Consider the following 49,544-nt stretch of genomic DNA (forward strand, 5'->3'; position numbering starts at 1 on the left):
GCCCAGGACCGCAGCGGCAATCCGCGGGTCGGCGACCCGGTCGATCCGGTCACCGGCGAGATGACGGTCGTCCAGACCGACGTCGAACTGCCCGGCGCGCTCCCGCTGACGCTGCGCCGCTCCCACCTGTCCGGCTACCGGGCCGGCACCTGGTTCGGCCCGGGCTGGGCAGCCACCCTCGACCAGCGGCTCGAACTCGACGAGCAGGGCGCCGTGCTCACCCTCGACGACGGCCGCCTGCTGGTCTACCCGGTGCCGCGGCCCGGCCGGCCCGTCCTGCCGTACGAGGGCGCCCGCTGGCCGCTGACCTGGGACGGCGGGCACGACGGGGCCGTGCGGGTCGAGATGCCGGAGACCGGTGAGACCATGGAGTTCGCGCCGGCCGCCGGCCGGGTGGGCGCGGGCGGCAGCACGGTACTGCCGCTGACCGCCCTCAGCGACCGGCGCGGTGACCGGATCACGTTCGAGTACGCCGCCGACGGCGCGCCCCGCGCGGTGCGCCACAGCGGCGGCCACCTGGTCCGGGTCGCGACCGGCGGCGGCCGGGTGACGGCCCTGAGCCTGGCCGGCGGCGGCCCCGACGGCGACCAGGTCCTGGTCCGGTTCCGCTACGACGCCGCCGGAAACCTCGCCGAGGTCGTCAACTCTTCCGGCCTGCCGCTGCGCTGGTCCTACGACGAGGCGGGCCGGATCACCGGCTGGACCGACCGGAACGGCTGCTGGTACCGGTACGAGTACGACGACCAGAACCGCTGCGTGCGCGCCACCGGCCCGGACGGCACGCTGTCGGCCGCCTTCGACTACGCCCCGGACGGCCGCACCACGGTCTACACCGATGCCCTCGGCCACCGGCGCCGCTACCACTACAACAGTGCGCGCCAGCTGACGGCCGAGATCGATCCGTCGGGCGCGGCCACCAGCAGGACGTGGGACCGCCACGACCGGCTGCGGTCGGTCACCGACGCCGGGGGCGCCACCACCCGCCTCGACTACGACCGGGCCGGCCGGCCGGTGCGGGTGACGTACCCGGACGGCCGGGAGTCCCGGACCGAGTACGACGAGCGGGGTTTGCCGCTGATCGTCACCGGGCCCGACGGCACGGTGTGGCGCCAGAGCTACGACGGACGCGGCAACCGCACCTCCGTCACCGACCCGGCCGGCGCCACCACTCGTTTCACCTACGACGCCGCCGGGCACCCCGCCGCCGTAACCGACGCGCTGGGGCGCACCACCCGCATCACCTGCGACGCGGCCGGCCTGCCGCTGACGGTCACCGACGCGGCCGGTCACACCACCACCGTCACCCGCGACGCGTTCGGCCGCCCCGTCACCGTCACCGATCCTCTCGGCGCGGTCACCCGTCTGGAGTGGACGGTCGAGGGGAAACCGGCCCGCCGCACCGCCCCGGACGGCACCACCGAGTCGTGGACCTGGGACGGCGAGGGCAACTGCACCTCCCACACCGACCCGAACGGCGGCACCACCCGTTTCGAGCACAGCCACTTCGACCGGCTCGCCGCCCGCACCGGCCCGGACGGGGCGCGCTACGAGTTCGCCCACGACACCGGACTGCGCCTCACCCAGGTCACCAACCCCCAAGGGCTGACCTGGGACTACGCCTACGACCAGGTCGGCCGGCTGATATCCGAGACCGACTTCGACGGCCGCACCGTCACCTACGCCCACGATGCGGCCGGGCGCCTGACGGCCCGCACCACTCCGCTCGGCCACCGCATCCGCTACGAACACGACGGCCTCGGCCGCCTGGTGGCCAAGGACGCCGACGGCGTCCGCACCGAGTACCTCTACGACGCCGCGGGACGCCCCGCAGGCGCCGCCTCGCCCACCTCCAGCCTCACCGTGGAGCGCGACATCCTCGGCCGCGTCCTGGCCGAGACGGTCGACGGCCGCACCACCCGCTACACCTACGACGCCGTGGGCCGCCGCACCTCCCGCACCACCCCGACCGGTGCGGTCACCGAACTGGCCTACGACGCGGCGGGCAACCGCACCGCCCTGACCGCCTCCGGCCACACCCTCGCCTTCGCCCACGACGCCCTGGGCCGCGAGCTGGAACGCTCCTTCGGCGCCGCGGGCCGGCCCGTCACCCTGGCCACCGTCTTCGACGCCCTCGGCCGCCCCACCGAGCAGACCCTGGCCGCGCAGGGCCGCCCCCTGCGCTCCCGCGGCTACGCCTACCGCCCCGACAGCCACCTCACATCCCTCACCGATCACCTCACCGGCACCACCCGCCACTTCGGCCTGGACCCGGTCGGCCGACCCCTGACCGTGACCGCCGAGGACTGGTCCGAGACCTACGCCTACGACGCCGCCGGCAACCAGACATCCGCCCACTGGCCCGACGCCGCCCCGCACTCCGAGGTCCGCGGCGAGCGCGCCTACGACGGCACCCGCCTGACCAGGGCCGGCCACGTCCGCTACACCTACGACGCGGCCGGCCGCACCGTCCTGCGCCAGAAGACCCGCCTGTCCCGCAAGCCCGAGACCTGGCGCTACGAGTGGGACGCCGAGGACCGCCTGGTCTCCTGCACCACCCCCGACGGCACCGTCTGGCGCTACCGCTACGACCCGCTGGGCCGCCGCACCGCCAAGCAGCGCATGACCGCCGACGGCGAGACCGCCGAGGAGACCTTGTTCACCTGGGACGGCACCCGCCTGGCCGAGGAGAGCAACACCGCCACCCACACCGTCCTGACCTGGGACCACGACGGCCACCGCCCCCTGGCCCAGACCGAACGGCACCTCGACCCCGCCCTCCCCGCCGACCAGGCCGAGACCGACCGCCGGTTTTTCGCCATCGTCACCGACCTGGCCGGCACCCCGACCGAACTCGTCGACGAGGCCGGCGAGATCGCCTGGCACACCCGCACCACCCTGTGGGGCACCACCACCTGGAACCGCGACGCCACGGCGTACACGCCGCTGCGCTTCCCCGGCCAGTACGCCGACGCGGAAACCGGCCTCCACTACAACTACTTCCGCCACTACGACCCCGAAACCGGCCGCTACACCACCCCCGACCCCCTTGGTCTGGCCTCCGCCCCCAACCCCGTCACCTACGTTCACAACCCCCACACCTGGACCGACCCCCTCGGCCTCGCACCCGACTGCGGGAACGGGGACGTCGTGACCGTCTACCGTAAGCAGACCGATCACCCGCTGAGTCAGCGGATACACATCGGAGACGGGGGCCAGGTGACGATCACGGGGAACGGAAAGCTCTACCTGAACATGAGCGGAGACATCAGGCACACCACCGAGTACCGCGGTGACGGCGGACAGATCGTCGCCTTCGACGTCCCCCGGGCGTACCGCGATGCCGTCAGAGCCGACGCCCTGCCCCAGAACAAGGTCGATGCGGTCCCGGACGGCTCCGCGTTCACCCGGCAGGAGTGGAAGCAACTCCTCAAGGAGTACCCCGAGATCTCCGATCCCACCAAGGGATCGGATCTCTACGGAATTCCGAACAAACTCATCGATCAGCTCAGGAATTCCATTGTCCCCGGCTCCGGACGCGTCGTTCAAGAAGGATGATTCCCACCCGATGATGCACAGCAAGGAAAGTCTGGAGGCGGAGGCGGAGCGTCTTCGGGGCCGCCCGGCCGCCGAATCGGCTCCGCCCGTCCTCAGCGAGTTCACAGTTGACCTCTCCGGTGCTCCGGCCCGGTACGCCGAGCGTCTTCGCTCGGTCCTGTCGGCCGCGGTGAGCCTGGGGGCCGCCGCCGACTTCGAGGAGGAGGAACTCCCCACCGAGGGCGTACCGGACTGGTTCGCCGCGGTCTGCGCACCGGGCGGAGAAGGAGCCCCGGACTTCGCGGGGAACGGGCGCGGCGCGTACGAGTCCCGTACGGGGAGCCGACCGTGGTCGCTCCAGGACTGGCTCTACCGGTTCGACCCCGATGACGACTCCAGGGGGTGGCAGTGGTGGGACGTCACACGAGCCGGGCCTTCCCGCGTGCACATCTGGGTCGACAGTTGGGGCGAGTCCTTCTTCGGATGCCAGGAGTTGCGCTGGGCGGCGTACACGGCCGGTGCCCTGTGCGTCGAAGGGCCCGTCGTGCGGCGTTCCGGCGCCTGGGCGGAGGAAACGCCGGCATGACGTCCCGTGAAAGGCCCGCGGACGCTCCGCTGCCCGTGGCGGACCGGCAGGTGAGAGCGCGTTTCACAAAGGAGACCATCACGGTGTACCAGGCGTACGCGCCGGCAATAGCCGAGGCCGCGCTCGCCGCCGGCACGTTCGTGGCCCCTTTCAAACGTGAACGGATGACGTGGATCAAGCCGTCGTTCCTGTGGATGATGCACCGCTCCGGTTGGGCCACCAAGCCGGGGCAGGAGCGGGTCCTCGCCGTAGAAATGACGAGGGAGGGGTTCGAGTGGGCACTCGCTCATGCGACTCTCAGCCACTACGCGCCGAAGGTCCACGCCGACGAGCGGACCTGGAAGGAGCAGCTGAGGGCCAGTCCCGTGAGGGTCCAGTGGGATCCCGAACGTTCGGTCACGCTGCAACCCCTGCCGTACCGCGCCATTCAGATCGGTCTGTCGGGTGAGGCCGTGGAACGGTATGTCGAGAGTTGGATCGTCCGGATCTCGGATGTCACCGGAACCGCCCGGGCGGTCAACCGCGACGTCACGGCCGGTCGCATCGACGAGGCAGCGGCCGGACTTCCACGGGAGATCCTGTACCCGCTGCCCGAAGGCATACGCGAACGCATCGGCGGCACACCGGTGGACCAGGGCCCGCCGGGGCCGAGCGCGACACCCTGCCCCTCGCGCGGTGTGCGGGGCCGTGACCGAGCGCCTTCAGCTGGCGGATAAGCGCTGTTGTGGGCGGGGCGGGACGGAGCGGTTTGGTTGGCGGACGTGTGATGGTGCCGAGTCCCGGTGGTCGGCACCCGGCCACGCTGGTTGGCATCGCCCTCGCTCATCCATGCCAGGATTCGAGGATGGAGATGACCGATGTCACGCGTGCGATCGCGGCTGCGACTTCCATCGCCGCATCGCTCGACCTGCCGACCGACGACGCCATCGTTCTTCACAACTCGAACAAGCTGGCACTGCGGCTGACGCCGTGCGACGTCCTTGCCCGGGTCGCTCCTGTGGGACAAGAGGTTGCACAGTTCGAAGTCGAGCTCGCTCAGCGGCTCGCCGGGGCCGGTTGCCCGGTGTGTCCCTTGGAGCCCCGGGCGGACCCGCGTGTGTACACCCGCGATGGCTTCGCAGTGACACTGTGGATCTACTACGAGCCCGTGACACCTCACATCTCACCAGTCGACTACGCCAAGGCGCTGGAGCAGTTGCACGCTGGCATGCGCGGGGTCGAAGTGCCGGGCCCGAGTTTCACGGACCGGATCACGGAGGCGGAAGGAGTTGTCGCCGACCCGGATCGCTCGCCGGAGCTCGCCGACGCGGACCGCGTGTTCCTCAGCGGCAGGCTGGCAAGCCTGCGACGAGCGATCGACGACCGCGGCGCCGTGGAGCAGCTGCTCCACGGTGAGCCGCATCCGGGCAATGTGCTCAGCACGAAGAACGGCCCGTTGTTCATCGACCTCGAGACGTGCTGCCGTGGGCCCGTCGAGTTCGATCTCGCCCATGTCCCCGAGGCGGTCTGCGAGCACTACCCGAGCGTTGACCAAGGGCTGCTGGACGTGTGCCGGCAGCTCGTCATCGCGATGGTCGCCGCGTGGCGTTGGGAGCTTGGCGACCAGTTTCCGAATGGGAGGCGATTCGGGGAGGAATAGCTGCGCCTGCCGCGCGAGGGTCCTCCTTGGCCGACACTCGACACCGTGACCGGGCGACTGGATGGTCTGTAGAAATTGCCGGCGCTCAGCCCCGTCACCCCGGCCGTTCATCCGCCCGCTGAAGTGCTCAGCCACGGGGGCTCACTGACCAGCACTGCTCGGGCGGGGACGGAGAGGACAGGCAGAGGTGCCGCGGGCCCGAACCTTGCGCATGACAGCGGGCGCCTCTTCGAGGTGGGTGCCGATCATTTCCGGGCATCGCCTCGGGACGGCGGGGAATGCCGGTGACGACGTTGATTGCGTGAGGATCGCCCTTTACGCGTTCACCCGCGTACGGGCGTTCCCCAGAGCGCTCGACCGAGGCGTAAGGATCTGGTTCGGGGCCCTGGAATGCCGGCAGCCGGTGAGCGGGGCGGGCAAACAGCCTCACTGTTCCGGGACACCGCTCGGGTGGCGAGTTGCCGGATGGGGGATCAGGTTGGTGTCGAAGTCGCCGTCGGCGATCTCGCGGGCGAGCTGTGCGAGCTGACGGTGGTGGGCGCGGGCGTAGGAGCGGAAGGCGGTGAATGCCTCATCGAGTGAGATGTGCCAGCGTTCCGCGAGGATGCCCTTCACCTGTTCCAGGACGATGCGGCTGGTGAGGGCGTACTGGAGTTGGGCACGCTCGATGTGACTGTGGTCCAGGGTGCGCTGTTGCAGGATGGCGATGGTCGCAGTGTCGGCCAGTGCCTGAGCAAGGGTGATGTCCTGTTCACTGAGGGGATCGGGGTCGGTCTGGAACAGGGCGAGTGCGCCAATGACGCGGCCGCGCAGCCGTAGCGGGAGTGCGTTGGTGGCCACGAAACCGGTCTCGTGAGCATGGGTGGCGAACAGCGGCCAGCTCTCTGTGGTCTTCGGATCGGTGAGATCGATATTGGTGCGTGCCCGACCGCTCTTGTAGCAGTCCACACAGGGCCCTTGGTCGTGCTGCAGGGCGAAGAGTTCCAGCAGCCGGGTATGTTCGTCGGAGGCGGCGATGGTCTGCAGGACTTCGTGCTGGTCGGCCAGCAGGATGCCGACCGCCGCCACGTCCAGCAGTTCCATGCAGCGCCCCGAGAGCTGCTGGAGGAAGTCGATGAGGTCGAAGTCGTCCGTCAGGGAGTCTGCGACCTCCACGAAGACCTCGGTGAGCCGTTGTTCGCGTGGCATGTCGATCAGTCCTTGTCTACGACGGTCGGGGGCGTGCCGTTGCCGTTGTGGTCCAGGCGGAGCCGCCGGTCCACCACGTCCTGGGAGATCTCGGTGATGGAACGCCCACTGCTGTAGGCATGTGCCCGCAGCCGGAGCAGGGCTTGGGACAGGGGCAGGGAGAGCTGGACGCTGACCATGCCCGTCGCCTGGTGGATCACGGCGTGCTGCAGCGTGGGCGGGGAGCCGGCCGGGTCCGGACCAGCCACACGTGACTCGCCGATGCCCAGGCACCGGGCGGTGAGCGTGTCGGCCAGGATCAGCGCGTCGTCTGCCTGCTGCGCCGTCAGCGGGCCCGGGGTGCGGTGTACGGCGGTCAGGACACCTGTGCGGATCGCGCCGATCCCCATGGGGAAACAGAAGACCGCCCGGGCCGGCAGGGCGGGGGCCTCCATGACCAGCGCGGGCCAGCGCGCAAGGCGGACGCCGGCCAGGTCGGGTACCCACACCATCGCGCCGGTACGGGCCGCCTCGAGCCCGGGACCCTCTCCGAGGGTGAGCTGAAGGTCCTCGAAGCGGCGCGTCGCGGCGTCAGAGCACCACAGGAGCTCGGTGAGGTCGCCCTCGGTGACCAGGGAGACCGCGAGGCCGTCCACGCCCAACGCGGCGGCGCCGACCGCGGTGACATCGGCGACCTGGCCGGTGCCGTCGTCGGACTGCAGCAGACGCAGAACCCCGACCATGCGGTCACTGATCACCCACCACCACCTTGTCCCGGGCTGCCGGGGCGGAGCGGGCTGTTGGCCATGCTTCCCGGCCCCGTCACGAGGCCGGCGACGTGGGACGCCCGTCGGCCAGGTCGTCCGCGACGTCGGCACACGACGCGGATACCAAGGGCCGGTCGTCGAGGAGGAAGCCGGTGGCGGTCAGATTCAGGAGGCGGGTCAGCATCGGGCTCGGGTGCCGCAGACACAGTGTCCCGCCGACCGTGGTGGTGCGCTGAGACGCGGCCAGGAAGGCGTTGAGACCGCTGACATCGCAGAAGGTGAGGAGAGTCAAGTCGATGTCGACCGTACGAATTCCGTCCCCCAGGCAGTTGTCGATCACCCCCCGCACCGAGTGTGCCGTCTCCAGGTCAAGTTCACCCGCCAGGGTGATGGTCGCACGGCTTCCACGGTCGCGCCGGTGGAATTTCAAGCTTGTGAGAACAGGCATGGTGCCTCAGTTCTTATGACCACCTGGTGCAGAGCCGGGCGGGCCTGGGATGTCGGCGACGCCTGGCACGTATTCCGCGTGGTCGGACTCCTTTACAGGTCAGGCATGAGCGACGGACGGTGCCCCTGTTGCAGGGCCGTGAACGATCGCTTCGCCTCGAACGTGGGCCTGTGGTGATCCAGACGTCCTGTCCACTCCCCGCAGGCATCACGACAACAGCCTTGGGCCACGTCGGGGTCTGGGACGTCCATGGCAGCATAGCCTCGTGCCCGCCCCCCGGCAGCCGTTCCCCGGCCACAGTCGTCCACCAACCCCGCGGCGCCCTGTTCCGGCGTCGGCGCACACAGGAATCCGCGGACCCCCGGGTATACCGTGCGGCTGATCGGGACCGGCAACCGGAGAACGGCGACGGGCGGCTGTTCTTCGCCGGTCGGCGTCCGTTTCAGGGAAGGCCCAGCCAGGACCGCAGAGCCGCCGTCCGTGCCACGGCTCCACGAGCGGCGGCGGGGCTTCTCCACCGACTGCATGATGTACGGCATCAGGCGTACTGGCCGGTGTGGCCCGGAGTTGGGCGTTCCGGGGCTCCTCACGCCTGAGGGCCATGCTCCCGGCGGCCCCGGCGGGACCGGTTGCAGCGGCGGCCCCGCCGGGCTCGATGATCACGGCAGCCCCGGTACTCGCGGTACTCGGAAGTGTCGCTCTTCCCCCGGTCCTCCGGACTGCCTCGTCGTGGCGCACGAAGACGAAGACGAGGACGGGCCCAGCCACCCACCAGAGCGAACCGGGGAAGCCCGGGCCGAACAATGCCGGGGTGAGGGGAAGCAGATGAACGAACACGGCGGGCCTTCCCGGAGCAGAGCAGAATATCGCTGCCGGGGGCCGGGGCCGCGTTCAGCAGCATAGCTCTCCATGGACGTTGCGTACAGGCCCCGTGAAAACGCTTAATGCCGCAGCCCGTTCACGAGACGGGAGGACGGCCGGCCCTCGACGCGGCCCCGATCCCCTGGCAGTGAAGCGAATCGACCGGCTCCTTTCCGGACATATCCGGCATCAGCGTGCGGACTCCACCCGCACGAGCGGGGCCGTTCCCGGACTTTTCCGGCTGGCTCCGACGGCACCTTGACAGAAGCTCCCACCAGGCATTCACTGACCACGACGGCGCAAGGCTGTGGTGCTCCGGAACCTCCGGACCAAGCCTTCATTTTCGCTTCGCCCTGACCCCGCGGAACGCAGGACATGTCCCTGTGACCGTGTGGAGGCAGTATTGCTGCTCTGGTGTTCTGTTATTGCTGACCCTGGTGGTGTTCGAGCCGGGCTTCACTGTGAACACCCGCTGACGGCCGTCGGAGTCACGCCTGCCGTCCGGGCCGTCGCCATGGCGATGCGCGGCCCCCGGAGCGGCGGGCGCCGCAGCAACCGAGGCCACGGGTGAGCCGCGCCGGTCTCCCGCACGCCAATCAGCAGACCACTGTGCCGACGCCTGTCGCCGGCCTCGTCTTCGACCGCGCCACAAAGCCTGAGCAGCAGTCCTCGAGCAGGCCGGCACGGCCCGTCCGCCATCACGCACCCAACTCGCAAGGCGTAGAGGTGACGACATCCATGCATGATGCAGGTACGTCAGTACAGCACGGAAAAGGGACACCATCCTCCGGTCACCACAACGGCCTGCCGTGGATCGAGGATACGAGGAAGGTCGTGCCCGGGGACGCACGGGCTCTGTCGAACGTGTTCTTCGACCGGCTCCAGGTCCTCGACGAGGGCACCCGCGAGCACCAGTACGCCCGGAACACGCTCATAGAGATGAACATCTCCCTGGTCCGGTTCGCGGCGAGGCGCTTCCGCAACCGCGGCTCCGGCGACATGGAGGACATCGTCCAGGTCGGCACGATCGGCCTGATCAAAGCCATCGACCGCTTCGACCTTTCTCGCGAGGTCAAGTTCAGTTCCTTCGCCGTACCTTACATCATCGGCGAAATCAAACGCTCTTTCCGCGACACCAGTTGGGCCGTCCACGTCCCCCGTCGCATGCAGGAAATGCGTGTCGATCTCGCCAGGGCGAAGGAAAGCCTCTGCCTCACACTCGGCAGGGATCCGACGGTCGGCGAACTGGCCGGGCATCTGGAGATCACCGCGGATCTGGTCAGGGAGGGGCTCATCGCCGCCCATGCCTACAGTGCGGACTCGCTGGACGTCCATCCGACGTCCGGGGACGAGGTTCCCAACGCCCGTGCTCTCGCCGACACCATGGGCGAGCCCGACCCCCGCATTTCGGTCATCGACAACCTTCGCTCGCTCGCTCCGCTCCTCGGCGAACTCGATCCACGGGAACGCCGCATCATTGATCTGCGCTTCGGCCAGGACATGACCCAAGCTCAGATAGGCAACGTCCTCGGCCTTTCCCAGATGCACATCTCCCGCCTCCTCTCCCGAATCCTGTCCGAGCTCCGCCGCGGCATGCTCGCCGATTCCTGAAAGCGGAACGAAGTGCACAGCGGTGGTGCCTCGAGACGCTGCTCCCCAGGCGTCGTCGAGTGCCCGGTCACCGCGGTCCTGTACGGCATCAGGGCGCGCCACCGAGCGGACGCCGCGTGGTGAGGCCCTGGAGGGCCGCGAGCCGCCCGGCGTCCGCGCGTGATGGCACCTGGTGGAGGGCAAGAAGTTCGCGCAGCAGCTGGTACGTGGACGCCCGGGTCCTCGCCGGCGTCAAGGCGTTCGAGGAGTTGGGCGGGCTCGTACCGGAGCCGGGGTGGGCGCGGGCGGACCGCCGCGGACGCCGCGGTCGTCCCCTCAGCTCTCCAGGGCGATCAGTCCGTCCCGCGTCCCGATGACGAGCAAGCCATCCATGGTCAGGAGGGCGTTGATCGGAGCGCCGACAGGGAGCGCGTGCACGAGTCCGCCCGTCCTCGGCTCCCAGAGGCGCAGCACTCCGTCCCGGCCGCCGGTCGCCACGACCGGCCGTCCTTCGCGCGTGAGACATCCGGTGACGGCGAGCCGATGCCTGCCGGAGGACAGGGAGAGGTCGGACGGTTCTGCGGCGGGCTGTGAACCCACGGCCAGCCTGGCGCGCACCCGGCTCTTGAGGGTGGTGTCCTCGGGGGACGGGTCCACCAGACAGGTGATCTCATCGCCCGTTACGGCCAGCAGCGGGTGAGCGCCGGGCCAGGTCACCGGTGTGACAGTGGTGCGGTGGTCGAGTTTGCGGCGCCAGTCGAGGATGCGGGCGCCGGTCGTGGGGTCCCAGAGCCTGATGCCTTCTTCGGAGCTGCCGAACAGCACCGTCCGTCCGTCCGGGAGGCTCAGCGCTCCGGCATCCAGCGGGTGGGCGCCCATGCCGAATCCCGATGTGCCCAGGCTCCGTCCCGAAGCCGGATCCCACAGCCAGAGACTCGAGCCGTCCCTGACGACCGCCGCGGTACGCCTGCGCCCGTCGCGCCACGGCACCGTGGCCACGACCGTCGGATAGGCGATCAGATGCATCCTCCGGAACGGATTGCGGCTCCGCATGGTGCGTACGACCCGGTGGGATTCGGGATCCCACAACCGGATGGGACGCTTCCCGTCTCCCAGCGCGAGCAGCGTCGGCCCGTCCGGCATCGGCACGGCGACCGGCCGGCCGGCGGAGTCCTCGAGGGGCTGAGCCATGGGCAGTCCGCTGGAGGCCTCCCACAGTTGGAGGGTGTTGTCGCTGTCGACGGACGCGAGGAGCGGCCTGCTCTGCCGGATGGCGCCCGGCCGGACAGGCATCGAGACCAGCTGGTCCACGGGACCGGCCAGCGGGTCCTCGATGTGGCCGGCTGACTCGGGATCCCAGAGCTGGACGGTGCCGTCCTCGCCGCCGCCCGCCACGAAGGCCCGCCCGTCGGCGATGTGGAGGCTGGTGAGTGCGCGCACGCCGCTGTTGTGGGCGGACATCGGCGCCCCGACGGGCGTGCCGGTCGTGGGGTCCCAGGCCCGCACCGTGCGGTCGCCGCCGACCGTGACCAGTGCGGTGCGGTTGTGCCTGAGGCGCACGGTGGACGCCCCCACCACGTCGGCGCCGTTGCCGTGCAGCCACTCGCCGACCTGTGTGGGGCCCTCCGGGTCGAAGAGCCGCACCACACCGCCGCCGCCCGCGGTGGCCAGGGCCTGGCGTCCGTCGCGCAGTTGCACCGTGGTCAGGGCCGTGAGCGTGCCGCTGTACCCGGTGAGGAGTTTCCACACCAGCTCGCCGGTGGCGATGTCCCACGCCCAGAGGCGGCCGTACATGAAATCGGTGGAGCCGTCGATCGAATCCAGGACCCGGGACGTGCCTCCGGCGACGAGCAGCGCCCGCCCGTCGGGCAGGGTCACCGGCGCCAGGACCCCGTCGAGGCTCTCCGCACCGTCGGTGATCGCCTGGGCCACCGTGAGCGACTCGGGCCCGATGAGTTCCGGACCGACAGGTTCACCGGTGAACGGGTCCCACAACCGGACGTTGTGGGTGTCACAGACCGCGATGAGCGAGCGGCCGCCGGGCTGACTCACCGCCTTCCAGGCAGGGGCACGGAATGTGCGTTCCCCGGGTGCGGCACCGGGGTCGAGTACGGACGCGCCGACCGTCGACCGGGCGACCGGGTCCCACAGGTGGACGGTCCGGCCGGTCCCGGCGGCCAGCAGAATCTCCCCGCCGGGTCCCGCGACGGTCTCCAGGGTGTGCACAGGACGGTCGTACGCCAGTTCCTCGACGGGAGGCATGGCGGCGTCCAGCACCGATTCCGAGTCCCACAGCCGCACCCTTCCGTCGTGCGTCCCGACGGCGAGAAGCTGCCGCCCGTCCGGCAGCGAGAACGCGCGCAGCGCCTCCACCGGGCTCGCACGGTCGGTGAGGATCGCCGGGAGAAGGTCGCGGCGCAGCCTGGTCCACCGCACGGACCAGGTGGCGTCGCCGCGCCGCGTTCCGGCCGCGGGCGCGGCGCCGACGAAGCGTGCGGTGGTGAGGGCGCGCACGGTCTCCCGGTCCTCGGGGGCCACCGACGCGAGCAGGTCGCGGGCCACGAGCGTGGCGGTGACGGGGTCCGGGAGGCCGGTGCGTCCGTAGCCGAGGCGCAGCGCCTCCGCCGCGACGGCCCGGGGGTCCAGGTGATCGAGTACGTGCGGGGCGTCGGCGAGTTCCTGCCAGGCGCCGGCTTCGGCGACGTGTCCGGCGAGATGGTGCGCGATGTACGGGTTGGGGGTCTCTGTCGCGGCGGCCATGAGGCCTTGGGCGATCCTGCGGTGTCGTTCCGAGAGGGGCCGTGTCATCTCGTCTGCCCTTGCGGCGGGGTGAGGAAGTGTTCCTGGAACGTGCGGTGTGCGAGCCGGTAGACGCTCTGCTCGTGTTCGGAATCGAGCATGACGTACGGGGCGGCGGCCTCGAGGAGCTGGTCGATGTCGAGGTCGGTGACCGGAACGCCGTCGGAGAGCGCGCCCGCGGCGATGGCCCAGATGCGGTCGGCCCGGGGCAGGCCGCGCCCGCGGGCGAGGGCGAGTGCCTCCAGCAGCGGTCCGGCGGCCGCGGATCGGCGGGCGAGGCGGTCCACCGCCGCGGCGAACAGCGCGCGGTGATCGCGCCGGAGCAGCTCGGCGAGCGCATCGGCGCCTTCGGGCGTCACGAGTTCCGGGTCGGCGACGATCTCGTGGACGGCGAGCCGGGCGTACAGGAAATGCCGGTCGTACGCCTGGATCCGGCGAGCGGCGGCGTCGACGGCTGCCGGGTCGGCGCCGGGCAGGGCGTGGCCGAGCCGCAGTCGCACATACTCTCCGAGCGCGCCGGGGTCGCGCGGCACGACGACGAGGTGTGCCGCTCCCAACGCGTCGAGGAGGTTGCGGTCGTCGGTCTCCGGCTGGTCGGGGCCTTCCCTGGTCGAGGCGCGGGTGCCGACCACCACGCGCACACGCGGCAGCTCGGCGAGCCGGGTCAGGAGTGATCCGGCGACGTCGAGGGGCTCCTGGGCCTCGTCGAGCGCGTCGACGAGAAGCGTGAACGGCTCCGCCCTCTTGCCCAGCCGGTCCAGGAGCCACTCGATGTCCTGCGCAGTGGACCCGGTCCCGGGCCGCTTTCCCAGATCCGCGGCCCGTGCGAGCCGGCCGACGAGTTCGCTCATCGAAGCGCCGGTCAGATGGATCACGGCGTCGAAGACACGGTCCGGCGGGCGCTCGTCGGCCGGCAGTTCGCGCAAGTGACCGCTTTGGACGAGCAGTTTGCGCAGGCCGGGGTGGGCGTGGACGAGTACGTTGCCGAGCAGCGCGGACTTTCCGGCGCCGGCGCGCCCGGTGACGACGAGCATGCCGGTCGGCTCGGCGCGCAGCCAGCGGGCGATTTCGGCCCGTTCCCGGTCGCGGCCGACGAAGTACCAGGCCAGTTCACCCTGTTCGGCGCCTTGTGCCTTGGGAATGAAGTGGCTGCGTTCGTCGGGGGTGAGGCCGGTGAGGAAGGTCTGGAGTTCGGCGTAGACGTCCAGGGGGGTGGTGATGCCGTACGGCAGAAGACGCGGCCGGGGCAGCGGGGGCGCCAGATGGAGGTCGAAGGCGTCGGCGTGGATGCTGCCGACCTGCATCCTGTCGTGCAGGCGCAGCATCAGGTCGGCAAGGCGGATCGTCTCGTCGTTGTCGGTGTACGACGCGAGCGCCCCGGAGAGCGCGTCGGCGAACTCGCCCAGATGGCCGGCCCCGTAGCCGCCGACGCCGACGATCGCCAGGCGCCGCGGCTTGTCCCCGCTGAGCAGGCGCACGGCGACCAGATCGGCGAACCGCTCCGCCCCGCACGCCTCGATGACCACGACCGTCCAGGCGTACGGATCGGCGATCCGGCGCGCCCACTCGGCGTCGATGAACGCGGCGAGGGATTCGGGCAGCAGGCCGCGTGTACGCATCGAACCGGGCGTCTCGTGTACGGCGAGCCAGGCGCCGTCGGGTGCTGCTTCGCCGTGCCCGGCCCAGTACAGGACGGAACTCCTCGGCGCGGGCGGGCCGGCCCACTGCTCGAGGCGTTCCTCCACCGCGGACCTGTTGCGTGCGGTGTCCGGCAGCAGCCAGGGCTCGGCCCGGCCGCCCAGTTCGGCGAGCAGTTCCGCGACACGGGCGGCGGCCTCGTCGGCCTCGAGGGGGGCGTGGTGGCGGTAGCGGCCGATCGGGAGGCATACGACCGGGAAACCGGCCCGGTCCCGGCCGTCGTTGTGTGAGGACTTCGCGTTGAACACCGTCGTGTCCGTCATCTGTCTGCCAGATCCTCCGCTCGGGCGGCAAGGACGAGCTGGGTGACCGGGGAGAAACCTCCGGCCTTGGCCTCGAGCCGGTACAGGCCCGGGGCGGGCACGGTGATCCGCGCGGTCAGACCGGTGCCGCGCGGCAGGAGCCGGGGACGGCTCAGCACTTGGGGTGTCTGCGCGCCGGTCACGCGCAGGGATACGGACGCGGGGTCGCTCTGCGGACCGACGGCGACGTCGAAAGGCTCCCCGGCGGCGACCACGTCGGGCGCCTCGAGCGCGATGGCGGCGGCGCCGAGGGGCGGGCCGAGCCGGCGCTCCGTCAGGATCGCGCGTACGTGTGCGAGCGTCTCCGTGGTCTGGGATATCGCGCCGTGGGTCTGCGGAAGGTGAACCGGTTCCGCGCCGCCGAGCCAGGCCGAATCCCGGTAGACGGTGCCGTCGCCGCGACGGTCGACACGGTTCAGCGTGCCGTCGTCGCCGTCCTCGCACACGTACTCCCGGCCCTCGGCGGTGCCGTCACGGAAGACGAGGGACTGTGCCGTGCGCTGCTCGACGCCGACGAGGGGTCTGGTGTACGGGCCGGCCGTCGCCCCCAGGAGACGTTCGCGGGCGGCGAGGGCGGACACGGCGAGTTCGCTGTCCGCGCCGATACCGGAGATGTCGCCCGCGGCCAGCCGGCGCGCGGACGCGCCCTCGTCCACACAACGGTAGCTGGGGAGCAGGTCGTACAGACCCGGCAGCGTCGTCGCCAGGTCGCGCAGCCGCCGGCGCGGCAGCGGTAGGGGCGCTCCGCGCCCGGTGCTGAGGATCTGAACGGCCTTGGCCGACCCGTGGTACGGCGTACCGAGCGTGATCACGGTGCGCACCTCCGCCGCCCCGCCGAGCACATGCGTGAAGTACCGCGCGACGAGTCCCCCCATGGAGTGCGCGACCAGCACCAGCCGCGCCTGCCGGCTGCCGCCGGGATGCGCACGCCAGGCGTTGAGGTGCCTCTCGGCCGCGACCGCGAGCCGCTTCGCATTGTGTTCGACCGGCAGGCGCCAGTCGTAGGGGAACTCCGCCACGGCATCCGCGTGCGCCGTCACCCGCCGGATCCCGGCGACCAGCGGCGTATAGGGCTCGAAGCCGCGCAGCAGGGGCGCGAAGGCGGGGAACCGCAGAAGGCGTGTCGCCACGATGCGGCCCGTTCGCCCCTGCCGCTCCTCGTCGGTGACGCGCAGGCCGGCCAGCGACGTCCCCGTCGTCCACGCGCGGGCGTACCACCGCGCGTCTCCCAGGCCCCACAACACACGGCCCGACTCGGCGTCCGCCAACTCGCTGCCCATGATGCCGGGCAGCACCATCACCGCGTCCCGGCAGGCCTCGGACGTTCCGGTCAGCCCCATGCGTCCTCCCCCCGTGAAGTCGAACAACACACGTTAGCGAAGGTCCACCGGGAAGTATGCCGACCATGCCGGCCGGCCGCTGCTTCCAGCGGCAGCAGCACGACGGCACGGCCGGCAGCTCACCACGCCGGGCACCGCCTCGGGACGCGCTGCGGTGCGCGTTCTTCGAGGCGACGCCCTGACTGCCCGAAGCAGTGGGACGCGGGTCCCGCGCGCCACCGGCGGGTGAGTGACGGCATCACGCCTTCACGATCCATGGACGTACCGCCCGGTGATCGCGCGTTCTGGTCGTCACTGCCCCGGCCCGCCCGGGATCCACAGCGCCGACTCCGGCGCGGAAAGCGCCTTGCGCACGTGCTCCGCGGTCGCCTCGGGCGCCTGCCCGCCGGAGTCGAGAACACATCGCTCGAGCGCCCCGAGGTCTTGGAACTGGCGGTACATGGAAAGGACCGGTTCGCGTTCGGTCAGGGCATCCGGTCCTCGGCCGGCGGCCCTGGCCAGCGTGGTGGCCTCGTCCGGCCGGAGCACGACGTAGCGCAAACAGACGTCGTGCGTCTTCGCAGCCCGCAGGAATCCGCCGATGAACCACGGTCCCACGACTCCGTCGAGGACGACCTGGTAGCCGCCCCTGGCGTAACCGAACGCGGCCTCCACCAGGACGTCCATGACCACCTCGTTCTGCCGCCGGGCCTCCGGCAGATACGGGGGGATCGCACCCTCTGCGATGAAGGACCAAAAATCGTCCGTGTGCAGATGGACACTGGGCGAGAACATTCTGGTGAGCAGTCGGGACACCGTGCTCTTGCCGGCCCCCGGCGGGCCCGTCACCACCACGACCTGGCCGGTCACGGTCATGTGCGCTCCTCTTCCGGGGCCGTCCCACCCGGCGGTGTCCGCTCCCCGCCGGCCGGGCGCGCGGCTCCCTGGCGCGTGCGGATCACCACGTATCTCTCCCCCTCTTCGGGTGGCCGTGTCCAGGAGCGGGTGGTGAACGTGTGCAGCCGCCCGTTCATGATGGCGTGACGCGGCAGCTGGACACCGAACTGTCCGGACACCGCTTCCAGCAGCGGCCTTTCCGCCCCGGCGGCGTCCTCTCCGTCACCGAAGAACCGGCTCGGGTCCAGCGCTTGCGGTATCTCCCCGCTGGACCGGATCTCGCCTTCCGCGTAGGTGAACGCGTACTCCTCGCCACCGTCTCGCGCCACCGACAGGTGGAAGGACGGCTCCCCGTGCCCCGCCCTCAGCCCGCTCCACACCACCACCGCGCGGGTGCCCGCCCCGGCCGCGGCGGCGGCGGGGGACAGGAACCGCCGCCGGTCGAACGGGGCAGGATCGCCGTCGAAGGCGAAGCTCCATCCGCCGCCGGCCCGGCCGACGGACACCAGAGCCCTGTCGTCGTACGAGGAGAACTCCCTCCGGCTGTGCCGCACCCTGGCGCGCACCTCCCGGCGGGACAGGGGTGCGTCCAACCCGGTGCCGTCCCCGTTTTCGTCCCCGTCCGCGAGACGTCCGGGCAACTCCTGCGGCTCCACACCCTCCACCAGGAGGAACCGGTAGGACGAGCGGTCGTTGCCCGGGCCCGGCTCCGCGAGCCACGCCAGACCGCCCGGGTCGAGCCCGGCCGCCGGACCGGGTGCCTCACCCGTCTGCCCGCCCCTCGGAGCGGACAGCAGCTCGCGGCCCCGCTCGGGGGTCAGCAGCGGCCCGAGCACCGGGTCGGCCAGCCACCCCAGTGGCGCCAGATGGTCCGGTCCCAGCGGCTCCCACAGAGCCAGGGCGTCGCTCAGCGTCCGCCAGGCCCTGTCGGTGTCTCCCCACCGGGCCAGCTCCCGCGCCCGCTCGACCGCCTCTCCGAACGGCCCCGGCGCCGCGTACCGGTAGGTGCCGTTCCGCACCTGCTCCAGCGTCGCGTACGCCGACGACACCACGTCGTCACCGGCACCCCGCAGATGGAACGCCGGCGTGGAGCCGTCCCGGTACGAGTGCGCCGCGTGCTCGGCGACCAGTGGCGGCAGCAGCTCGGGAGCGTACCGCGGGTCCGTCACCAAGCCGTCGTAGTACACCATGTAGCTCTTCCCGAGCAGACGGCGTATCTGGTCGCCCAGCCCGGCGGCCCGCGGTCTGCCGTATCCCCTGGCCTTGTCCAGCCACTCCAGGGCCCGTTCCCAGCCGCCGCGCAACGCCTCGAGCCGGGCCTCCTCGACCAAGGAGTCCAGCTCGCGTGTCGTGTCGTTGGCGAAGACCGGCTCCTCGTCGCCCCGGTGGGCCCTCAGGCTGTGGAACTCCCGGTGCATGTCCACCATGAACGCGAGAAAACTCGCGTGCCGCTCGGGCGGCGCGGCCCGCCAGCCCGCCCACGTGTGGACGGCCCACTCACCGTCCTCGTCCACGTCCTCGGGGTCCATGAGCACATAGAGGCCGTCGGACTCGACATCGAGCTGCAGCCCGCGCCGCCAGATGTCCGCCTCCCGCCGCTCCTCGGCACCGGCGTCCTCGTCCAGATACTCCTCGAACACGCCCGCGAGTTGCGACGCGTCGTCGTGCCAGCGTGCCTCCGTGGTCCCCGCCAGCAGCGCCACGAACCCGCCCGTGTGCCGCCACCCGTCGCTGACCTTGAGGAACTCCCGGTACGACGGAGGCATCCGCCGGCCGAGGCGCTCCTCCATGAGGACGATCCGCTCCTCGGACGCGGGAGGGAACCCCAGCCACCGCGCCTGCCGGGCGGTCTCATCCCGCGTCTCCTCCTCCGGCCGGCCATCCGCCCACTCCCCGCTCCACTTGAGGAGGAAGGGCCGCCAGTCGAATGCCGTGGTGTCCGTCATGCGCCCGATGCTGCCACCCACCACTGACAGCGCTCCGCTGCCCGGTGCCCCGCCGACCGGCTGTTGTCCCGAGGGAGGAACAAGCAGCCCGGCAACCGCGCAGGTCCTCACCGATCCGGCGGGGGCGGCTGCTGTGGGCCCCGTCCGCAAAAGGGCTGCCGCAGAGCCGGGTGACGGCGGGGCCCGTGCCGGTGCCGGACAGCCCATCTCGTGAAAGCTCGAGGTCAGCGGCGATGTACGGCGTCGAGTGCTCGGGTGAAGTAGACGGCGAGCGGCTGGTCCGCGCCGGCTCGGGTCCAGGCTTCTCCGGCCACGTCGAGACATGTGATCGCGCTTGCCACGACGGCTGCGGCACGCAGGTCGGCCGTCTCCTCGGGCGGGCCGAGACGCCGGCGGACCTCGGGGACGAGGTCGGACTGCCAGCGCAGGTGCTTCTCGATGCTGCGGGCTCGCAGGGACGGGTTGCCGTACATCATCCGTGCGACCGCGAGCGTGCGCTCGTCGTCCGCGTCCGTGTCCTCGACCGCCAGGATCGCGGAGCGCAGCGCTGTCCAGAGATCCTCGTCGTCGGGGCGCTTGGCGAGTTCGGCACTCACCCGGGTGCCTTCGTCGGCGAGGCCGCCGAGGACGATGTCCTCTTTTGTTCCGAAGTAGCGGAACAGCGAGCGCCGGGACACGCCCGCCGCCGCGACGATCTCGTCAATCGTGGTCTGCTCGAAGCCCTTGCGGAGGAACAAGTCCATGGCGACCTGGATGATCTCCGCTTGAACGGAACGACGGGTCCGGTCCCACAGCCGCTCCACCGAACCTGCGCTCTCCGTCATGCAGCCAGCATAACCATGCGTTACCACTGCCCCGTGGCGGTCATCGACTCTGCGCCACGGCGCGGGTCATCATCCGTCCGACGGTCCGTGTCATCCGACGGCGGCCGAGCAGACGCGACACACCAGCGGCGACCCGGTTCCCGCCCCCGACGATGACACTCGGCCGCGGATCGCGGCGGTCGAGCGCGTCCAGCGCGGTCCGGACGACCGCCGACGCCGGCATCCGCCGGGAGTTGCCGCTCGCGCTCTCGCCGGCCACGTCGAAGAACTCCGTCTGCGTCGCCCCCGGTGAGACGGCGAAGACCTTCACTCCGGAACCGAGCTGCTCGTACCAGAGCGCCTCGGTGAAGCTGAGCACGAACGCCTTGGACGCGCCATAGACGGCCATGGTGGGACTCGCGTTGTACGCGGCCATGCTCGCGATGTTGATCAGGAAGCCCTCTCCCCGGTCGCGAAGGAGCGGGAGGAAGGCGTGGCTGATCTCCACGACCCCGACGACGTCGAGCGCGATCTCCGCCTTGAGCCGATCGAGCCGTTCGCTGTGGAAAAGCCCGTGATTGGCGAAACCTGCGTTGTTGACCACTCCGGAGACATCGATCCCGAGCCGGTCAATCTCGGCACGCAGCGCCTGTCCCGCCCCCGGTTCCGTCAGGTCCATCGGCAGGGCCACGGCGCGAGCGCCGGGGAGCGCGGACAGCTCCGAGGCCAGCGCCTCGAGACGTTCGGCGCGGCGGGCGACGAGCACGGTGTCGCAGCCGCGCGCCGCGAGCTGCCGTGCGAACTCCGCGCCGATGCCCGAACTCGCCCCGGTCACGACTACCGCTCCAGCTGTGTTCATGGACTTTCCTGCCTTTTCGGGTAAGGGGGTCTGGTCCGGAAGCGCTCCTGCGGGCCGTCCGCGGGGCGGCCCGGTCACCGCTGCGAAGGAGACGGTCCGAGGAAGCTGTCTGCACTGTATGCCACCCTGGCATCAAGTGCCAGGATGGCATACAGTGCACCTCATGACCGGAGCGGCGCTCCGTCGCACCAAGGAGGAAGCAGCAATGAGCAGAGCGACTCACAGGCCCGGGCCGCGGCGGAGAAGCGGAGGGCGTCAAGTCCTGTTGCCGGTCACGGCGTTAGTGGTCTTGTGGACCCTGGCGGTGTCCACACCCGCGTCCACCCTCGCCGCGGCAGCCGGCACCCGCGGGGCCGGCGCTCCGCCGTCGGGTGGGACGGCGGTTCGTTCGTGCGAGAGCATGACCGACGTGAACCTGCCCGGCAGGACGGTCGAGAGCGCCACGTCGGTCAGTGCCACGGAAGGGCTTCCGGCCTACTGCGACATTCAGCTCACGGTGATCGACCCTTCGTCGGACGAGTCGTTCCGGGTCGGGGTGTTCCTCCCCTCTGCGACCTGGAACGGGCGGTTCGTCGGTACCGGCGGCGGTGGCTTCGTGGGTGGCGGGCCGGACGAGCCGTGCGGCCGGTACGACCCGTGCTCCCTGGCGGCCGGATACGCCACGGCGAACACCGACGCCGGAGTACCGACGACGGGCAACCAAGGGGAGTTCGCCCTCAATCCCGACAACACCCTGAACAAGCCCGTCATCGACATCTGGAACGAGCTGTCGGTCCATCAGACGGCCGTCACCGCGAAGAAGGTGATCACCGCCTACTACGGCACGGGCCCCGCCTATTCCTACTTCTACGGCGGCTCGGCCGGCGGCCGCCAGGCGATGACGGAGGCGCAGCGCCACCCGGACGACTACGACGGTCTCGCTGTGTTCTGGCCGGCCCTGAACCTGTCGCGCCTGCTTCCCGCCGCGCTCTGGCCGCAGGTCGTGATGAATCTCGCCCACCACTTCATCCCGCAATCGACTTTCGAGGCGGTGAACGACCGGGTGGTCGCCGCCTGTGATGGGCGGGACGGCGTCAACGACCACATCGTCTCCGACTGGCGCGCCTGCGGCTTCGACGCCCGCACCCTGATCGGTGATGTGGTCACCGTGCAAGAAGCCGATGTCATCAACAAGATATGGAAGGGCCCGCGCGGCACCGACGGCAAGTTCCTTTGGTACGGTCCGCCTCCCGGCACTCCGCTCAATGGCATCGCGAACACCGTGACCGATGAAGACGGGACCACTTCTCCGCAGCCGAATCCCAACGCACTGACCTGGGTCACGCACTGGGTTCTCCAGGATCCGGACTTCGACTGGCGCACCCTCACCTACGAGCGGTTCGCCGAGCTCTTCGAGACGTCGGTGGCCAAATGGGAGAGGGCCGTCGACGCAGCGGATCCCGATCTCTCCGCCTTCCGCGCGGCAGGCGGCAGAATGGTCATCACGCACGGCACCTTCGACAGCTCCATCCCCGTGCAAGGGACCATCGACTACTACAACAAGCTGGCGAAGAGGATGGGCGGCATCCGTGAGGTCCGGGATTTCGCCCGGCTCTTCCTGGCTCCCGGCGGCGGACACGAAACTCTCGTCAGGGCGCATCCCCATCCGGGTTTGATGCCCGCCGGGTACGACGGCGGGCTTCCGGTCCCCGGTAGCGCTCTGGAGGCGGTCGTGAACTGGGTCGAGCACAAGAAGGCGCCCACGACGTTGCTCGGCGTCGGTGAGGGATCGAACGGAGAGACCGGCATGAAGAGGCCGCTGTGCCTGTACCCACTTGCCGCGCGTTACAAAGGCCACGGCAGTTGGAACGACGCCGGGAGTTTCGTCTGCGCCAAGGGGTGAGCCCGGAGACCGGTACGGGTGCCTGTCGTCAGCCATTCCCAGGTCGTCCGGTCCCGCCAAGGCACTTCTCTCATGCCGCCGGGCGGTCGAGGAGCCCTGACGAACATGTTCGGCCACTGGCCGCCGCGCTCCGACGAATACGCAGCCGGTCGGCCGGTCGGCCGTTCTCTACCACATTTTCAGTAGCAGCAACTGTCAGCAGGCGTACGACGACAGGGCGACCGCGTCCGGAGAGGCTGGGGCCGACATCCGGCACCAGATGGGGAGACCTCCTGCCGTGGCCATATTTCTTCACCGAGTAGGCCGTCTGGCCTTTCGGCACCGTTGGTACGTCGCTCTGGTCTGGGCGGCCGTCCTGGCTTTCGCCGGACTCGGCGCTCTCAAGGCTCCGGAGGCGTCCGACCAGGGATTCTCCATGCCGGGCATCGAGTCCCAGAAGGCATTCGACCTGATGGAACAACGTTTTCCCGGAACCGCCGCCGACGGTGCGACCGCCCGGATCGTGTTCGTCGCGCCGGGCGGGGAGCAGATCACCGACCCCGGGAACAAACAGACCGTCGAGAAGACCGTGGCCTACCTTGCCGACGGCACACAGGTCGCGGGAGCGTCAGACCCGTTCCGGTCGAAGACCCTGAGCAGGGACGGCCGGACGGCGTACGCGACCGTCAGCTACGAGGTCGGGGCCAAGGAACTCACCGACGCCGGCAAGAGCCGGCTGGAGAGGGCCGTCCACAGCGCTCAGGAAGCCGGGCTGACCGTCGAGGTGGGCGGAAGCGCCCTGGACGCGGGCGGCGGGCCGGGCGGTGGGGGCGAGCTGATCGGTGTCGCTGTGGCCGCAGTCGTCCTGCTGGTCACCTTCGGTTCGCTCGCCGCTGCCGGGCTGCCGTTGCTGACCGCCCTGATCGGCGTCGGGATCAGCATGGCCGGCATCCTGGCACTGTCCCACGCGCTGGACCTGTCCGCGACGACAAGCATCCTGGCGATGATGCTGGGCCTCGCGGTCGGCATCGACTACGCCCTGTTCGTCGTCTCCCGCTATCGCGAGGAGCGCGCCCGGGGCCGTGCGCCGCAAGAGGCGACCGGGCTCGCGGTCGGCACGGCCGGGTCCGCGGTGGTGTTCGCCGGGCTCACCGTGGTCATCGCGCTGGCCGGACTGGCCGTGGTGGGCATCCCGATGCTCACGAAGATGGGCCTGGCCGCGGCCGGCGCGGTCACCGTCGCGGTGTTGATCGCCCTGACTCTGGTCCCGGCGCTCCTCGGCTTCTGGCCGAACGCCGTTCTCACGCGGCGGGCCCGCAAGGGCGGACGGACCGAGGAGCAGAGCACCCGGAACGGCTGGGGCACCCGCTGGGCGCGGTTCGTGCTGCGGCGCCCGCTGCCTGTGCTGCTGCTGGGCGTGGCGGGGCTGGGGGTCCTCGCGCTTCCGGCCATGGACCTGCAGCTCGGCAACCCCGGGGACGAGGCCAAACCGACCTCCACCACCGAGCGCCGGGCCTATGACGCGCTGGCCGAGGCTTTCGGGCCGGGCTTCAACGGACCTTTGACCATCGTCGTGGACGCCCGGGGCAGCACCGGCGCGAAGGGCGCCGTCGAGTCTGTCGTACAGCAGGTCGGCGGCACCAGGGGAGTCGTCTCCGTCTCCTCGGCCCGCTTCAACGAGGCAGGGGACACGGCTGTCTTCCAGGCCGTGCCGTCCACGGCACCGACCGATGAGCAGACCGAGAAGCTGGTCACGTCCATCCGGAACGACCGGTCCGCGATCGAGTCCCGGACCGGGGTGACGTTCGCTGTCACCGGCACCACCGCTGTCGACATCGACATCGCCGAGAAGGTGCAGTCGGCCCTGGCCCCCTACCTGGTCGTTGTCGTGGGCCTTGCGATCGTGCTGCTGTTGCTGGTCTTCCGGTCCGTGCTCGTCCCGTTGAAGGCGGCCCTCGGCTACCTGTTGTCGGTGCTGGCCTCTCTGGGCGTGGTCGTCCTAGTCTTCCAGCAGGGCCACGGTGCCGAACTGCTGGGAGCGGAGCACACCGGCCCGGTCATGAGTCTGATGCCGATCTTCCTGGTCGGCATCGTCTTCGGCCTGGCCATGGACTACGAGGTGTTCCTCGTCTCCCGGATGCGCGAGGCGTACGTCCACGGCGAAGCGCCCCACCAGGCGGTCACCAGCGGATTCCGGCACAGCGCCCGGGTCGTCGTGGCCGCCGCACTGATCATGATCGCGGTTTTCGCCGGGTTCATCGGCGAGAGCGACTCCATGATCAAGATGATCGGGTTCGGACTCGCCTCGGCCATCCTGTTCGACGCCTTCGTGGTACGTATGGCGATCGTGCCCGCCGTCCTCGCCCTGCTCGGCCACAGGGCCTGGTGGCTGCCGGGCCGGCTGGACAGGCTGCTGCCCCGCGTCGACGTGGAGGGCGAGGCACTCGCCCGGCAGCCCGCCGCAGCAGACCCGCGATCGGTTGGGACGGTGCCCGGCCGGGAAGCATCCCGCACCTGACACAACCGCTTCTTCTCTGCCGGGGCCGACCGTGCCGGACGACACGGGCGGCCCCGGCAGCCGCCCGTGGGGGCGGACAGCGACGTGTTCGAGAAGCACCGACCGGAGAACCGAATGAGTACCAGTCTTGAGCGTTACACCGACCGTTTCGAGCGATACGCCGATCGCCGTCCTCGCGTCGTCGACGCGGTCCTGGTCCTGACGCTGATGGCCTGCGCGATCGTGGGCAGTGGTCTCACCAGGCCCGGCGCCGCCCCGCCCCAGCGGGACACCACCGTCCTGATCGTCATGAGCGCCTCGTGTCTCGCCCTGTTCAGGCACCGAAGCCATCCGCAGGCCGTCACCGTCGTGAACGCGGTGTGCATCGTGGCCGCCACCGCGCTGGGGTATGTGCTGACACCTTTGCTGCTGGCCCCCGTCATGGCGTCGATGTACTGGTTGACCACGCACTCCGGCGTCAAGACCGCGCGCCTCTACAGTGCCACCACGGCAGTGGCTCTGATGGTCGCGTCAGCGAACTTCGACCCCACGTACGCCTCTTCCCCCGTACCACGGTCCATCGGCTACTGCTTCTGGATGCTGCTGCCGCTCGTCGCCGGCAGCATGACCAGACTGCGGCGCGCCTACGTGGCGTCGGTGCAGGCCCGCGCCGAACATGCCGAGCGGACCCGGGAAGAGGAGGCACGGTTACGTGTCACCGAGGAGCGCATGCGCATCGCCCGCGAACTGCACGACGTCGTCGCCCATCATCTGGCCCTGGCCAACGCCCAGGCGGGCACGGCCGCCCACTTGGCGCTCACCGATCCGCAGCAGACGAAGACGATACTCACCAGCCTGACCGACACCACGTCTTCCGCACTGCGCGAGCTGAAAGCCACGCTGGGGCTGCTGCGCTACACCGACGCCCCGGCCTCCGCATCGCTGGAACCCTCTCCCGGCCTCGCCCGCCTGCCCGAGCTGGTTTCGACGTGTGCGTCCGCAGGGTTCACCGTCACGGTCACCACGACGGGCGAGCCCCGTCCGCTCACCTCCGGGGTGGATCTGATCGCGTTCCGGATCGTGCAGGAGGCACTCACCAACGCCACCAAGTACGCCGCCGCGGACTCGGCACACGTACATCTCGCCTACGAGGAATCCCGCTTGCTGATCACGGTGTCCAATGACGAGCCGTCCGCTGTCACCGATGCCGAGGCCGATGCCGATGCCGATGCCGATGGCGCTGCCGCAACCGTGCCGGGCCAGGGCTTCGGCATCATGGGCATGCGCGAACGGGCCCTCACCGTCGGCGGCGAATTCCGCGCGGGACCCGGCCCGGGAGGCGGCTTCGAAGTCGCGACCAGCCTGCCGCTCCCGCCCGCCACCCCCGAAGCGCCCGAAGCGCCTTCGGAAGCCACAGCCGACGCGACAGGAGAAGAAGCATGACCATCAGGGTGCTGCTCGCCGACGACCAGACCTTGCTACGGGCGACCTTCCGGATGCTGATCGACTCCTGTCAGGACATGACCGTGGTCGGTGAAGCCTCCGACGGCGCGGAGGCGGTGGACCTGACCCGCGCCCACCGCCCCGACATCGTCCTCATGGACATCCGTATGCCCGGTGTGGACGGTCTCGCCGCCACGTCCGCCATCTGCGCCGACCCGGACCTGGCCGCCACCCGCGTCCTCATCCTCACCACGTTCGAAACCGAGGACTACGTCGCCCGGGCCCTGCACGCCGGAGCCAGCGGTTTCCTCGGCAAGGACGTCACCACCGACACCCTGCTGGCCGGTCTGCGCACGGTGGCCTCCGGCGAGGCCCTCCTGTCGCCCACCGCCACCCGCGCCCTCATCGTGAACTTCCTCATGACGCCCGCCCCCGGCGGGCAGCTCCTGTCCGCACAACGCCTGTCGGAACTCACCGCTCGCGAACGCGAAACGATGGCCATGGCCGCCGAGGGCAAGTCCAACACCGAGATCGCCGAGACACTCACACTCAGTCCGCTGACCGTACGCACCCACATCTACCGCGCGATGGCGAAACTGGGCGCTCGCGACCGCGCCCAACTGGTCGTCATCGCCTACCAGACAGGTCTGGTGCAGGTGACTCCACTCACGCCGTGACCGCACGGCACCTGCCTCCCGCGCCAGGCAACCGCGTGCCGCTGACACCTGGCCGCCCACGTCCTTGTCCTGGCGTCATGCCGGGCGTGGATCACACCGGGGGCGGCTTCGTCGTGCGGCGCTCGAGGCGGGCTTCCCGGACGACGCGACCAGCCGGTTCAGCCGGCACCTGCGTCTGCCGGTCCGGTTGAGCGGGGGCCGGTGGTCTTCCGGTCGGGCGGGACGGCGCGGCCGTCGCGGAGAGCGTGGCGCCGCTGGTGCCCGGAGCTGGTCACCGGCTGAAGCCGGCGGTCAGACCGCTGAGCAGTTGGCGGCGGGCGAAGGCGTACAGCACCAGTATGGGCAGTGTGGTGAGGACGACGGCGGCGAGGACGGCGGGGACGTTGACCCCGTGCTGGCCCTGGAAGGACCACAGCGCGAGCGGCAGGGTCCGCCGGGAAGGGCTCTGGGTGAGGACGAGCGGCAGCAGGAATCCGTTCCAGATGGTCAGCGCGTTGAAGATGGTGACGGTGAGGATGGCCGGCCGGGTGAGCGGCGCCGCCAGGCGCCACAGCGTCGTCCACTCGGTGGCTCCGTCGACCCGCATCGAATCGAACAGTTCCTTGGGCACGTCACGGATGAAGTTGGCGAGTATCAGCACGGACAGCGGGATGGCGAAGGCGATCGACGGAAGGATCAGCGCCAGCAGGCTGTCGTACAGATTCATTCTGATGATGATGAGGTAGACCGGGATGACCGTCGCCTGCAGCGGGATGGCGAGCCCCATCAGGAACAGCGCGTTCACCGTGCGCAGGAACCGGAGGCGCCAGCCGCGCACGATGGCGTAGGCGGCCATGAAGGAGACCGTGACGGCCGGTATCACCGCGCCGGCGGTCACCACGACGCTGTTCACGAAGTAGCTGATGAAGTCGGACTCGATGACCAGCTGGTAGTTGTCCAGTGTGGGATCGTCCGGCGGCGCCAGCGGGTTGCTCGCGTAGTAGTTGCTCTGGGCCTTCAGGCTGGTGATGAGAATCCAGTAGAGGGGTATGAAGACGACGGCGAGCCAGAGCCATCCGGCCAGCCCGCCGAGCCAGTTGCGCCGCCCGGCGGGCCGGCGGACGCGGGTTGGCCGCTCGTCGCGGAGGGGTGTCTCCGGCCGTTGCTGCTTGGTCAGCGTGGTGGTCATGTCAGATCCCCTCCAGCTGGCTCTGGCCGGCGTCCCGGCCGCCGAGCCGGCGCAGCAGCAGGGCGAGCCCGAGGCCGACCAGGACGAGGATGACCGCGATCGCGCTGGCCGGCCCCATCAGGTTGGCCTGGAAGCCCCGTTTGTACATGTCGAGCGCGAGTACCCGGGTGGCGTCCCCGGGGCCGCCCTCGGTCAGCACGAAGATGAGGTCGAAGAAGGTCAGCGAACCGACCACCATCAGCGTCGACGACGTGATGACGGTGTACCGGAGCTGGGGCAGCGTGATGCTGAAGAACTGGCGGACACGGCCGGCGCCGTCCAGCTGCGCGGCCTCGTACAGGGACTGCGGAATCTGCTGGACACCACCCTGGTAGATCAGCGAGTGGAACGGGATGAACTGCCAGGAGACGACGAAGACGACGACGCCGAAGGCGAGCCAGGGGCGCCCCAGCCAGTCCTTGCTGAGCCACTCGAACCCCAGCCCGGCGCCCAGCCCGAAGTTGGGGTCGAGCAGCGCCTTGTACGCGACGGCGATCGCCGCGGAACTGAGCAGCAGCGGGACGAAGTACACCAGGCTCAGCACCGCGCGGTAGCGCTGGCGGCCGGCCAGGAACGTGCCGAGCAGGATGCTCAGCGGTGTCTGGACCACCCAGGACGCGGCCATCACCCCGAACGTCACCAGGACTGCGTGCGGCAGCCCCGGGTGGCTGAGCACCGCACGCCAACTGGTCAGCCCGGACGGGTGAATGGCGCCGATTCCGTCCCATGTGGTGAAGCTCAGCACGAGGACGCCGACGAGCGGTATCAGGGCGAAGCCGACGAAGAACACCAGCGCCGGCACGGCCAGCCATGGCAGGACGCCGGGCCGGCCGCTGCTCCGCGCGGAGTCGGTGGACGCGCTCACTTGCCGATGACCGCGTTGAGGTTGTCGGCGAACTGCCGCGGTGAGACGGCCAGCTGGAACAGCTTGACGATGTTGTCCAGCAGCGTCTCGGCGGCCGTCGGACTGAGCGCCTGGTCCCAGGACTGGCCGAACGACTTGGCGTTACTGGCGATGTCGTAGGTGAACTGCAGGAACTCGGCGCTCTCGGACTGGGCCAGCAGCTTCTCCGTGCCCTGCACGATCGGGACCGACCCGTTGTCGATCCATTCCTTCACCTCTTCGTCCGCGAGGACGCCGGTGGCAAAGAAGTCCTTGGCGATCTTCTTCTGTTCGGCGTCGGCCTTCGAGGAGATGGACAGGTACTGGGCGGGGTTGCCGACGGTGTTGCCCGGATCGCCCTTGCCGCCCTCGACGGTCGGGAAGTTCATGAAACCGAGGCCGCCGCTGGAGACGAAGTCCCCGCCGTCGGCCTGCTGGATGCCGTACGTCCAGGTGCCGTGCAGCATCATCGCGGCCTTGCCGGTGTGCAGCAGCGCCTGGTCGGCGTTGGAGTCGGCGGTGATCGAGGAGAAGCCCTTGATGAACCCGTCCGCCTTGACCAGTTCCTGCACCTTGGTGAGCGCCTCGATGGCGGCGGGGTGGGACCAGGCGTCCTTCTCGCCGTCGAAGACGGCCTGGAACACCTCGGGACCGCCGATGCGGTCGAACAGGAACTCCAGCCACATCATGTTCGTCCACCGCGACTGCCCGCCGAGGGAGAACGGCGCTATGCCCTTCGCGTTGAACTTGGGCACCAGGGCCATGATGTCGTCCCAGGACTCGGGCGGCTCCACCCCGACCTGGTCGAAGACCTTCTTGTTGTAGAACAGGACCACCGGCTCCACGGTCTCGCACGGCATCGCGTAGATCTTGCCGTCGACGGTCGCCGCGCCGAACGAGGACGGGAACAGCCGCTTCTTGATCTCGGCGTTCTCGTCGAACCACGAGGTGAGGTCCTCGACCTGCCCGGCCTCCACGTAGCTGCGCAGCGTGCCGCCGCCCCAGCCCCAGATGATGGTGGGCGCCTGCCCGGCGCCGATGGCGGTCTTGATCTTCGTCTTGTAGGCGTCGTTCTGGAAGGTGGTGGGGGTTATCCGCCCCTTGGGATTGGCCTCGTTGTACCGCTCCACCGCGCCGGTTCTGACGTCTTCCTGGGGCTGGCCGCTCAGGTACCAGTACGTGGCCTTGCCGCCACCGCCCCCGCTCTTGCCGGGACCTGACGTGCCGCAGGCCGTGAGCGCCGCGGAGACCGGCAGGCCGGCGGCCAGGCCGAGGAGGGTACGACGAGAGAGAGGGACCGCCATGTGTGTTCTCCGCACTCGAGAGCCGTCGGCTTTCCGCGAACTCGGTGAAAACGTTTCGAAAGTCTGCCGTCACTGAATCGCGTGTGTGCAAATTAGAGGTACCGGGTGCATGGCTGTCAAGGGATGTGTAGCACGTTGTCGCCCAACGGCTGTCTGCGTACTCTCGGGCGGAGACCGCTCTCGGAGAAGCTCGACAGGGCTCGAAAATGTTTCGAGGTTCTGGAATTGAGTGCAGAGGAGGACGCGATGCCCATGGGTGAATCACCACCGGTCACGGGCCGGGGTGTGCCCCGCTGGCGGGACCCGGCGCTGCCCGTGACGGACCGGGTCGACGCCCTCCTGGCCGAGATGACGGTGGAGGAGAAAGTCGCCCAGCTCGGCAGCCGCTGGATGGGCAACGACACGGCGCGCGCGGGCGAGGACGGCGACGGGCACGCCGTGGCGCGCGTCGCGCCGATCCAGGAGGTGTTCGAGTCCGGGAGCGTTCCGCCGGACGAGGCCTGCCGGGACGGGCTCGGCCACCTCACCCGGGTGTACGGCAGCCGGCCGGTGACCGCGGTGGAGGGGGCCGCCGATCTGGTCAGGTCGCAGCACACGGTCCTGCGCGGCTCACGGCTCGGCATTCCCGCGCTGGTCCACGAGGAGTGCCTCACCGGGTTCACCACCTACGGGGCCACGGTCCATCCCGCCGCCATCGCGTGGGCCGCGACGTTCGACCCCGAACTGGTGCGCCGGCTGGGCGCAGCGATCGGGCGGGACATGCGCGCGGTCGGAGTGCACCAGGGTCTCGCGCCGGTCCTCGACGTGGTCCGGGACTACCGGTGGGGCCGCGTCGAGGAGACGATGGGAGAGGATCCGTATCTGGTCTCGATGCTCGGCGCCGCCTACGTCTCCGGCCTGGAGGGCGCCGGTGTCATCGCCACCCTGAAGCACTTCGCCGGGTATTCCGCCTCACGTGCCGCGCGCAACCACGCCCCCGCGCCGCTCGGCCGCCGGGAGCTGATGGATGTCATCCTGCCGCCGTTCGAGACCGCGATCGCGGTGGGCGGGGCCCGTTCGGTGATGAACGCGTACTCCGACGTGGACGGCGTCCCGGCGGCCGCCGACTCCTGGCTGCTGACCGATCTGCTGCGCGGTGACTGGGGGTTCACCGGCACCGTGGTCTCCGACTACGGCGCGGTGGCGTTCCTCGCCGGGATGCACGCGGTGGCCGCGGACACCGAACAGGCAGGCGTACTGGCGCTCGGCGCCGGCATCGACGTGGAACTGCCCGACACGCTCGGCTTCGGCCGGCACCTCGTGGAACGCGTCCGCCGGGGCGAGCTGCCCGAGTCCCTGGTGGACCGGGCGGTACGCCGCCTGCTCACCCAGAAGGCCGAGCTGGGGCTGCTCGACGACGGCTGGACGCCCGAGGCATCGGTGGCCGCGGCCGCCGCGACCGACCTCGACTCACCGGAGAACCGGGCCCTGGCCCGGGAGTTGGCCGAACGCTCCGTGATACTGCTCGACGAGGGCAGCGCACTGCCGCTGCTCGGCGCCGGGCGTACGGCACCGGGCCGGACCGCCGTGGTCGGGCCGTGCGCCGCCGACTCGCGCACCCTCATGGGCTGCTACGCCTTTCCCAACCACGTCCTGCCCCGCCATCCCGGTCTGGGCCTCGGCGTGGCGGCCCCGACCGTCCTCGACGCGCTGCGCGCCGAACTGGCGGACACCGAGATCGTCCACGAGCCGGGGTGCGACGTGTCCGGCGAGGACCGGTCCGGCTTCGCCGCCGCGGTGGCCGCGGCCCGCGGGGCGGATCTGTGCGTGGCGGTGGTGGGTGACCGCGCGGGCATGTTCGGCAACGGTACGTCCGGTGAGGGCTGCGACGCCGAGGACCTGCGGCTGCCGGGCGTGCAGGCCGATCTGCTCGCGGAGCTGTTCGCCACCGGGACCCCCGTGGTCGTGGTGGTGGTCTCCGGCCGCCCGTACGCCCTGGGCGAGGTGCAGCCCCGCGCCGCCGGCCTGGTCCAGGCGTTCATGCCCGGCCAGGAAGGCGCAGCGGCGATCACCGGTGTGCTGTCCGGCCGGGTCCAGCCCGCCGGGAGGCTGCCGGTGCAGATTCCCCGCCGCCCGGGCGGCCAGCCCGGTACGTATCTGCAGCCGCCGCTCGGCGGGAACACCCATGGCATCAGCAGCATCGACCCGACGCCGCTGTTCCCCTTCGGCTACGGCAGGTCGTACACCACGTTCGAGGTCGACGACCTGCGCGCGAGCGCGACCGAGATGTCCACCGACGGTGAGTTCACCGTGTCGGTGCGGGTGCGCAACACCGGTGACCGGCCCGGCCACGAGGTCGTCCAACTGTATCTGCGCGACATCGTCGCCCAGGTGACGCGGCCGGTCAGGCAGTTGGCCGGCTTCGCCCAGGTCCGGCTGGAGCCGGGCGCGAGCGCGCGGGTCCGGTTCCACGTGCATGCCGACCGGACCGCGTTCACCGGCCGGGATCTGCGGCGGATCGTCGAACCCGGTGAGACCGAGGTGCTCGTCGGAACCTCCTCGGCCGAGCTGCCCTGCCGGATCACTGTACGGTTGACCGGCCCCACCCGGGTGGTCGGGCACGGCCGGCGGCTCACCACACCGGTCGACGTACTGCTGGGGGAAGCCGATGCCGACGGACGCTAGGCGCACCACGCTGGCGACCATCGCCCGAGCGGCGGGGGTCTCGGTCGCGACCGTGTCCAAGGTGGTCAACGGTCGCAGCGACGTGGCGCCGCAGACCCGCGCCCGGGTGCAGGAACTGCTGTACCGGCACGACTACCTGGCACCCGTGTTCCGCCACACCGAGGTTCCGCAGAGCCCGACCATCGAGGTGCAGTTCGCGCGCGACCTCAGGTCGTATGCGGCCGAGGCCGTGGAAGGCATCGTCGAGGCGGCCGCCGAGCTGGGGGCCTCGGTGGTGATCAGCAAGTCGTCCCGGGCCCCGCACTGGGCCCGGGACCTGGTCTCGGCCGGGCGCCGCGCCCTCATCGGGGTCACCAGCGTGTACACCGCCGCGCACCTGGACTCGCTGGCCCGGGCCGGGCTGCCGCTGGTCGTGCTCGACCCGCTGCACCTGCCGCACAGCCGGGTCAACAGCGTCGGGGCGACCAACTTCGCCGGCGGCCTGGCCGCGACTCAGCATCTGCTCTCCCTCGGCCACCGTCGCATCGCCTACCTGGGCGGGCCGGCCATGGCCGCGTGCAACCAGGCACGCGCGCACGGCTACCGCGCCGCCATGGAGGCGGCGGGAGTGCCCGTACCCGCCGACTACGTCCGGCCCGGTGAATTCACGCACCGGACGGGCCTGGCCGGCGCCGCGGCACTGCTGGAGCTGGAGGAGCCGCCGACGGCGGTCTTCGCGGGCAACGACGAGATCGCCCTCGGCGTCATCGAGACGGCCCGCACCCGCGGCCTGCGCGTCCCCGAAGACCTGAGCGTGGTCGGCTTCGACGACACGCTCCTCGCCCGGATGGCCTCGCCGCCGCTGACGACCGTTCGCCAGCCGCTGCGGGAGATGGGCGGTGTCGCTCTGCGCACCGCCCTTCGCCTGGCCGACGGCGAGAAGGTGGAGTCCCACCACATCGAACTCGCCACGGAACTGGTGGCACGCGCGTCGACGGCGCCGGTGCGGCCCGCGTGCCGCGGCTGATGTGGTGATCCGGGCACACGCGGCCCGGCCGGCGGCACGACGCAGCCGCGGGCCACGGTTCCAGGGAGGTCCGGGCACAGGGAGGTCCGGGCACCGTGCGGTCCGGGCCGGCGGGGGAGGGCGGGAGAGGGTGGCGCGCATCGTCACCGCTGAGGGCGGCGGCCATCGTCACCGCTGAGCAAGTCGTTGGTCTCCTCCCCGGGTGAACTGAACGGGCTTCATGCCCCCGTGACGGCCGAACCGCTCGCGTCCTCCGGGCCTCGCGCCGTTTCGCCGCTGTCCGCCGGTTCGCCGGGCCGACGAGTGACCGGGGCGCCGAGACGTGTCACGAGCCGGTGGTCGCCGGCCTCCGGGGAAGGAGGAAAGCCGTGGCACCATGGTCAGCAGGAGCCCGGCGGGGAGGCCGAGCGACGGCTGGCCGGTGAGCCGGACCCCGGGTCCGCACGGCGACAGCCGGCGTCAGTGCGGGCGGATCGGCTGTTGGAGGAAGAGCTGTGCCGACCATTGCGATCGTGGGGGCGGGGCCGCAACTCGGCTTCGCCATCGGGGCGAAGTTCGCCGAGAAGGGCGGCTTCAACGTGGCACTCGTGGCGCGACGTGCATCGCAACTCGCGGCCATGGTCGACAGATTCCGGAGCGCGGGGGTGTCGGCCGCCGCGTTCCCGGCCGATGTCACCGACCGCCCGGGCCTGTCGAAGGCGCTGGCGGCCGCGGAGGAGCACTTCGGGTCCGTCGACGTCCTGGAGTACTCACCCGCCCCGACGCTGCCGGACCTGGCGGAGCGCCCGCTCGTCTCCGCGGTCGACCTCACCGTGGAGGCGGTGCTGCCCGAGCTGGAGACCTACTTCTTCGGCGCGGTCGCCGCTGTTCGCCAGGTGCTTCCCGGCATGATCGAGCGTGGTGCCGGCACCATCGTGGGTACCAGCGGTGCGGGGTCGGGCCCGATGGTCGTCCCGCAGGTCGCCGGCGCGAACGCCGCGAACGCCGCCCTGCGCAACTGGCTCCTCGCACTGAACGAATCCGTCGCCGGACGGGGAGTGCACGTCGCGCACATCGCCCTGGGCGCGCAGATCGGCAGCGGCCGGCCGGACTCGGAGCCGGACGTGATCGCCGACCTCTACTGGAAGGCCCACGTCGAGCGCGACGCCCCCGAGGTCTTCCACTACGACCTGCCCGAGGCGTTCGAGTTCCAGCTCGCCGACAAGTTCCGAACCGACTGAGTCCGGTCCGGTTGCGGACCACGCCGCGCCCCCCGCCCCCGGGCGGGGCGCGGTCGTCGTGCCGGGCGTCGCCGGCCTCGGCTCGCTGCCCGGTCCCTTCTCGATCCGCTGAACAGTGCGGGCGCCCCGGACACGGCGGAGTGCCCCGGCCGGAAGGGCGGGGCACTCCGTTCGCGTCGGGCGCTGCGCGGACGGGCCGGCCGGGTCAGCCTGCGAGCTGCTGATGCAGGGCCTCGGCGTCGTGGACGGCCGACATGTGCACGAACTTCCCGTCACGGACCCGGTAGATGGCGTACTCGACGATCTCGATCGGCTTGCCGGTGGGAGCTGCCCCGAGCCACTCCTTGGCGGGGGTGCCGGTGTTGATCGCACGGACGGCGAGGCTGTCGCCGTTGACGGCGAGCTCCTGGACCTCCCAGTGGAAGTCGGGGACCGCGTCGACAATGCTGTTCAACTGTGCGACGAGAGCCTCGCGTGAACTCGGTTCACTGTGCATGATGATCGATTCGTGCACGAACTCGTCCATGCGGTCGAACTCGCGGGCGTTGAGCGCCTCGACGTAGCGCTTGTAGAAGTCGTGCAGGTTGCTGTCGGACATGAGTCTTTCCTTTCGGGGTGGGGTGCGAGAGGCCGGCGCCGGCCGGGTGCCGTCCTCCCGGCTCAGGGATGCCGCGGGGCCGGCACGCCGGACGTCGCCGTCCGGTTCCGTGACCGGGGCCGTGGACGCCCGCGGGCGGCGTGCGTCACCAAGGGAGCACGCCGGACCGGTCGGTGACCGTGCCGGTGGGCGTGTCCGGCCCGAGGGTGGCGATGCGCACCGCCGCCTCGGCGCCCTCCTCGACGCTCTGCCCGAGGTGACCGGTGAAATCGGTCGCGGTCCGGCCGGGGTCCACCGCGTTGAAGCGGACGTCGGGGATCGTCCTGGCGTACTGCACGGTCAGCATGGTGACCGCGCTCTTCGACGAGCCGTAGGCGGCGAGCGGATACTGCGACTCGACCCGCTCCGGGTCCTGGACCAGCGTGAACGACCCGAGTCCGCTGGTGATGTTGATGACGGAGGGAGCGGTCGCCGCTCGCAGCAGAGGCAGGAACGCGTGCGTGACGCGTACCAGCCCGAAGACGTTGGTCTCGTAGACGTGGCGGACCTGGTCGGCCGTCATGTCCTCGGGCGCGGCCACCTCACCGAGAATCCCGGCGTTGTTGACGAGGACGTCCAGGTGGCCGGCCCGAGCGCGCAGCGTCTCGGCCGCCGCGCCGACCGACGCGTCGTCGGTCACGTCCAACTGGACGAAGCCGGCGCCGAGCCGGTCGGCTGCCTTGCGGCCGTTCTCGGCGTCCCGGGCTCCGATCCAGACCTTCTGGCCCGCCTCGACGAGCCGGCGCGCCATCTCGTGGCCGAGCCCTCTGTTGGCACCGGTGATCAATGTGGTCGTCATGTCCTGCTCTCCTGTACGCGTCCTTGGCGCGGGTGCCCCCGGGCAGCGGTTGCCGGGTGAGCACCCACGGGGCCGGTTCGTGGTGGTGTGGCCGCGGGCGGAACCGGTGCGTCTGTTCCGTACCGTGCGGGTGCGCTGTCCGCCGCTACCGGGCCGGTGTCAGCTCTCGATGAAATCGAGGAGGTCGGCGTTGACGGTCTGGGCGTTCACGGTGGCCATGCCGTGCGACAGCCCCGGATAGACCTTCAGGGTCGCGTTCCCGACCAGCGTGACCGCCACCTCGGCGGAGGCGGCGATCGGCACGATCTGGTCGTCGTCACCGTGCATGAAGAGCGTGGGCACGTCGATCGCCCGGAGGTCTTCGGTGAAGTCGGTCTCCGAGAACGCCTTGATGCCCTCGTAGTGCGCCTGCGCGCCACCGGCCATCCCCTGGCGCCACCAGTTCCGGATGACACCCCGGGACGCCTCCGCACCCGGGCGGTTGAACCCGTAGAACGGGCCGGAGGCGACGTCGAGGTAGAACTGGGAGCGGTCGGCGGCCACGGACTCCCGGAAGCCGTCGAAGACCTCGGCCGGCAGCCCTCCCGGATTCGACTCGGTCCGGACCATGAGCGGCGGGACCGCACCGATGAGGACGGCCTTGCCGACCCGGCCGGCACCGTGCCGGGCGACGTACCGGGCGACCTCTCCGCCACCGGTGGAGTGGCCGACGTGGACGACGTCGCGCAGGCCGAGGTGCGCCACCACGGCAGCGGCGTCCGCCGCGTAGTGATCCATGTCGTGCCCGTGTCCGACCTGGGCGGAGCGCCCGTGGCCCCGGCGGTCGTGGGCGACGACGCGGTAGCCCCGCTGGACGAAGAACAGCAGTTGGGCGTCCCACTCGTCCGCGCTCAGCGGCCAGCCGTGGTGGAACATGACGGGCCGGCCCGTGCCCCAGTCCTTGTAGAAGATCTCGGCTCCGTCGCCGGTGGTGACATACGGCATGGTCAGCTCCTCGTGGTCCCGCCCGGGCGCCGGGCGTTTTCGATGTCTCCACGAGAGTGGCTCGGCCACCGTGCCGACAGCCTCCGTCAGCTGACTGACATCCGGCCGGCGGCTTGCTGAGGTGGGACCGGGGGAGTGCTACGGTCCGGCCGGCGGCTCGGGCGGCAACGCCTCCAGAGCGTCGCGGAGCCCGCCGCGGGAGGTGATGCCGAGCTTCGGGAACACGCGGTAGAGATGAGACGACACCGTCCGCGGCGACAGGAACAGCCGGGACGCGATCTGCGGGTTCGACAGCCCCGTCGCCGCCAGCCTGGCGACCTCCAGCTCCTGCGGGGTCAGAGCCTCCCCCGCCCTGCCCCGGGCGGTCCGCGTCATTCCGGTGGCCCGGAGTTCCGCCGCCGCCCGGGCCGCCCACGAGCGGGCCCCCAACTCCTCGAAGCGGCTGCGGGCCGCGGTCAGCTGCGCCCGGGAGTCGCGGCTGAGTCCTCGGCGGCGCAGCCGTTCGCCGTATGCCAGATGAGCGCGGCCGACCTCGAAGGGCCACTGTTCGATGCCCGGCAGCCCGAGGGCCTCCTCGAAGCGCTCGGCCATGGACTCGGGAGCCGATGTCATCGCCGTGATCGTGGCCACGCACAGCGCCAAGCGCGACGACAGGCGGCCGAGACCTGCGTCGCGCATCGCGTCCGCGTGCCGTCGCGCCTCCGTGTGCCGCCCGGAGTGCACGGCGGCCTCGACGAGGTCCGGTGCGGACAGCACCGCCTCGTGGTTGAAGAACGGCAGCGCGCCGGGGGCGCAGATCGCCGTGGCGTGCCGGTAGGCCGTCTCGAAGTCGGCGGTGCCGAGGGCCGCCCGGGCCAACGCCTGGTGGGCGTGGTTCTCCAGCCGCCGCAGGCGCCTGGGCCCCGACCAGTCCCGGAGGTTCTCGCAGTGCTCACGGCACGTATCGAGGTCACCGCGTTGCGCCGCGGCCATCGCGGCGACGTAGTGCCCTCCTTGGGCGAACAGGTGGTAACCCGTCTCCCCGCACAGCGCGATGAGTTCGGCCGCGGCGTCGGCCGACGCCTGCCACCGGCCGGCGTACAGGTCGTCGAGGGCGAGGAAGACCAGGGCCGGCATGCTCGTCCCCACCGCGCCGCCGTCGCGTACCACCCGGGACACGGCCTCGCGACAGCCCGGGAGCCGGTCGAAGTACGAGGCGGCCAGGGCGGTGCGGACGACCACGTCGGCGTCCGTCTGGCCCCTCAGCCGCGAGATCTCCTCGTCCAGGCGGCGCAGCATGTCGTCCGTGACGGAGCGGAGGTCGTGGTGGATGCGCCCCAGTGTCGCCGCGGCGGTGGGCGATGCCTCGGGAAGCGCGGCGAGCACGTCCACCAGAGGCTGCCAGTGCTCCTGCCGGCCCGAGAACTCGCTGACGATCGTGAGGGTGAAGAGCGCGGCCTCCAGCTCGCCGTGCGGCAGGCCGGACGGGGCCTGCTCGATCGCCTTCATCAGGAGCGCGTGGGCCGCGTCGGCGTCGCCGTCCGTGACCAGCACCAGATAGCCGGCGGCCGCGGCCGCCGAGAGCGGCTGGGCCGCCGGATCGCCCTGCACCTCGCGCATGATCTCGTGCGAGACCTCCGGGTAGCCCGCGACCCAGGCGGCGGCATACGCGGCCTGCGACAGGCGACGCCTGCGGTCCGCCCGGTCGGGACTCAGCTCGGCCGCGCGCCGCAGCCTCGCGACCGCGCCGTCGGCGTCGCCGCGGCGCAGGCTGATCCGGGCCGCCGTCTCGATCGCGGCGGCGACCGCCTCGTCGGGCGCCGTCGTGGCTCTCGCGAGGTGGTCACCGCGACGCTCGGGCCGGTCCGCCAGCGCGTCGGCCAGCCGGCGGTGGGCGCTGCGCCGCTGCTCGCCGGTGGAGCCGTCGACCACCGCGGACCTGACCAGCGGATGCCGGAAGCACACGGCGCGGCCGTTGTCCGTGACCATGACCAGGTGGTCGCGCTCCGCCGGAGCGAGTCCCCCGAGCCCGCCCGGCCCGCCGGCTGTCTCGAGGACGCCGATGTCGCCGGAGCCTTCGAGAGCCGCGAGCAGCAGCAGGTCGCGCGTTCGCTGCGGCAGCTGTTCGACGCGGGCGCCGAACAGCGCACGGACATCCCGCCCGGGACCGCTCGCCCACCCGGGCCCGTGCCCGTTCCGGTCGCCGGACACGCTGGTGGACCCGGCGAACTCCAGCAGGGCGAGGGGATTTCCCTGCGCGTCGCGCGCCACGGTCGACAGGACCCGGCGGGGGAGGTGCGGAAAGCGCCGGGACAGCAGGCGCAGGGCGTCCGCGTCGTTGAGCGGCCCGACCTCGACCTCGGTCAGGCCGGTGGGACGGAAGGGTTCGCCGGACTCCGCTCGCCGGGCCCCGAGCAGCCCGATGCGGCGGCCGCCCAGTCTTCTGGCGACGAATCCCACCGCGGACCGGCTCGCCCGGTCGACGACATGCAGATCGTCGACCACGAGGAGCAGCGGCTGCTCCTTCGCGGCCTCCTCGAACAGCGACAGTGCCGCGTTCAGGACGGTGATCGGTCTCGGGGCGGGGCCGTCGCCGAGACCGAGCGCGACCTCGATGGCCTCCCTCATGGAACGCGGCAGACGGCCGAGCTCGTGCGGCAGCGACGCGACGAGCTGGTGCAGCCCGGCGAAGCTGATGTCCGTCTCGTATTCGACGCCGCTCCCGCGGACGACCCGGGTTCCCTTCGCGACGGCCAGCTCGGCGGTCGCGTCGAGGAGCGCCGTCTTTCCCACCCCCGGCTCACCGGTGAGCAGCACGGTGGCTCCGTCCGTCGCAGCCCTGTCCAGGAACGTCGCGAGCTCCCCGAACTCGCGGTCCCGGCCGACGAGCCCGGTCGGGTCGTAGCCCACGCCTGTCACTGATCCCGCCCGTCGCACATCCGCCGTGTGTCACTCCGCGTCACTCCGCCTGCCGCGCGAAGCAGTCGAGCGGCCGGCCACGCATCCGGCCTGGAAGTATGTCACCGGCGAGCGGCACGTGCGAGGGAACCCTGCCGGGGGCCGGCCCGGCGCCGGGCGTGGAGCTGCCGGACGGGCCGGCCGCGCCCGGTTCCTCCGTCACCCGGTCCGGTCGGCACGGCCCGTTGGGCGTTCTTGCGGGGAAGCCCGCGGGGAAGCTCGCGGGAGAGGGGCCGATGCCGGTGCGGCGGCCGGGGCGGAGACCTGGCCGCCGCCGGGGGAGCACACCCGGTTCACCTGTCGTCCGGGCCGGACGGCGGACTCACAGAGCGGTTTGCGCCCACGCGCGGAAGGTGGTCGTCGGTATGCCCAGGTTCGCCGCGGTCTCGGGACGCGCCGGTGCGGGATGCGTACTCATGTACTGCTGTGCCTGGAAAAGCTCGGCCATGAGGCCCTCCGTGCGGGCGTGCTCCGGGGTGACGGGCAGCTCGATCCTCGTTGCCAGGGTCTGGGACAGGATCTGTGCGATGTCGCGGAAACTCAGGACGTCGCCGGCCAGCTCCAGTTCGGTCCCGTGGAAACGCTGAGGCTCCGCGAACGCCGCGGCCGCTGCCGTTCCGATGTCGTCCACCGCGACGAAGGGAAGCCGGGCACCGGGGTCCACACCGACGAGGAGCCGGTCCGACGTCATGCCGGCGAAGTAGAACGACGGCCGGACGAAGTTCTCCATGAACGTGGCCGGTCTCAGGATCGTCCACCGGGGGAAGCCCGCGGCGCGCACGATGTCCTCGACCGCGGCCTTGCTCCGCCAGTAGTGGCGCATGTGGACGCCCCAGCGCCGCTCGTCGAAGTTCTCGACGTCGACGGCGCCCGCGCCCGAGACCGAGGTGTGCACGACGTGCTCGACACCCGCCGTGCGGGCGGCCTCGGCGAGGTTGCGTCCCTGCCGGACCTCGGAATCGCCCATCAGGTCGGCCATGTCGGGCGCCTGCACCGAGAACACCGCACGGGCGCCGTCCAAGGCCGGCGTGAGGGTCGAGACGTCTTCGAGGTCGCCGCGCACGAGGGCGGCGCCGAGATCACCGAGGGCGGCGGCGCGCTCGGAACCGGGGTCGCGCACGAGGGCACGCACCGGGACACCGGAGGCGAGCAGGCTGCGCAGCACGGCGCCGCCCTGCTTGCCGGTCGCTCCGGTGACCAGCACGAACGATGATGACGCAGCCATGGACTTCTCCCGATCGGTGAAGCGGGGGGCCACCCCGTTTGGTGTTGGCTACGATATGGGGTGCCCCTCCGTTTGTCCATGCGAAAGGTCACGTTGATGGCGAAGCAGCAGCTCAGGCCGCAGAGGACGGACTGGCGGCGCAACCACGAACGGCTTCTCGGGGTGGCCTCGGTCCTCGTCGCCCGCGACGGGGCCCAGGTCTCCCTGGAGAAGATCGCCCGCGAGGCCGGCGTGGGCTCCGCGACCCTGCACCGGCATTTCCCCTCCCGGCGCGCGTTGCTCGAGGAGGTCTTCCAGGGCATCGTCGAGCGCCTGCGGCAGCGAGCCGGCGAGTTGGCCGGCGGTGACCCCCGGACGGGGCTCGTCACCTGGCTGGAAGAGCTGACGGTCTGTGCCGCGAACACGCGCGGCCTGGCGGCATGGCTCGCCGCCGAAGCCGGCGACGGCCCGCCGGACGGAGAGACCTGTCACGTTGTCATGCGTGAGGCGGCGGCGGTGCTGGTGGAGCGCGCGCTGTCGGTGGCCGCCGTCCGGCCCGGGCTCTCCCCGGAGGACCTGCTCACCCTGGCCGAGGCTGTTTCCCTGGTCACCGAGGACGATCCGGCGGCCGCACGCCGCCTGCTCCACCTCGCTCTCGACGGCGTACGGCCCTGAGCGCCGAACCCGTCGCCGTCCCCCGCCTCGCTGTCGGAACGCGCCGGAAAGGCGGTGTCCGGGGTGGAACCCGCCTCCCTCCGGGCGGCCCCGGCGGCCCGTACGGCCTCACGGCTCCCGGCCGCGACCGTCGGCGCACGCCCGCCGGTCCGTGGTGCACGCCCGCCGGTTCCCGGTGCACGCCCGCCGGTCCGTGGTGCACGCCCGCCGGTCCCTGTGCCGGCGCGGCAGTGTGACGCTGCGCGTCCGGCACGCTGCGGCCGCTCTCCCCGCCCGCGACCCTGGCGGGCACCCACCACGACCGTCCGGCGAAGCCGGGTCAGCCCGCCCCGCCGTCGAGCAGTCGGCTGTAACGCAGCCGCAGCGCCCGCTCCGTACTGGCCGCCGCGGTGACGAGCCCGACCGCGACGTTCCCCCATGCCGGCAGGTCAATGGGCGAGGTGAACGTCCCGACGTACCGGGCGACGCCCTCCGGCGCCCGGGTGACCTGTTCGGCGAGCTGGAGGACCAGGAGGACGAGGCCGGCGGCGAGCACCGCCGAGGAGAGGAAACCGATGCAGCGGCTCAGTGCGGGATGCGCGCGGCCGAGGCGCGCGCGGCGCCCCTCGGCGGAGGCCGGGTCCGGGACGAGCTGGTGCTCGGTCCCCTCGGCGGTGACGTAGTGGCAGCGTTTGAGCCCGAAGGCGCTCGTCCCTACTTCGACGGTGCCGCCCCGGACAGGGAACACAGCAGGGACTCTGGATTCGGCGTGATGTCTGCCGTCGAGGTACAGATGGGCCCTGACGTATCCGTCCGGCTGGTTCTGATGCCTGACGTCGACGGCGTACACCGTCTGCCGTCCGTCGTCGTGCGTCAGCCGAAGACGGAACAGCGCGCGGGTCAGCATCTGCCACCAGCGGAAACGCTTCAACGGCCGCCCGTCCCCGGGCTCGACCCGCCGCACGGCCCGGCGATACCGCCACTCCTTGAGCATGCCTTCGCTCCTGCTACTTTCCGGGTTCTGCCTGCTTGCCGGGTTCCGCCGCGCAGGCGAGGTCCTGCGGCGGGCGCTGCCCGGTGGTCAGAAACGCGGTCACCGCGTCCTTCGCGCACGTGTTGGGGCCGAACGGATAGACGCCGTGGCCGCCCTGGTCGGCGGTCACCATCGTGGCCCGCCCGCCCAGCGCCCGCCGCAGCTTCAGGGCGCCGGTCAGCGGCGTCCCCGGGTCGCGCTCGTTCTGCGCCATGAGGACGTTCGACGGGCCCCGGTCACCGATGCGCACCGGCGGCTCGGCCCGCTCCTCCGGCCAGAAGGCGCACGGTCCGATGCCGGCCGTGGAGCCGCCCAGCATCGGGTATTTCAGCCGGTCGACCGCGACGTTCCGCTGGTACTCCCGGACCGTGCTCGGCCAGCGCGTGTCGCCGCATATCACGGCGAAGCGCGCCGACATGAAGTTCTCCATGTCGGGAAACGGCGGGGCGGGCGGCGGTGGCCGGTCCGTGTCGAGTGCCTGCCAGGTCCTGGCCACCAGGGGCATGTCCGCGTCGCTGTAGAGCCGGTCGAAGGTGAACCCGCGGAACGACGTCGCGTCGAAGCCCCGGACCGGTTCCGCCTCCAGCCGCTCCGCCAGCTCGAAGAACTTCGCCCTCACCTGCTCCGGCGCGGTGCCCAGACCGTACTCGGGACGCGCGGCCGCGAACGCCGCGAAGTCGGGGAACCGGTCCTCCAGCCCACGGGCGAGCAGCCGCATGGCCGTGACGTCGTAACCGCCGGGGCCCAGGTTGCTGTCGAGCACGATCCGGTCGCTGCGCTCCGGGAACATCGTCGTGTACACCGCGCCGAGGTAGCTGCCGTAGGAGGCACCGAGGTACGACAGTTCCGGCTCGCCCAGCGCGGCCCGGATCCGGTCCATGTCGCGTGCGATGTTCGCGGTGGTGGTGTGCGGCAGCATCCACGCCGTCCGCGAGGTGGCGCACTGCTCGGCGACGGTCCGCGCCTTCCCCGCCTCCCGCGCGACATCGGCCGCGGTGTGCGCGTACGGCGGTACATTGCCGCGTGCCTGCTGCTCCGGTGTCAGATCGCAGGTCACCGGCGTGCTGCGGCCGACGCCACGCGGATCGAAGCCGATCACGTCGTAGGAGTCCAGCACCTCCTGCGGCAGCCCCGAGCCGGCGAGGACGGCCGGGTAGCCGAGTCCCGTGATGCCGGGGCCGCCCGGACTCGTCAGCAGTACGCCGCGGCGCTGCGAGGGTTTCCCGCTCGCCAGCCGGGAGATGGCGATCTCGATCCGGCGGCCGTCCGGATCCCGGTGGTCCAGCGGGACTTCGAGCGTCGAGCACTCCAGCCGCGGCAGGTCGGCCGGCTCCTCCGCGGCAACCGCCGCCTGCTCCGGGACGGCGTTCTCCCGGCACGGGCCCCACCGCACGGAGTCCGGCGCCGCCGCCACCGGCGCTCTCGGTATCGCGGCCACCGCCACCGCGGCGGCGGCGAGGGCGAACGACAAGGTCCGGTGCATTCCGAGAGCCTCCTGAGGGGTGTACGGGGGAGCGCGGGACGCCGGAACGGGCGTGCCGGGCACGGCGCCGCCGCGGATCACCGCCGGGCGGACAGGTTGGCGATCGCCGTCGCGACCGCCCCGACGAGTCTGTTCGTGCGCCGCCGCCGGCACATCGGCCCGGCGGCCCGGATCACCTTCGACCGGAGTCGGGACGGAGATTCGACTCCGGTCGAAGGACACATCAGCCCCCGGTCCGACTCGCCGGCCGTGCGGATTCGCGACAATGGCCAGGTGAACACAGACGTCGCGCCACGGCTCGGGGCATGGCGGCAGAGCTGGAAGCTGGCGGCGGCAGCGGCTGCGGGCCTACCGGCCTGGCTTGCCATCGGTGTGCTGCTGCGGGGTCAGGACGCCGGGACGCGTTCCTGGTTCCTCATCGGCGATCCGCTGGTGGCTCTCGGCTGCCTGACGGTGCTCCTGTGGCGACGGCGGTTCCCGCTCACCGTCGCCCTGACGGTCGCGATCGTCTCGCCCGTGTCGGCACTCGCCACCGGGGCCGCGCTGCTGGCGCTGGCCTCGCTCTCCGCCCGGCGCCGTCCGGTGGAGATCGGGCTCGTCGGGTCGGCCTACGTGACCGCGTCGCAGCCGGCTGTCGGCATCTACCCGGTCCAGAGCCCGCCCGGCTCGTTGTGGTACCAGCTCGCGATCCCGGTACTGACCGCGGGCATCGCGGTGGCCGTGGGCATGGCCGTCGGCTCGCGGCGTGCCGAAGTGCGGTCCCTGCGGGAGCGGGCGGAGAGCGCCGAACGGGAGCAGACCGCGCGAGCGGCGCAGGCACGGGTCCTGGAACGCAACCGGATCGCCCGCGAGATGCACGACGTGCTCGCGCACCGGATCTCGCTGGTCGCCATGCAGGCCGGCGTGCTGAACCACCGCGGCGACCTCGCGGCGGAGGAGAACCGCGTGCTGGTCCGCGGCATCGCCGACGGCTCACGCCAAGCCCTGGAAGAGCTACGGGACGTCCTCGGTTTGCTACGGGCCGAGCCGGGTCACCCGGAACCTCTTCCGCCCACCCTCGACCGCATACCCGAGCTGGTGGCAGACGCCCGCACGTCCGGACTGGACGTCACGCTCACCACCACCGTGACGGACAGGCCGTCCGACGCAGCCGGACGCACCTGCTACCGGATCGTCCAGGAAGGGCTGACCAACGCCGCCAAACACGCCCCGGGCGCACAGGTCCACATCACGCTGGAAGGAAAGGCGGGCGGCGAACTCGGCGTCAGCGTCCGCAACTCACCGGCGGTCACAATGAGCGCGCGACCACCGGGATCGGGATTCGGACTGCTCGGCCTCTCCGAACGAATCGACCTCGCCGGCGGAGAACTCGACCACCGCCCCACACCCGACAACGGCTACCTTCTCACCGCACGGCTACCCTGGCCGGACGCCACCCACGAAAAGAGAACCTGAGTGGACAGCCAGCGGGAGCCGGTCCGCGTCGTCGTCGTCGACGACGAACAACTGGTGCGGATGGCGCTGCGGCTCGTCATCGACGGCGAACCGGACCTGACCGTCGTCGCGGAGGCGGCCGACGGGGACGCCGCGATCACCGTGGTGGACGAGCAGCGGCCGGACGTCGTACTGATGGACGTGCGCATGCCCGGCCGTGACGGGCTCAGCGCAACCCGGGAACTCCTCACCCGGCCGGCGCCACCGCGGGTGCTCATGCTGACCACGTTCGACTCCGACGAGCTGGTGCTCGGCGCACTGCGCGCCGGGGCCCTCGGGTTCGTCCTCAAGGACACCCAGCCGCCGCGGATTCTCGACGCGGTACGGACCGTCGCCGACGGCGAACCGGCGCTGTCCCCGGCGGCTGCGGCACGGGTGATCGCCGCAGCCACCGGCCCGCGGTCCGCTCACGCCCGCAACTCGTCCCGCGAAGCGGCGCGGAAACAGCTGTCCGCACTGACCGAACGAGAACGGGAAACCGCCCGGGCCATCGCGGACGGACTGGGCAACGCGGAGATCGCCCGGCGGCTGGGCATCACCGTCGCGACCGTCAAGGCGCACACAGGCAACCTGTTCACCAAACTGGCGGTCGAGAACCGGGTGCAGATCGCACTCGTGGTCCGCGACGCGGAGGAATGACAGCCTTCCGCCTTCCGCGCCGGTCGGACAGCGGCAATTCCTTTTGGAAATCGTGGATTTGCCGGGCTTCCGAAATGGTTTCGTCGCCGTTGACACCCATGGCGCCCCGATCGATACTTCCCGGGTCGAACAGGTGTCCCGCCGTTTCCCGTGGGGCACTCTCCGCGACCTGATACTCCGGTCGTCGATCGCACGGCAGTCAGCTCCCGGCCATCTCGTGGTACGACTCCGGTGCTCCATGTTCTCCTCTGCCACGGTCAGCCCGCCGGGGCGTATCGCGCTGTCCGGCCCCGCGCCGGCCGCACCGAAGGAGGACTCGTACAGATGGACGACAACGCCGCCCGGAACACCCCTCAGTTCGCCCGACCGAACCGCAGGAGCTTCCTGGCCCGCGCAGGTGGCGTGGCGCTCGCCGCCGGGGCCGGTCCGCTGCTGCTGCCCGGCACCGCCCACGCCCAGACCATCACCACGCCGCAGAACGGCCTCCAGGGCGGCTACTTCTACTCGTTCTGGACCGACGGCGCCGGAGCGGTCTCCATGGAGCTGAAGGACGACGGCCGTTACACCGTCGACTGGACGGACTGCGGGAACTTCGTGGCCGGCAAGGGCTGGAGCACCGGCGGCCGCAGGGTCGTGAACTGGGAGGGCGACTTCGCCCCGTCCGGAAACGGCTACCTGTCGGTCTACGGATTCACGACCAACCCGCTCGTCGAGTACTACATCATCGACGGATACGGCACGTACCGGCCCATCGGTACCGACCGCAGGGGCACGGTCACCAGCGACGGCCAGACCTACGACATCCACCGGACGGTGCGTGTCGGCCTGCCGACCATCCCGGAAAACCAGATCATGCAGCAGTTCTGGAGCGTCAACCAGGGGAGCCGGACCAGGGGCGGCACCATCACCACGGGCAACCACTTCGACGCCTGGCAGGCGGCCGGGATGACTCTGGGCAGCTTCACCGACTACATGATCGTTGCGACCGAGGGTTACCAGAGCAGCGGACGCGCCGACATCCGGCTGTGCTGAACCTCCCGCCCGGCGGCGAGACTGCCCGGTGCCTCTGCCACCCGGTCCCTCCGCCCACCCGGTAACTCCGCCACCCGGTCCCTCCGCCACCATGCCCCGGCCCGGCGGTCCGCCCCGGTGCGTGCACGCCGAACGGGCCCGCCGGGATGAGCGGCCACCGGCTGGTATGCCACCCGCAGTCGGCACCGCGCCGCTCCGCCGTTCGCGCCTCCGGTACCGCGCCGCTCCGCCGTTCGCCGGCCGCGCCGCCGATACGGCCGCACGCGACCGGCAGCGTGTCCGACCGGCTCACCGGGGCCCGGACGGTCAACGGCGCGGTGCCACGGGGCACCGCGCCGGAGCGTGGGGGGAGTGCGTGGGACCGCCGGGGTTATCCGGCGCTGCAGCTGCCGACCGACGGTGCGGTGGTGTTGGAGCCGTTGACGGTGAAGCCGAAGCTGGTGGACTGTCCGGCGCTCAGGGTGCTGTTGTGGCCGGCCGGGGTCACGGTCATGACGTTGCCGCTCCAGCTCGCGGTGCCGTTCCAGACCGCGGTGACCGTCTGCCCGCTCGCGAACGTCAACGGCACCTTCCAGTTCCGGACGCCGCTGCTGCCCCCGGTGATGGTCACCTCACCGTTGTAGCCGCCGTTCCACTGGCTGGTGGTGGCGTACTTGGCGGTGCAGGCGCCT

The 49,544-nt window shown here is 71.1% G+C and carries 38 protein-coding genes; 17 read left to right on the top strand and 21 right to left on the bottom strand.

The window, feature by feature from the left end; translation table 11 throughout:
• From GCU69_RS34425 to GCU69_RS23965, 4 genes are all read left to right on the top strand, one after another.
• A partial coding sequence (locus GCU69_RS34425) for an RHS repeat-associated core domain-containing protein (RefSeq protein ID WP_156207140.1) occupies positions 1-3,555 on the top strand: 3,555 nt, incomplete at its 5' end.
• A 10-nt stretch (positions 3,556-3,565) separates the two neighbouring features.
• Entirely contained in the window at positions 3,566-4,120 is a 555-nt protein-coding gene (locus GCU69_RS23955) for a hypothetical protein (protein ID WP_156207141.1), read from the top strand.
• Positions 4,117-4,836, top strand: a complete 720-nt coding sequence (locus tag GCU69_RS23960; RefSeq protein WP_156207142.1) for a DUF4291 domain-containing protein — start codon at positions 4,117-4,119, stop codon at positions 4,834-4,836. Before GCU69_RS23955 ends, GCU69_RS23960 begins: the two co-directional genes overlap by 4 nt.
• 128 nt (positions 4,837-4,964) lie before the next feature.
• Positions 4,965-5,759: a phosphotransferase family protein gene (locus tag GCU69_RS23965; protein WP_176604640.1), complete on the top strand. Its 795-nt coding sequence runs from the start codon at positions 4,965-4,967 to the stop codon at positions 5,757-5,759.
• A 426-nt stretch (positions 5,760-6,185) separates the two neighbouring features.
• Here GCU69_RS23965 and GCU69_RS23970 read toward each other — a convergent pair whose 3' ends face one another.
• The 3 genes from GCU69_RS23970 to GCU69_RS23980 all read right to left on the bottom strand — a co-directional run bounded on the left by GCU69_RS23970 (position 6,186) and on the right by GCU69_RS23980 (position 8,141).
• Positions 6,186-6,947 (bottom strand): GAF and ANTAR domain-containing protein, encoded by a 762-nt coding sequence (locus GCU69_RS23970; RefSeq protein ID WP_156207143.1) that lies wholly within the window; start codon positions 6,945-6,947, stop codon positions 6,186-6,188.
• A gap of 5 nt (positions 6,948-6,952) precedes the next feature.
• A complete protein-coding gene (locus GCU69_RS23975; RefSeq protein ID WP_156207144.1) occupies positions 6,953-7,684 on the bottom strand; it encodes an ANTAR domain-containing protein in 732 nt (243 codons plus the stop codon).
• Between the two features lie 64 nt (positions 7,685-7,748).
• A complete protein-coding gene (locus tag GCU69_RS23980) occupies positions 7,749-8,141 on the bottom strand; it encodes an STAS domain-containing protein (protein ID WP_156207145.1) in 393 nt (130 codons plus the stop codon).
• 1,599 nt (positions 8,142-9,740) lie between these two features.
• On the opposite strand from GCU69_RS23980, the gene GCU69_RS23985 reads away from it, so the two are divergent.
• Positions 9,741-10,613 carry a SigB/SigF/SigG family RNA polymerase sigma factor gene (locus tag GCU69_RS23985; protein ID WP_156207164.1) on the top strand — a complete coding sequence of 291 codons (873 nt, stop codon included), beginning with the start codon at positions 9,741-9,743 and terminating at the stop codon, positions 10,611-10,613.
• A gap of 315 nt (positions 10,614-10,928) precedes the next feature.
• Here the strand turns inward: GCU69_RS23985 and GCU69_RS23990 are convergent, their stop codons facing one another.
• The 3 genes from GCU69_RS23990 to GCU69_RS24000 are packed head-to-tail and all read right to left on the bottom strand — an operon-like array spanning position 10,929 to position 16,731.
• Entirely contained in the window at positions 10,929-13,352 is a 2,424-nt protein-coding gene (locus GCU69_RS23990) for a WD40 repeat domain-containing protein (RefSeq protein ID WP_156207146.1), read from the bottom strand.
• A gap of 44 nt (positions 13,353-13,396) precedes the next feature.
• Positions 13,397-15,352: an ATP-binding protein gene (locus GCU69_RS23995; RefSeq protein WP_156207147.1), complete on the bottom strand. Its 1,956-nt coding sequence runs from the start codon at positions 15,350-15,352 to the stop codon at positions 13,397-13,399.
• Complete coding sequence (locus tag GCU69_RS24000; protein ID WP_235978669.1) at positions 15,349-16,731, bottom strand: esterase/lipase family protein; 1,383 nt, start codon at positions 16,729-16,731, stop codon at positions 15,349-15,351. The genes GCU69_RS23995 and GCU69_RS24000 overlap by 4 nt, the downstream gene beginning before the upstream one ends.
• A 56-nt stretch (positions 16,732-16,787) precedes the next feature.
• Between GCU69_RS24000 and GCU69_RS34430 the strand changes: the two genes are divergently transcribed.
• Positions 16,788-16,913 carry a hypothetical protein gene (locus GCU69_RS34430; protein WP_257155950.1) on the top strand — a complete coding sequence of 42 codons (126 nt, stop codon included), beginning with the start codon at positions 16,788-16,790 and terminating at the stop codon, positions 16,911-16,913.
• A 109-nt stretch (positions 16,914-17,022) separates the two neighbouring features.
• Here the strand turns inward: GCU69_RS34430 and GCU69_RS24005 are convergent, their stop codons facing one another.
• The 4 genes from GCU69_RS24005 to GCU69_RS24020 all read right to left on the bottom strand — a co-directional run bounded on the left by GCU69_RS24005 (position 17,023) and on the right by GCU69_RS24020 (position 21,215).
• Positions 17,023-17,586, bottom strand: a complete 564-nt coding sequence (locus tag GCU69_RS24005) for an AAA family ATPase (RefSeq protein WP_098754931.1) — start codon at positions 17,584-17,586, stop codon at positions 17,023-17,025.
• The gene (locus GCU69_RS24010; protein ID WP_156207148.1) at positions 17,583-19,553 is read right to left on the bottom strand and encodes an SMI1/KNR4 family protein; all 1,971 of its coding nucleotides are present in this window, start codon (positions 19,551-19,553) and stop codon (positions 17,583-17,585) included. The genes GCU69_RS24005 and GCU69_RS24010 overlap by 4 nt, the downstream gene beginning before the upstream one ends.
• A 224-nt stretch (positions 19,554-19,777) precedes the next feature.
• Positions 19,778-20,377, bottom strand: coding sequence for a TetR/AcrR family transcriptional regulator (locus GCU69_RS24015; protein WP_098754929.1), 600 nt, complete (start codon positions 20,375-20,377; stop codon positions 19,778-19,780).
• 40 nt (positions 20,378-20,417) lie between these two features.
• On the bottom strand, positions 20,418-21,215 hold the full coding sequence (locus GCU69_RS24020; protein WP_156207149.1) for an SDR family NAD(P)-dependent oxidoreductase: 798 nt from the start codon (positions 21,213-21,215) through the stop codon (positions 20,418-20,420).
• A gap of 400 nt (positions 21,216-21,615) precedes the next feature.
• Between GCU69_RS24020 and GCU69_RS24025 the strand changes: the two genes are divergently transcribed.
• The 4 genes from GCU69_RS24025 to GCU69_RS24040 all read left to right on the top strand — a co-directional run bounded on the left by GCU69_RS24025 (position 21,616) and on the right by GCU69_RS24040 (position 27,693).
• Positions 21,616-23,097: a tannase/feruloyl esterase family alpha/beta hydrolase gene (locus tag GCU69_RS24025; RefSeq protein WP_170315920.1), complete on the top strand. Its 1,482-nt coding sequence runs from the start codon at positions 21,616-21,618 to the stop codon at positions 23,095-23,097.
• A gap of 277 nt (positions 23,098-23,374) precedes the next feature.
• Positions 23,375-25,594, top strand: coding sequence for an MMPL family transporter (locus tag GCU69_RS24030; protein WP_156207151.1), 2,220 nt, complete (start codon positions 23,375-23,377; stop codon positions 25,592-25,594).
• A gap of 114 nt (positions 25,595-25,708) precedes the next feature.
• Positions 25,709-27,016, top strand: a complete 1,308-nt coding sequence (locus GCU69_RS24035; RefSeq protein ID WP_156207152.1) for a sensor histidine kinase — start codon at positions 25,709-25,711, stop codon at positions 27,014-27,016.
• The gene (locus GCU69_RS24040; protein WP_098754925.1) at positions 27,013-27,693 is read left to right on the top strand and encodes a response regulator transcription factor; all 681 of its coding nucleotides are present in this window, start codon (positions 27,013-27,015) and stop codon (positions 27,691-27,693) included. Before GCU69_RS24035 ends, GCU69_RS24040 begins: the two co-directional genes overlap by 4 nt.
• Before the next feature lie 271 nt (positions 27,694-27,964).
• On the opposite strand, the gene GCU69_RS24045 is transcribed toward GCU69_RS24040, so the two are convergent.
• From GCU69_RS24045 to GCU69_RS24055, 3 genes are read right to left on the bottom strand one after another with little or no spacing between them, the layout of a single operon-like run.
• Entirely contained in the window at positions 27,965-28,861 is an 897-nt protein-coding gene (locus GCU69_RS24045) for a carbohydrate ABC transporter permease (RefSeq protein WP_098754924.1), read from the bottom strand.
• Between the two features lies 1 nt (position 28,862).
• Complete coding sequence (locus GCU69_RS24050; protein ID WP_098754923.1) at positions 28,863-29,765, bottom strand: carbohydrate ABC transporter permease; 903 nt, start codon at positions 29,763-29,765, stop codon at positions 28,863-28,865.
• Positions 29,762-31,087, bottom strand: coding sequence for an extracellular solute-binding protein (locus tag GCU69_RS24055; protein WP_156207153.1), 1,326 nt, complete (start codon positions 31,085-31,087; stop codon positions 29,762-29,764). Before GCU69_RS24055 ends, GCU69_RS24050 begins: the two co-directional genes overlap by 4 nt.
• Positions 31,088-31,339: 252 nt before the next feature.
• On the opposite strand from GCU69_RS24055, the gene GCU69_RS24060 reads away from it, so the two are divergent.
• From GCU69_RS24060 to GCU69_RS24070, 3 genes are all read left to right on the top strand, one after another.
• A complete protein-coding gene (locus GCU69_RS24060; protein ID WP_156207154.1) occupies positions 31,340-33,751 on the top strand; it encodes a glycoside hydrolase family 3 N-terminal domain-containing protein in 2,412 nt (803 codons plus the stop codon).
• Positions 33,735-34,757 carry a LacI family DNA-binding transcriptional regulator gene (locus tag GCU69_RS24065; RefSeq protein WP_098754920.1) on the top strand — a complete coding sequence of 341 codons (1,023 nt, stop codon included), beginning with the start codon at positions 33,735-33,737 and terminating at the stop codon, positions 34,755-34,757. The genes GCU69_RS24060 and GCU69_RS24065 overlap by 17 nt, the downstream gene beginning before the upstream one ends.
• A 494-nt stretch (positions 34,758-35,251) precedes the next feature.
• Positions 35,252-35,977, top strand: a complete 726-nt coding sequence (locus GCU69_RS24070; protein WP_098754919.1) for an SDR family NAD(P)-dependent oxidoreductase — start codon at positions 35,252-35,254, stop codon at positions 35,975-35,977.
• A gap of 205 nt (positions 35,978-36,182) precedes the next feature.
• Here GCU69_RS24070 and GCU69_RS24075 read toward each other — a convergent pair whose 3' ends face one another.
• The 5 genes from GCU69_RS24075 to GCU69_RS24095 all read right to left on the bottom strand — a co-directional run bounded on the left by GCU69_RS24075 (position 36,183) and on the right by GCU69_RS24095 (position 42,559).
• Positions 36,183-36,575 (bottom strand): ester cyclase, encoded by a 393-nt coding sequence (locus GCU69_RS24075; protein WP_156207155.1) that lies wholly within the window; start codon positions 36,573-36,575, stop codon positions 36,183-36,185.
• A gap of 145 nt (positions 36,576-36,720) precedes the next feature.
• Positions 36,721-37,413, bottom strand: a complete 693-nt coding sequence (locus GCU69_RS24080) for an SDR family NAD(P)-dependent oxidoreductase (RefSeq protein WP_156207156.1) — start codon at positions 37,411-37,413, stop codon at positions 36,721-36,723.
• A gap of 159 nt (positions 37,414-37,572) precedes the next feature.
• Positions 37,573-38,397 carry an alpha/beta fold hydrolase gene (locus GCU69_RS24085; RefSeq protein ID WP_156207157.1) on the bottom strand — a complete coding sequence of 275 codons (825 nt, stop codon included), beginning with the start codon at positions 38,395-38,397 and terminating at the stop codon, positions 37,573-37,575.
• Between the two features lie 138 nt (positions 38,398-38,535).
• Positions 38,536-41,286: a helix-turn-helix transcriptional regulator gene (locus tag GCU69_RS24090; RefSeq protein ID WP_235978670.1), complete on the bottom strand. Its 2,751-nt coding sequence runs from the start codon at positions 41,284-41,286 to the stop codon at positions 38,536-38,538.
• A gap of 370 nt (positions 41,287-41,656) precedes the next feature.
• A complete protein-coding gene (locus tag GCU69_RS24095; RefSeq protein ID WP_156207159.1) occupies positions 41,657-42,559 on the bottom strand; it encodes an NmrA/HSCARG family protein in 903 nt (300 codons plus the stop codon).
• A gap of 96 nt (positions 42,560-42,655) precedes the next feature.
• Between GCU69_RS24095 and GCU69_RS24100 the strand changes: the two genes are divergently transcribed.
• On the top strand, positions 42,656-43,213 hold the full coding sequence (locus GCU69_RS24100) for a TetR/AcrR family transcriptional regulator (protein ID WP_156207160.1): 558 nt from the start codon (positions 42,656-42,658) through the stop codon (positions 43,211-43,213).
• Positions 43,214-43,532: 319 nt separating this feature from the next.
• Here GCU69_RS24100 and GCU69_RS24105 read toward each other — a convergent pair whose 3' ends face one another.
• Together GCU69_RS24105 and GCU69_RS24110 are read right to left on the bottom strand one after the other, a co-directional pair.
• Positions 43,533-44,186, bottom strand: a complete 654-nt coding sequence (locus tag GCU69_RS24105) for a hypothetical protein (RefSeq protein ID WP_098754912.1) — start codon at positions 44,184-44,186, stop codon at positions 43,533-43,535.
• 13 nt (positions 44,187-44,199) lie between these two features.
• Complete coding sequence (locus GCU69_RS24110) at positions 44,200-45,708, bottom strand: alpha/beta hydrolase (RefSeq protein ID WP_156207161.1); 1,509 nt, start codon at positions 45,706-45,708, stop codon at positions 44,200-44,202.
• 273 nt (positions 45,709-45,981) lie between these two features.
• Between GCU69_RS24110 and GCU69_RS24115 the strand changes: the two genes are divergently transcribed.
• The 3 genes from GCU69_RS24115 (at position 45,982) to GCU69_RS24125 (ending at position 48,873) form a co-directional block, all read left to right on the top strand.
• Positions 45,982-47,163, top strand: a complete 1,182-nt coding sequence (locus GCU69_RS24115) for a sensor histidine kinase (RefSeq protein WP_156207162.1) — start codon at positions 45,982-45,984, stop codon at positions 47,161-47,163.
• The gene (locus GCU69_RS24120; protein ID WP_098754910.1) at positions 47,164-47,841 is read left to right on the top strand and encodes a response regulator; all 678 of its coding nucleotides are present in this window, start codon (positions 47,164-47,166) and stop codon (positions 47,839-47,841) included.
• A 324-nt stretch (positions 47,842-48,165) separates the two neighbouring features.
• Positions 48,166-48,873 carry a glycoside hydrolase family 11 protein gene (locus GCU69_RS24125; RefSeq protein WP_156207163.1) on the top strand — a complete coding sequence of 236 codons (708 nt, stop codon included), beginning with the start codon at positions 48,166-48,168 and terminating at the stop codon, positions 48,871-48,873.
• 370 nt (positions 48,874-49,243) lie between these two features.
• Here GCU69_RS24125 and GCU69_RS24130 read toward each other — a convergent pair.
• Positions 49,244-49,544: cellulose binding domain-containing protein (locus GCU69_RS24130; RefSeq protein WP_176604641.1), on the bottom strand; the 301-nt coding region annotated here is incomplete at its 5' end.

The sequence above is a fragment of the Streptomyces lycii genome (assembly GCF_009735685.1).
Taxonomy (GTDB): domain Bacteria; phylum Actinomycetota; class Actinomycetes; order Streptomycetales; family Streptomycetaceae; genus Streptomyces; species Streptomyces lycii.

Excerpts from the sequence above, each read along its gene's own strand:
- GCU69_RS23955 (WP_156207141.1), top strand. The coding sequence starts at position 3,566 with ATGATGCACAGCAAGGAAAGTCTGGAGGCGGAGGCGGAGCGTCTTCGG.
- GCU69_RS23960 (WP_156207142.1), top strand. The coding sequence starts at position 4,117 with ATGACGTCCCGTGAAAGGCCCGCGGACGCTCCGCTGCCCGTGGCGGAC.
- GCU69_RS23965 (WP_176604640.1), top strand. The coding sequence starts at position 4,965 with ATGGAGATGACCGATGTCACGCGTGCGATCGCGGCTGCGACTTCCATC.
- GCU69_RS23970 (WP_156207143.1), bottom strand. The coding sequence starts at position 6,947 with ATGCCACGCGAACAACGGCTCACCGAGGTCTTCGTGGAGGTCGCAGAC.
- GCU69_RS23980 (WP_156207145.1), bottom strand. The coding sequence starts at position 8,141 with ATGCCTGTTCTCACAAGCTTGAAATTCCACCGGCGCGACCGTGGAAGC.
- GCU69_RS23985 (WP_156207164.1), top strand. The coding sequence starts at position 9,741 with ATGCATGATGCAGGTACGTCAGTACAGCACGGAAAAGGGACACCATCC.
- GCU69_RS23990 (WP_156207146.1), bottom strand. The coding sequence starts at position 13,352 with ATGGCCGCCGCGACAGAGACCCCCAACCCGTACATCGCGCACCATCTC.
- GCU69_RS23995 (WP_156207147.1), bottom strand. The coding sequence starts at position 15,352 with ATGACGGACACGACGGTGTTCAACGCGAAGTCCTCACACAACGACGGC.
- GCU69_RS24000 (WP_235978669.1), bottom strand. The coding sequence starts at position 16,731 with ATGGGGCTGACCGGAACGTCCGAGGCCTGCCGGGACGCGGTGATGGTG.
- GCU69_RS34430 (WP_257155950.1), top strand. The coding sequence starts at position 16,788 with ATGCCGACCATGCCGGCCGGCCGCTGCTTCCAGCGGCAGCAGCACGAC.
- GCU69_RS24005 (WP_098754931.1), bottom strand. The coding sequence starts at position 17,586 with ATGACCGTGACCGGCCAGGTCGTGGTGGTGACGGGCCCGCCGGGGGCC.
- GCU69_RS24010 (WP_156207148.1), bottom strand. The coding sequence starts at position 19,553 with ATGACGGACACCACGGCATTCGACTGGCGGCCCTTCCTCCTCAAGTGG.
- GCU69_RS24015 (WP_098754929.1), bottom strand. The coding sequence starts at position 20,377 with ATGACGGAGAGCGCAGGTTCGGTGGAGCGGCTGTGGGACCGGACCCGT.
- GCU69_RS24020 (WP_156207149.1), bottom strand. The coding sequence starts at position 21,215 with ATGAACACAGCTGGAGCGGTAGTCGTGACCGGGGCGAGTTCGGGCATC.
- GCU69_RS24025 (WP_170315920.1), top strand. The coding sequence starts at position 21,616 with ATGACCGACGTGAACCTGCCCGGCAGGACGGTCGAGAGCGCCACGTCG.
- GCU69_RS24035 (WP_156207152.1), top strand. The coding sequence starts at position 25,709 with ATGAGTACCAGTCTTGAGCGTTACACCGACCGTTTCGAGCGATACGCC.
- GCU69_RS24040 (WP_098754925.1), top strand. The coding sequence starts at position 27,013 with ATGACCATCAGGGTGCTGCTCGCCGACGACCAGACCTTGCTACGGGCG.
- GCU69_RS24045 (WP_098754924.1), bottom strand. The coding sequence starts at position 28,861 with ATGACCACCACGCTGACCAAGCAGCAACGGCCGGAGACACCCCTCCGC.
- GCU69_RS24055 (WP_156207153.1), bottom strand. The coding sequence starts at position 31,087 with ATGGCGGTCCCTCTCTCTCGTCGTACCCTCCTCGGCCTGGCCGCCGGC.
- GCU69_RS24060 (WP_156207154.1), top strand. The coding sequence starts at position 31,340 with ATGGGTGAATCACCACCGGTCACGGGCCGGGGTGTGCCCCGCTGGCGG.
- GCU69_RS24065 (WP_098754920.1), top strand. The coding sequence starts at position 33,735 with ATGCCGACGGACGCTAGGCGCACCACGCTGGCGACCATCGCCCGAGCG.
- GCU69_RS24075 (WP_156207155.1), bottom strand. The coding sequence starts at position 36,575 with ATGTCCGACAGCAACCTGCACGACTTCTACAAGCGCTACGTCGAGGCG.
- GCU69_RS24080 (WP_156207156.1), bottom strand. The coding sequence starts at position 37,413 with ATGACGACCACATTGATCACCGGTGCCAACAGAGGGCTCGGCCACGAG.
- GCU69_RS24085 (WP_156207157.1), bottom strand. The coding sequence starts at position 38,397 with ATGCCGTATGTCACCACCGGCGACGGAGCCGAGATCTTCTACAAGGAC.
- GCU69_RS24095 (WP_156207159.1), bottom strand. The coding sequence starts at position 42,559 with ATGGCTGCGTCATCATCGTTCGTGCTGGTCACCGGAGCGACCGGCAAG.
- GCU69_RS24100 (WP_156207160.1), top strand. The coding sequence starts at position 42,656 with ATGGCGAAGCAGCAGCTCAGGCCGCAGAGGACGGACTGGCGGCGCAAC.
- GCU69_RS24105 (WP_098754912.1), bottom strand. The coding sequence starts at position 44,186 with ATGCTCAAGGAGTGGCGGTATCGCCGGGCCGTGCGGCGGGTCGAGCCC.
- GCU69_RS24110 (WP_156207161.1), bottom strand. The coding sequence starts at position 45,708 with ATGCACCGGACCTTGTCGTTCGCCCTCGCCGCCGCCGCGGTGGCGGTG.
- GCU69_RS24125 (WP_156207163.1), top strand. The coding sequence starts at position 48,166 with ATGGACGACAACGCCGCCCGGAACACCCCTCAGTTCGCCCGACCGAAC.